This is a genomic window from Streptomyces radicis, assembly GCF_003626575.1.
GTDB lineage: Bacteria > Actinomycetota > Actinomycetes > Streptomycetales > Streptomycetaceae > Streptomyces > Streptomyces radicis.
The window spans coordinates 226610-284280 of the sequence record NZ_RBDY01000004.1 but is presented as its reverse complement, the minus strand read 5'-3'; the positions used below and the strand labels follow the sequence as shown (position 1 = coordinate 284280).

Annotated in this window: 48 protein-coding genes and 3 tRNA genes (2 of these 51 running past the window's edge); 42 read left to right on the top strand and 9 right to left on the bottom strand. The window is 72.4% G+C overall.

Annotated features, from left to right (window positions below; translation table 11 throughout):
• Together D7318_RS08875 and D7318_RS34760 are read left to right on the top strand one after the other, a co-directional pair.
• Positions 1–526: the 3' portion of a PP2C family protein-serine/threonine phosphatase gene (locus tag D7318_RS08875; protein WP_120696316.1), read on the top strand. It extends 629 nt beyond the left edge of the window; 526 of the gene's 1155 nt are visible here — the last part of the coding sequence; the start codon falls outside the window, past its left edge; the stop codon is at positions 524–526.
• A gap of 288 nt (positions 527–814) precedes the next feature.
• Positions 815–1489: a M23 family metallopeptidase gene (locus D7318_RS34760; RefSeq protein WP_329604563.1), complete on the top strand. Its 675-nt coding sequence runs from the start codon at positions 815–817 to the stop codon at positions 1487–1489.
• On the opposite strand, the gene D7318_RS08865 is transcribed toward D7318_RS34760, so the two are convergent.
• Positions 1479–2657, bottom strand: coding sequence for an acyltransferase family protein (locus D7318_RS08865; protein ID WP_120696434.1), 1179 nt, complete (start codon positions 2655–2657; stop codon positions 1479–1481). The genes D7318_RS34760 and D7318_RS08865 overlap by 11 nt on opposite strands.
• Positions 2658–3141: 484 nt before the next feature.
• On the opposite strand from D7318_RS08865, the gene D7318_RS08860 reads away from it, so the two are divergent.
• On the top strand, positions 3142–3360 hold the full coding sequence (locus tag D7318_RS08860) for a hypothetical protein (RefSeq protein ID WP_077061373.1): 219 nt from the start codon (positions 3142–3144) through the stop codon (positions 3358–3360).
• A 53-nt stretch (positions 3361–3413) separates the two neighbouring features.
• Here D7318_RS08860 and D7318_RS08855 read toward each other — a convergent pair.
• Positions 3414–3484 (bottom strand) — tRNA-Gly (locus D7318_RS08855).
• A gap of 112 nt (positions 3485–3596) precedes the next feature.
• Here D7318_RS08855 and D7318_RS08850 point away from each other — a divergent pair.
• The 5 genes from D7318_RS08850 to clpX all read left to right on the top strand — a co-directional run bounded on the left by D7318_RS08850 (position 3597) and on the right by clpX (position 8182).
• Positions 3597–3673: transfer RNA gene (locus D7318_RS08850), tRNA-Pro, on the top strand.
• 102 nt (positions 3674–3775) lie between these two features.
• A complete protein-coding gene (gene tig, locus D7318_RS08845; RefSeq protein WP_120696315.1) occupies positions 3776–5200 on the top strand; it encodes a trigger factor in 1425 nt (474 codons plus the stop codon).
• Positions 5201–5338: 138 nt separating this feature from the next.
• Positions 5339–5953, top strand: coding sequence for an ATP-dependent Clp protease proteolytic subunit (locus tag D7318_RS08840; protein WP_329604561.1), 615 nt, complete (start codon positions 5339–5341; stop codon positions 5951–5953).
• 65 nt (positions 5954–6018) lie between these two features.
• Entirely contained in the window at positions 6019–6669 is a 651-nt protein-coding gene (locus tag D7318_RS08835; RefSeq protein ID WP_120696314.1) for an ATP-dependent Clp protease proteolytic subunit, read from the top strand.
• Between the two features lie 205 nt (positions 6670–6874).
• On the top strand, positions 6875–8182 hold the full coding sequence (gene clpX, locus D7318_RS08830; RefSeq protein ID WP_120696313.1) for an ATP-dependent Clp protease ATP-binding subunit ClpX: 1308 nt from the start codon (positions 6875–6877) through the stop codon (positions 8180–8182).
• A 115-nt stretch (positions 8183–8297) separates the two neighbouring features.
• Here the strand turns inward: clpX and D7318_RS08825 are convergent, their stop codons facing one another.
• Both D7318_RS08825 and D7318_RS08820 read right to left on the bottom strand, forming a co-directional pair.
• Positions 8298–9332: a hypothetical protein gene (locus tag D7318_RS08825; RefSeq protein WP_120696312.1), complete on the bottom strand. Its 1035-nt coding sequence runs from the start codon at positions 9330–9332 to the stop codon at positions 8298–8300.
• A gap of 172 nt (positions 9333–9504) precedes the next feature.
• Positions 9505–10503, bottom strand: a complete 999-nt coding sequence (locus D7318_RS08820; RefSeq protein ID WP_183091335.1) for a hypothetical protein — start codon at positions 10501–10503, stop codon at positions 9505–9507.
• 129 nt (positions 10504–10632) lie between these two features.
• On the opposite strand from D7318_RS08820, the gene D7318_RS08815 reads away from it, so the two are divergent.
• From D7318_RS08815 to D7318_RS08720, 20 genes are all read left to right on the top strand, one after another.
• A complete protein-coding gene (locus tag D7318_RS08815; protein ID WP_120696310.1) occupies positions 10633–13263 on the top strand; it encodes a valine--tRNA ligase in 2631 nt (876 codons plus the stop codon).
• Positions 13264–13294: 31 nt separating this feature from the next.
• On the top strand, positions 13295–14815 hold the full coding sequence (folC, locus tag D7318_RS08810; protein WP_120696309.1) for a bifunctional tetrahydrofolate synthase/dihydrofolate synthase: 1521 nt from the start codon (positions 13295–13297) through the stop codon (positions 14813–14815).
• Positions 14815–15171, top strand: coding sequence for a DUF4233 domain-containing protein (locus D7318_RS08805; RefSeq protein WP_120696308.1), 357 nt, complete (start codon positions 14815–14817; stop codon positions 15169–15171). The genes folC and D7318_RS08805 overlap by 1 nt, the downstream gene beginning before the upstream one ends.
• A gap of 88 nt (positions 15172–15259) precedes the next feature.
• Positions 15260–15673 carry a nucleoside-diphosphate kinase gene (gene ndk / locus D7318_RS08800; RefSeq protein ID WP_120696307.1) on the top strand — a complete coding sequence of 138 codons (414 nt, stop codon included), beginning with the start codon at positions 15260–15262 and terminating at the stop codon, positions 15671–15673.
• A gap of 331 nt (positions 15674–16004) precedes the next feature.
• Positions 16005–17024 (top strand): rod shape-determining protein, encoded by a 1020-nt coding sequence (locus tag D7318_RS08795; RefSeq protein ID WP_120696306.1) that lies wholly within the window; start codon positions 16005–16007, stop codon positions 17022–17024.
• Between the two features lie 82 nt (positions 17025–17106).
• Positions 17107–18138, top strand: coding sequence for a rod shape-determining protein MreC (gene mreC, locus D7318_RS08790; protein WP_120696305.1), 1032 nt, complete (start codon positions 17107–17109; stop codon positions 18136–18138).
• Between the two features lie 3 nt (positions 18139–18141).
• Entirely contained in the window at positions 18142–18852 is a 711-nt protein-coding gene (gene mreD / locus D7318_RS08785; RefSeq protein ID WP_120696304.1) for a rod shape-determining protein MreD, read from the top strand.
• Positions 18849–21260, top strand: coding sequence for a penicillin-binding protein 2 (gene mrdA / locus D7318_RS08780; protein ID WP_120696303.1), 2412 nt, complete (start codon positions 18849–18851; stop codon positions 21258–21260). Before mreD ends, mrdA begins: the two co-directional genes overlap by 4 nt.
• A 40-nt stretch (positions 21261–21300) precedes the next feature.
• A complete protein-coding gene (locus tag D7318_RS08775) occupies positions 21301–22491 on the top strand; it encodes an FtsW/RodA/SpoVE family cell cycle protein (protein ID WP_120696302.1) in 1191 nt (396 codons plus the stop codon).
• A gap of 83 nt (positions 22492–22574) precedes the next feature.
• Positions 22575–24059: a CYTH and CHAD domain-containing protein gene (locus D7318_RS08770; protein ID WP_120696301.1), complete on the top strand. Its 1485-nt coding sequence runs from the start codon at positions 22575–22577 to the stop codon at positions 24057–24059.
• Positions 24060–24130: 71 nt separating this feature from the next.
• Complete coding sequence (locus D7318_RS08765; RefSeq protein WP_120696300.1) at positions 24131–26083, top strand: TIGR03960 family B12-binding radical SAM protein; 1953 nt, start codon at positions 24131–24133, stop codon at positions 26081–26083.
• Between the two features lie 126 nt (positions 26084–26209).
• The gene (locus tag D7318_RS08760) at positions 26210–26755 is read left to right on the top strand and encodes a GNAT family N-acetyltransferase (protein WP_120696299.1); all 546 of its coding nucleotides are present in this window, start codon (positions 26210–26212) and stop codon (positions 26753–26755) included.
• 107 nt (positions 26756–26862) lie between these two features.
• Positions 26863–27657, top strand: a complete 795-nt coding sequence (locus D7318_RS08755; RefSeq protein WP_120696298.1) for a TIGR03936 family radical SAM-associated protein — start codon at positions 26863–26865, stop codon at positions 27655–27657.
• A gap of 197 nt (positions 27658–27854) precedes the next feature.
• Entirely contained in the window at positions 27855–31715 is a 3861-nt protein-coding gene (locus D7318_RS08750) for an Rne/Rng family ribonuclease (protein ID WP_230423539.1), read from the top strand.
• 228 nt (positions 31716–31943) lie between these two features.
• Positions 31944–32267 (top strand): 50S ribosomal protein L21, encoded by a 324-nt coding sequence (rplU, locus tag D7318_RS08745; RefSeq protein ID WP_113685176.1) that lies wholly within the window; start codon positions 31944–31946, stop codon positions 32265–32267.
• Positions 32268–32292: 25 nt separating this feature from the next.
• Positions 32293–32553 (top strand): 50S ribosomal protein L27, encoded by a 261-nt coding sequence (gene rpmA, locus D7318_RS08740; RefSeq protein ID WP_120696297.1) that lies wholly within the window; start codon positions 32293–32295, stop codon positions 32551–32553.
• Between the two features lie 112 nt (positions 32554–32665).
• Positions 32666–34108 (top strand): GTPase ObgE, encoded by a 1443-nt coding sequence (obgE, locus tag D7318_RS08735; protein ID WP_120696296.1) that lies wholly within the window; start codon positions 32666–32668, stop codon positions 34106–34108.
• A 182-nt stretch (positions 34109–34290) separates the two neighbouring features.
• Positions 34291–35802, top strand: a complete 1512-nt coding sequence (locus D7318_RS08730) for an SDR family NAD(P)-dependent oxidoreductase (RefSeq protein WP_408055464.1) — start codon at positions 34291–34293, stop codon at positions 35800–35802.
• Complete coding sequence (locus D7318_RS08725; protein ID WP_230423537.1) at positions 35799–37904, top strand: hypothetical protein; 2106 nt, start codon at positions 35799–35801, stop codon at positions 37902–37904. Before D7318_RS08730 ends, D7318_RS08725 begins: the two co-directional genes overlap by 4 nt.
• 4 nt (positions 37905–37908) lie before the next feature.
• The gene (locus D7318_RS08720) at positions 37909–40704 is read left to right on the top strand and encodes a CDP-glycerol glycerophosphotransferase family protein (protein WP_329604560.1); all 2796 of its coding nucleotides are present in this window, start codon (positions 37909–37911) and stop codon (positions 40702–40704) included.
• Between the two features lie 28 nt (positions 40705–40732).
• Here the strand turns inward: D7318_RS08720 and D7318_RS08715 are convergent, their stop codons facing one another.
• Positions 40733–41815, bottom strand: a complete 1083-nt coding sequence (locus D7318_RS08715; protein ID WP_120696294.1) for an acyltransferase family protein — start codon at positions 41813–41815, stop codon at positions 40733–40735.
• A gap of 24 nt (positions 41816–41839) precedes the next feature.
• Between D7318_RS08715 and D7318_RS34560 the strand changes: the two genes are divergently transcribed.
• Positions 41840–41962 carry a hypothetical protein gene (locus D7318_RS34560; RefSeq protein ID WP_268987334.1) on the top strand — a complete coding sequence of 41 codons (123 nt, stop codon included), beginning with the start codon at positions 41840–41842 and terminating at the stop codon, positions 41960–41962.
• Here D7318_RS34560 and D7318_RS08710 read toward each other — a convergent pair.
• Entirely contained in the window at positions 41952–44051 is a 2100-nt protein-coding gene (locus D7318_RS08710) for a hypothetical protein (RefSeq protein ID WP_120696293.1), read from the bottom strand. The genes D7318_RS34560 and D7318_RS08710 overlap by 11 nt on opposite strands.
• A gap of 206 nt (positions 44052–44257) precedes the next feature.
• Here D7318_RS08710 and proB point away from each other — a divergent pair, with 206 nt between their 5' ends.
• The 5 genes from proB to D7318_RS08685 all read left to right on the top strand — a co-directional run bounded on the left by proB (position 44258) and on the right by D7318_RS08685 (position 49293).
• A complete protein-coding gene (gene proB, locus D7318_RS08705) occupies positions 44258–45400 on the top strand; it encodes a glutamate 5-kinase (protein ID WP_120696292.1) in 1143 nt (380 codons plus the stop codon).
• Positions 45401–45523: 123 nt separating this feature from the next.
• Positions 45524–45982 (top strand): hypothetical protein, encoded by a 459-nt coding sequence (locus D7318_RS08700; RefSeq protein WP_408055458.1) that lies wholly within the window; start codon positions 45524–45526, stop codon positions 45980–45982.
• A 52-nt stretch (positions 45983–46034) separates the two neighbouring features.
• On the top strand, positions 46035–47327 hold the full coding sequence (locus D7318_RS08695) for a glutamate-5-semialdehyde dehydrogenase (protein ID WP_120696430.1): 1293 nt from the start codon (positions 46035–46037) through the stop codon (positions 47325–47327).
• A 49-nt stretch (positions 47328–47376) separates the two neighbouring features.
• The gene (locus D7318_RS08690) at positions 47377–48129 is read left to right on the top strand and encodes an SCO2584 family spore wall biosynthesis protein (RefSeq protein WP_120696290.1); all 753 of its coding nucleotides are present in this window, start codon (positions 47377–47379) and stop codon (positions 48127–48129) included.
• A 90-nt stretch (positions 48130–48219) separates the two neighbouring features.
• Positions 48220–49293, top strand: a complete 1074-nt coding sequence (locus D7318_RS08685) for an SCO2583 family membrane protein (RefSeq protein WP_120696289.1) — start codon at positions 48220–48222, stop codon at positions 49291–49293.
• Between the two features lie 12 nt (positions 49294–49305).
• Here the strand turns inward: D7318_RS08685 and D7318_RS08680 are convergent, their stop codons facing one another.
• Complete coding sequence (locus D7318_RS08680) at positions 49306–50373, bottom strand: M48 family metallopeptidase (protein WP_120696288.1); 1068 nt, start codon at positions 50371–50373, stop codon at positions 49306–49308.
• Positions 50374–50582: 209 nt separating this feature from the next.
• Between D7318_RS08680 and D7318_RS32740 the strand changes: the two genes are divergently transcribed.
• The 5 genes from D7318_RS32740 (at position 50583) to D7318_RS08660 (ending at position 54352) form a co-directional block, all read left to right on the top strand.
• Positions 50583–50744, top strand: a complete 162-nt coding sequence (locus D7318_RS32740; RefSeq protein WP_181727566.1) for a hypothetical protein — start codon at positions 50583–50585, stop codon at positions 50742–50744.
• 10 nt (positions 50745–50754) lie between these two features.
• Positions 50755–51378 carry a nicotinate-nucleotide adenylyltransferase gene (nadD, locus tag D7318_RS08675; RefSeq protein WP_120696287.1) on the top strand — a complete coding sequence of 208 codons (624 nt, stop codon included), beginning with the start codon at positions 50755–50757 and terminating at the stop codon, positions 51376–51378.
• 21 nt (positions 51379–51399) lie between these two features.
• Positions 51400–53187 (top strand): LCP family protein, encoded by a 1788-nt coding sequence (locus D7318_RS08670; protein WP_120696429.1) that lies wholly within the window; start codon positions 51400–51402, stop codon positions 53185–53187.
• Positions 53188–53288: 101 nt separating this feature from the next.
• Complete coding sequence (rsfS, locus tag D7318_RS08665) at positions 53289–53717, top strand: ribosome silencing factor (RefSeq protein ID WP_120696286.1); 429 nt, start codon at positions 53289–53291, stop codon at positions 53715–53717.
• A gap of 17 nt (positions 53718–53734) precedes the next feature.
• Positions 53735–54352 (top strand): histidine phosphatase family protein, encoded by a 618-nt coding sequence (locus D7318_RS08660; protein WP_120696285.1) that lies wholly within the window; start codon positions 53735–53737, stop codon positions 54350–54352.
• Positions 54353–54374: 22 nt separating this feature from the next.
• On the opposite strand, the gene D7318_RS08655 is transcribed toward D7318_RS08660, so the two are convergent.
• Positions 54375–55265, bottom strand: coding sequence for a helix-turn-helix transcriptional regulator (locus tag D7318_RS08655; protein WP_120696284.1), 891 nt, complete (start codon positions 55263–55265; stop codon positions 54375–54377).
• Positions 55266–55386: 121 nt separating this feature from the next.
• Between D7318_RS08655 and D7318_RS08650 the strand changes: the two genes are divergently transcribed.
• From D7318_RS08650 to D7318_RS08640, 3 genes are all read left to right on the top strand, one after another.
• Positions 55387–56877, top strand: coding sequence for an MFS transporter (locus D7318_RS08650; protein ID WP_183091329.1), 1491 nt, complete (start codon positions 55387–55389; stop codon positions 56875–56877).
• A 156-nt stretch (positions 56878–57033) separates the two neighbouring features.
• The gene (locus tag D7318_RS08645; RefSeq protein WP_049575784.1) at positions 57034–57267 is read left to right on the top strand and encodes a hypothetical protein; all 234 of its coding nucleotides are present in this window, start codon (positions 57034–57036) and stop codon (positions 57265–57267) included.
• A gap of 79 nt (positions 57268–57346) precedes the next feature.
• Positions 57347–57419, top strand: a tRNA-Ala gene (locus D7318_RS08640).
• A 4-nt stretch (positions 57420–57423) separates the two neighbouring features.
• Here D7318_RS08640 and D7318_RS34755 read toward each other — a convergent pair.
• On the bottom strand, positions 57424–57671 hold the 3' portion of the coding sequence (locus D7318_RS34755) for a hypothetical protein (protein WP_220729580.1). 94 nt of this gene lie beyond the right edge of the window; the window shows 248 of its 342 coding nt (coding positions 95–342); its start codon lies beyond the right edge, outside the window; the stop codon is at positions 57424–57426.

Sequence of the window (57671 nt, the reverse complement as noted above, 5' to 3'; positions counted from 1 at the left end):
CTCGGGCAAGGGCATGGACGCGGCCTCGCGCTCGCTCCTGCTCTCGGGCGCGTTCGGCGGGCTGCTCGGCTCGCTGCCGCCGCACCAGTTCCTGCCCGCGGCCAACGGCTACCTGCTGCGCCAGAGCTGGGACGAGGGCTTCGCGACCTCCATCCACCTGGTGCTCGACCTCGACACCGGCGACTACGAGCTGATATCCGCGGGACACCTGCCGGGCGTCCAGCTCAACGCCGGGACGGGCCGCTGGCACGAGATCGCCGCCGAGGGCCCGCTCCTCGGGGTCTACGACGGCGCGGAGTTCCACCCGGCGAAGGGCACGCTGCGCCGCGGCGACGTGCTCATGCTGTTCACCGACGGGCTCGTCGAGCGCTCCGACCGCGACCTGTCCGAGGGCATCGACCGCCTCACCGGCGAGGCCGACCGCTATGTGACCACCGGCTTCCGCGGCGCCGCGTGGCACCTGATCGAGGCCGTCGCCAAGGACGTCAACGACGACCGCGCCCTCCTGCTGATCAGCCGCGAGTGATCGGCCGTTGAGTGATCACCCGGCGGGGCGGATTGCCCCGCGCGCCACCTGACGGCACGGCAGGCCGTCATGAGCTGGGCCGATCACACACGGTGCGGGCGCCCCCGTGTCCGCCGATCGGCGGCGGCCCACCCGCCCGCCCTGATGCGCCGCGCGGCGCGCTGCCGTTGGCTCGGAGCCATGACCGATGCCCCCGCCACACCCCGCGCCACACCCCCTGCCGCACCTCCCGTCACACCGCACGCGCGCCCCGCGCGCCACCGCGCCCTGAGCGGGCTTCAACGCGCCATGAGCCGCCGTCAGCGCCCGACCGGCAGACGCCTGAGCCGCCGCGCCGTCGGCTGCACCCTGCTCGGCGCCCTGGTGATAACGGGCCCCTGGACCGTACAGGCCGTCAGCCAGGGGGCGGAGGCGCCAGGCCCTTTCGGCCCCGAGCCGTTCGGCAGCGGCCTCTACGACCTGCCGCTCGCGTCGCTCGAATCCCTCGGCCCCCTGGGGCCCGTAGGCCCGATCGGGCCCGTCGTCCCGCGCGACCCGTTCTGGGGCCTGTTCGCCGCGGACGAGTGGACGGCCCCGGTCAGCGGCTACCCCGTCTCGGCCGCGTACGGCATCCCCGGCGGCTGGGCGGCCGGGTACCACACGGGCGTCGACTGGGCCGCGCCCACGGGCACCACCGTCAGATCCGTCGGCCCGGGCACCGTCGTGCTCGCCGGGGACGCGGGCGACTACGGGAACGCCGTCATCATCAAGATGACCGACGGCTACTACACCCTCTACGCGCACCTCTCCGTGGTCACCGTCCGCGTGGGCCAGCAGGTCTCGGGCGGGACCCAGGTGGGGGAGAGCGGCAACACGGGCCGCAGCACGGGGCCGCACCTGCACTTCGAGGTCAGGGCGGGCGAGAACTACGGCAGTGACGTCGACCCGGTCGCCTATCTCGCCCGGCACGGCGTCAAGGTCTGACGGGCCGCTGCCCCGAGGCGCTCCGCTCCCGCGCCTCGCGCCCCTCCGGCGCCTCGCGCGTCTCGTGCGTCTCCCGCTCCTCGCGCCTGAACGCCCAGCCCATCGAAGGCTCCACCAGGAAGCGGAACGCCAGGCGCACCGGCGGCGTGCACAGCACGGTGATCACCACGGCGCCGATCACGGTCACCGCCACGACCCCGCCGGGGGTGGCGACCCACGGGGCCTCGTACCAGTCCCACCAGCGCGAGCCCTTGGCCACGAAGCCGTGCAGCAGATACCCGTACACCGTCCCGGCGCCCAGCACGGTGAACCAGGTGCGCCCCTTCGGCACCCACGCCAGGAAGCACACCGTCAGCACCAGGCCGCAGCCGAAGAGCGCCAGGCTCATCACCACGCCGACCGACCACGGCTGCCCCAACTCCTGGGCGCTGTGCGTGCGATAGAACCAGCCGTGCTCCATGCGCGGCGCCGCCCAGTACGCCATGGCGAGCGCGGCCGCCACCACCGGCACGGACGCCAGCCGCACCTCGCGCCGCCGCGCCCACGCGAAGTGCTCGCGCCGCGCGAGCAGTCCGAGCACGAAGAACGGCAGGAACTGGAGCACGCGCTGGATGTTGAGGTCGTTCCCCAGGTGCGGGGACACGGCGGCGAGCGCGGCGATCACCAGCGCCACCGGCAGCGGCCACCTGATGAGCTTCCACACCGGCGCGGTCAGCCGCCAGATGAACAGCGCGATCAGGAACCATGTGACGTAGTACGGGTCGAGCAGGCTGATGGGGTAGTCGGGGTCGTTGTCGCCCCAGCGCTTGAAGAGGACATACAGCGTGTCGAACACCAGGAACGGCACCAGGATCCCGGCGATCAGCCGCCGCAGCTGGTCGGGCCGCCCGGTGAACGACCGGGAGAAATACCCCGCGAGCAGGATGAACGCGGGCATATGAAACGTGTAGACGAAGACGTAGAGCGCCGACGCGGCCCTGGAGTCGTCGCGCAGCGGTGTCCAGGCGTGCCCCATGGCGACGAGCAGGATCGCCAGGTACTTCGCGTTGTCGAAGAAGGGGTCGCGCGGCTTCACCCGCGGCGGATCGTCCGTGACTGACGGTGGGGGGTCAGCCGCCGTCGCCCGGACCGCGGGCAGGGAGGCTCGTTGATTACGGACGTGCAACATCGTCCACACGCTAGCGCTTTTCCCCGTGACCGGTAAATCCTCGTGACACCCCTCACGGAAATCGCGTGGCCGAAATCGCGCGCCACCTCGCGCGACGGCGGGTCATGGCGGCATGGATCGCCCGAGCGCCCGAAATGCCGTGAAGTGACCGGCTTATATGGGTCGTATCGCCCAACTCCACCCGCCCATCGCTCACATGAGCCCCGCCGGGTAATCGGCGCGCCGGGATTTCCCGCACCGGAAGTGTGCCGCTCGTGTGTGGGCCCCTCGAATTCCCCGTGACCGGGCACCTCATGCATCACGGGACGGTAACGTTCAACATCGGTACCTAGGTCGGGACCCGGCCCGAGGCCGAAGGTGAACGGTGCGTCACCGCCCTCCACGCGCCGTCGTGTTGATGGCACGATGGTGCCTGCGGGGGTGCGGCGGCCGTGGTCAAGCCCCCGGACGAGCAGAGGCGAAGCTTCCGAAGGTGTGATCAGTTGTGGTTATCTCGTTCTCTCTGGCCCTGCTGTTCGGCGTGATCATGTTCTTCATGATCCGCGGCGGGGTCATCAAGTGGGGACCGGCCATCGTGGCGATCCTCTTCGGCTTCTCCCTCGCCTCCACCGGAGCGGCCGACCCCATAGAGGACTTCCTCAACGGTGTCACCGACGCCGTGGACAACGTCGACGACTCGATCAACGACTCGGGCGGCGAGTAGACGAAGGCCCGGCTCCCCGCGGTGAGACGACGAGGGCGCCGGGCCAAGAACCGAGCGGGCGACGGGAATCGAACCCGCGTAGCTGGTTTGGAAGACCAGGGCTCTACCATTGAGCTACGCCCGCGACGGTGAGCATCGTAGCAGCGGCGGGCGCCCCATCGCCCGCCTCCGCCGGTCCCCGGCGAACCCGACCGCGTGCGGGCCTGTACGCTACGTGTCGCGTCGTGAGCCGTCAGCGGGGTGTGGCGCAGCTTGGCAGCGCGTCCGCTTTGGGAGCGGAAGGCCGTCGGTTCGAATCCGGCCACCCCGACCACGTACTATGAATAACTCGCGCGCCTGAGGCGTGCCCGCGCGACGAGTCGGGCCGCCAGGACCCGTGCCCGACCTCTTGATGTCAGCCCCAAGGAGACCGACCGTGAAGAGCGCCGTGGAGACCCTGAACCCCACCCGGGTTCGGCTCACTGTCGAGGTGCCCTTCGAGGAGCTCAAGCCCAGCCTCGACGCGGCGTACCGGAAGATCAACCAGCAGGTGCAGGTGCCCGGCTTCCGCAGGGGCAAGATCCCGGCCCGCATCATCGACCAGCGCTTCGGCCGCGGGGCGGTCCTCGAGGAGGCGGTCAACGACGCGCTTCCCAAGTTCTACAGCGAGGCGGTCTCCGAGGGCGAGATCAACCCCCTCGGCCAGCCCGACGTGGACATCAAGGAGCTGAAGGACAACGAGCTGCTGACGTTCACCGCCGAGGTCGACATCCGCCCCGAGATCGAGATCCCCGACTACACGGGCATCGAGGTCACCGTCGACGCGGCCGAGGTCGCCGACGAGGACGTGGACTCCGCCGTCGAGCGGCTGCGCGAGCGCTTCGCCACCACCACGGCCGTCGAGCGCGCCGCCGCCGAGGGCGATGTCGTCAAGATCGACCTCGAGGCCCGCGTCGACGGCGAGATCCTCGACGACGGCGTCGCCTCGGGGGTCAGCTACACGATCGGCTCGGGCCAGATGCTCGAAGGCCTCGACGAGGCCGTCACCGGGCTCGAGGCGGGCGGCACCGCGACGTTCACCAGCGAGCTCAAGGGCGGCTCGGCCGCCGGGCGCGAGGCCGAGGTCACGGTCACCGTCGAGTCGGTCTCCTCGCGCGAGCTGCCCGAGCTCGACGACGACTTCGCCCAGCTGGCCAGCCAGTTCGACACGCTCGACGAGCTGCGCGACGACAGCCGCCGCAGGCTGGTCGACGAGCGCAAGTACCAGCAGGCCACCGAGGCCCAGGAGAAGGTGCTCGACGCCCTTCTCGAGCTGGTCGAGGTCCCGATCCCGCAGAAGCTGCTCGCCGACGAGATCGAGACCCGCACGCACAACCTCGAGCACCACCAGCTCGCCCAGCTCGGCATGGACCTCGACGCCTACCTCTCCCTCCAGGAGAAGACGCGCGAGGAGTTCGAGGCCGAGCTGCGCGAGCAGGCCGAGAAGGGGATCCGCACCCAGTTCGTGCTGGACGAGATCGCCAAGGTCGAGAAGCTCAATGTCAGCCAGGAGGAGCTCACCGAGCACCTCATGCGCAGGGCGCAGTCCTCGGGCATGAGCCCCGACCAGTTCGCCAAGGCGGTCGTCGAGGGCGGCCAGGTGCCGATGCTGGTCGGCGAGGTCAGCCGCGGCAAGGCCCTCGCGGTCGTGGTCGAGCACGTCACGGTGACCGACTCCAACGGCGAGACGGTCCACCTCGACGACGACGAGGACGTGACGGAGGACGCGGCGGAGGCCGTGGCGGAGACCGGGACGGTCGAGGCCGCCGAGAGCGCCTCGACCGGGGACGCCGAAGCGGGCGACGCGGACACCCGCGCCTGACACCCTGCGCTGACAGCGAACAGTTCCCAGGTCGGGATGGGTCGATCGGCACCGCGCGTTAGGGTCCGTAGATACAACGCAGATGCCAAGTGACGGCCGGGCGACTGCCTGGCCGTCCGGAAATGAGCAGGTGGATACGTGACGCTCTTGATGCCCTCCGCCATGGCGGAGCCGACGAACGGCAGCCTCGGCGATCAGGTCTACAACCGGCTGCTCAACGAGCGGATCATCTTCCTCGGGCAGCCGGTGGACGACGACATCGCCAACCGGATCACCGCCCAGCTGCTGCTCCTCGCGGCCGACCCTGACAAGGACATCTGGCTGTACATCAACAGCCCCGGCGGCTCCATCACCGCGGGCATGGCCATTTACGACACCATGCAGTACATCAAGAACGACGTGGTGACGATCGCCATGGGCCTGGCCGCCTCGATGGGCCAGTTCCTGCTGACCGCGGGCGCCGCGGGCAAGCGCTACGCCCTGCCGAACGCCGAGGTGCTGATCCACCAGCCCTCCGCGGGCCTCGCGGGCTCCGCCTCGGACATCAAGATCCACGCGGAGCAGCTGCTGCGCACCAAGGCGAAGATGGCCAAGCTCTCGGCCCAGCACTCGGGCGTCAGCATCGAGCAGTGGGAGCGGGACGCCGACAGGGACCGCTGGTTCTCCGCCGAGGAGGCCAGGGACTACGGCCTGCTCGACCAGGTCATCAACAGCGCCGCGGATGTCGCGGGCGGTGGCGGCACGGGCGCCTGAGCCGCGCGCCAGGCCCCAAGCCCTCGTTCGGACGCCCTCCCTACCCAAGGCGGTACAGAAACCCCATGAACTCCTTTCCAGGCTCCGCCCTCTACGACCGTCTCCCCGCCGAGTCCCGCTATGTCATCCCACGCTTCGTCGAGCGGACGTCACAGGGCGTGCGCGAGTACGACCCGTACGCCAAGCTCTTCGAGGAGCGCGTGATCTTCCTCGGCGTGCAGATCGACGACGCGTCGGCCAACGACGTGATGGCGCAGCTGCTCTGCCTCGAGTCGATGGACCCGGACCGCGACATCCAGATCTACATCAACAGCCCGGGCGGCTCGTTCACCGCGCTCACCGCGATCTACGACACGATGGAGTTCGTCAAGCCGGACATCCAGACGGTCTGCATGGGCCAGGCGGCCTCCGCCGCGGCCGTGCTGCTCGCGGCGGGCACCCGGGGCAAGCGCATGGCGCTGCCGAACGCCAGGGTGCTGATCCACCAGCCGTACACCGAGACGGGCCGCGGCCAGGTCTCGGACCTGGAGATCGCCGCCCGCGAGGTGCAGCGCATGCGCACCCAGCTCGAGGAGATGCTGGCGAAGCACTCCACGCGCCCGATCGAGCAGATCAGCGACGACATCGAGCGTGACAAGATTCTCACCGCCGAGGACGCGGTGGCATACGGTCTGATCGACCAGATCGTGACCACGCGCACCTCGACGGCCGACTGAATCGGCCTGAACAGGCCCGCGCACAGCATCACGGCACACGACAACGCAAGAGGACGACCGGCCCACCCCCTTTTGGCGGGAAGGCCCCGTGGAGGGGGATTCCCGTCAAGGGGGGCCACTGCGCCCCGGCGACAAGGTACCGTCGTCTTCAGAAGGCATCAGTGCACCGTCTCCCGGCGGTGCGCAGGCGAAGGGGAAGCACCTCGTGGCACCACGCATCGGTGATGGCGGCGATCTGCTCAAGTGCTCGTTCTGCGGAAAGAGCCAGAAGCAGGTGAAGAAGCTCATCGCAGGCCCGGGGGTCTATATCTGCGACGAGTGCATCGATCTCTGCAACGAGATCATCGAGGAGGAGCTGGCCGAGTCGCCCGACTCGGATCTCAGCGAGCTCCCGAAGCCGCGCGAGATCTACGACTTCCTCGAGAGCTATGTGGTCGGCCAGGAGGACGCCAAGAAGGCGCTCTCCGTCGCCGTGTACAACCACTACAAGCGCGTGCGCGCCAGCGAGGTGGACACCGGCCAGTCCCGTGACGAGGAGATCGAGGTCGGCAAGTCCAACATCCTGCTCCTCGGCCCCACGGGCTCGGGGAAGACGCTGCTGGCCCAGACGCTCGCCCGCATGCTGAACGTCCCGTTCGCGATCACCGATGCGACCGCCCTCACCGAGGCGGGATACGTGGGCGAGGACGTCGAGAACATTCTGCTCAAGCTCATCCAGGCCGCCGATTACGACATCAAGAAGGCCGAGCAGGGGATCATCTACATCGACGAGATCGACAAGGTCGCCCGCAAGAGCGAGAACCCCTCGATCACGCGCGATGTCTCGGGCGAGGGCGTTCAGCAGGCGCTGCTGAAGATCCTGGAGGGCACCACGGCCGCGGTGCCGCCGCAGGGCGGGCGCAAGCACCCGCACCAGGAGTTCCTCCAGATCGACACCTCGAACGTTCTCTTCATCGTGGGCGGCGCCTTCGCTGGGCTCGACGACATCATCAGGGCCCGCTCGGGCGCCCGCGGCATCGGCTTCGGCGCGGACCTGCGGTCCAAGCGCGACCGCGACTCCGCCCAGCTGCTGACCGACGCCCTCCCCGAGGACCTGGTCAAGTACGGCATGATCCCCGAGTTCATCGGCCGCCTGCCGATCATCACGTCCGTGCACAACCTCGACCAGGAGGCGCTGCTCCGCATCCTGATCGAGCCGAGGAACGCCCTGGTCAAGCAGTACCAGCGGCTCTTCGAGCTGGACGGCGTCGAGCTCGAGTTCAACCTCCCCGCCCTCGAGGCCATCGCCGACCAGGCGATCCTGCGCGGCACGGGCGCCCGCGGCCTCCGCGCGATCATGGAGGAGGTCCTGATGTCGGTGATGTACGAGGTGCCATCGCGCCAGGACGTCGGCCAGGTGCTGATCACGGAGGACGTCGTGCGCTCCAACGTGAACCCCACGCTGGTCCCCCGCTCCCGGCTGACCAAGCAGCAGCGCGGCACCACCGCGCCGCCGCACGAGAAGACCGCCTGAGCCCGCGCCGGCCCCCATGGATTGACCCACGGACAAGGGCCCTGACCACCTCGACGAGGCGGTCAGGGCCCTTGTCCACGCCCGAGCGGCGGCGGGGTCAGCCGACCTCCACCACTCAGCCGACCTCCACCACGGAGTCCGCGCGGAACTGCCGGGTGATCTCGGCGGCGTCCGCCAGGCTCGGCGGCTCGGGGGAGTCCATCTCGGGCATCTCGGTCGCCGTGGTCGGGTCGAAGTCCGCGGGAAACTCCGGGGTGCTCTGGAACAGCACGATGCCCATCGTGCTGTAGTCGGCCCACGCGCAGATCGTGGCCTGCACGGGGTAGCCAAGCGACGGGTCATCCTCGGCGCCGCGCCCGATCTGGCACTTCAGGTACGCGTCGTCGTTCGAGAAGTCGGACGGCTCGCCCTCGAGCCGGATCTCGCTGTCCTCGGCGTTGGCCTCCTCGGTGGCCAGGCCGAAGAGGGCGTCGACGCCCGCCTCGGGGTCGGGGACGTCGCCCCACATGCCGCCGACCATGGCGATGATGCCGCCGGGCTCGGGGATGTCGTCGCTCAGGGCGACGTTCGCGAAGGCCGCGCTGTCGCCCTCCATCTCGGACAGGCCGAGCTCCGCCTGCTCCTCGTCGGAGGGCAGGTCCATGCCACCGAGATCCCCGTCGCGCGTGAACTCGCCGCTGGAGTCCGGCAGGGCGAGCGTGTACGCCGTGCCGTCGTCGCTCGGGGCGCCGGTGGCGCCGCCGTCGTCACCGCTCAGCAGGAAGAACGCCCCACCGCCGACCACGGCGAGTGCGGCGACGACCGCGACGACGATGAGCGGCGTCCTGTTCTTGGCGGGGCCTGGCGGGGGCGGGCCGCCTGGGTAGCCGCCCTGGCCCGGCGGCGGGTACTGCCCCTGCGGCGGGTACTGGCCAGGCGGCGGCTGCTGGCCGTAGGGGCCGGGCGCCTGCGGCTGACCGTAGGGCGCGCCCTGCGGCGGCGCGGGCGGGCCCGGCTGCTGCTGCGGGAAGCCATAGCCCGGGGAGCCCGGTGCCCCGCCCTGGCCGTACGGGCTTCCGCCGCCGGGTGGCGGACCCTGCGGCGGCTGCGCCCCGTACGGGCCGGGCTGGCCAGGTTGCTGGCCGTAGGGGCCCGGCTGGTTGTAACTCATGATGCTCCCCCTCGAGGAACCTGGATATACGCACTACTGCGCACATCCTGTCCGACGAGATGCCTCGCTGTACATTCACGCGGCACGCCCGTTCTGCTCCTCGGGGCCCGTCACGCGGAGCATCTCCCGGGGCCCGTACGGGGTTTGCGGCCGGTTCGCGGCCGGTTCGCGGTCAGCCGAAGACCTCGCCCGACGCGCCGCCCTGGTCGAGGCTCGGCCCGGGGATCTCGATGTCGGGGAGCTCCTCCTCGTAGCTGCCCGAGCCACCCGAGTCGTTCTCGCCCCACGGGAGTTCGACGACGCCGTCGTCCGAGCTCCCGCCGGAGTCCCCCGAGTCGCCCTCCCCACCGGGGAGTTGGCGCTCGCCGCCCGAGTCGCCGCCCGGCACCTCCTGGAGCACCGCCTCGCGCACCTGGGCGGCGAAGTCGGCGCCCGCGTCGATGGACAGGCCCTCCTCGACCTGGTCGCTCTCGCCGCCGGTGTTCCGGTCGACCAGCACGAACGCGAACGTGTCGAAGTCCGCCCACGCGCACAGCGGAGCCGTCGACGTGTAGCCGGGCACGGGCTCGACGACCTCGAGCAGCTGGCACTTCATGACGGCGTTGTCGAGCCCTTCGGGCGACACCGACTCGACGCTCCCGGTCAGTTGTGTCGTGCCGCCCTCGGTGAACGTGCCCGCCCCCGAGGAGAAGAAGAGGTCCACCGCCTCCTCGGGGGCATCGACCGTGCCGTACATCCCCGCGTACTGGATGCCCCCGACGACGCCTGGCTCGGTCGGGCCCGCGGAGCGGTACATCCCGCCCGCCTCGCCCTCGCGCTCGACGCCCAGGTCCGAGGCGTCCGACTCCGAGAACGCCTCCGGGATCTCGACCATGAAGGACAGGTCGGCGATGGTCTCGGGCGCGGTCAGGACGTACTTCTTGCCGTCGTCCGAGACGCCGCCGTCGTCGTCCCCGCCGAGGGTGAGGAAGAGGCCGCCGCCGACCACGGCCACCGCGACCAGCACGCCGATGACGAGCGGGCCGTTCTTCTTCCGCGCGGGCGGGTGGCCGCCGGGCGGGCCGTAGGGCGGCTGCCCCGGGTATGCCCCGGGCGGCGGCGGTCCCGGCGGCGGTCCCGGCGGCGGTCCTGGCGGCGGGGGGCCGTAGGGGCCGGGCTGCTGATGACTCATGGAAGGTTCCCCCTGGGAATGCTGAGGCCATGTGGCCCGCCGATCCTCGTGGCGCCGGGGGAACGCGTCAAAGCCGACCGTGCGGAATCCGATTCGAAGTTGAGACATCCCGCCTCGTAGACTTGCGCCGTGACCCAGAACACCCAGCCGCCCGGCACGACCGGGCCCGCAAGCGCCCCCGCCGATCTGCCGACGCAGTACACGCCGGCCGATGTAGAGGGGAAGCTGTACGAGCGCTGGGTGGAGCGCGGGTATTTCGCGGCGCACGCGAAAAGCGACAAAGAGCCGTACACGATCGTCATCCCCCCGCCGAACGTCACGGGCAGCCTGCACCTCGGCCACGCCTTCGAGCACACGCTGATCGACGCCCTCACGCGCCGCAAGCGCATGCAGGGGTACGAGACGCTGTGGCAGCCCGGCATGGACCACGCGGGCATCGCCACGCAGAACGTCGTGGAGCGCGAGCTCGCCAAGGAGGGCAAGTCCCGGCACGACCTGGGCCGCGAGGCGTTCGTCGAGCGGGTCTGGCGCTGGAAGGCCGACTCGGGCGGCCAGATCTCGGGGCAGATGCGGCGCCTCGGCGACGGCGTCGACTGGTCGCGTGAGCGCTTCACGATGGACGAGGGCCTCTCGCGCGCCGTCCGCACGATCTTCAAACGGCTGCACGACGACGGCCTGATCTACCGCGCCGAGCGCATCATCAACTGGTGTCCGCGCTGCCTGACCGCCATCTCCGACATCGAGGTCGAGTACCAGGAGGACGACGGCGAGCTGGTCTCCATCCGGTACGGCGACGGCGAGGACTCGCTCGTCGTCGCGACGACCCGGGCCGAGACGATGCTGGGCGACACCGCCGTCGCGGTCCACCCCGACGACCCCCGTTACGCGCACCTGGTCGGCCGCGAGATCAAGCTGCCGCTGACCGACCGCACGATCCCGGTCGTCGCCGACCCGCACGTCGACCCGGAGTTCGGCACGGGCGCGGTCAAGGTCACCCCGGCCCACGACCCCAACGACTTCGAGATCGGCCGCCGTCACGGGCTGCCGCAGCTCACGATCATGGACGAGCACGCGGCGATCACGGTCCATGGGCCGTTCCTGGGACTTGACCGCCTGGAGGCGCGCTCCGCCATCGTGGGCGCGCTGCGCGCCGAGGGGCGCGTCGTCGACGAGAAGCGCCCCTACCGGCACTCCGTGGGCCACTGCTCGCGCTGCAAGACCACCGTCGAGCCCCGGCTCTCCATGCAGTGGTGGGTCAAGGTCGACCCGCTGGCCAGGGCGGCGGGCGACGCGGTCCGCGAGGGCCGCGTCACCATCCACCCCAAGGACATGGCGTCGCGGTACTTCGAGTGGGTCGACCACATGCACGACTGGTGCATCTCGCGCCAGCTGTGGTGGGGCCACCGCATCCCCGTCTGGCACGGGCCCGATGGCGAGACCGTGTGCGTCGGCCCCGACGAGGAGCCGCCCTCGGGTGAGGGCTGGCACCAGGAGACCGACGTCCTCGACACGTGGTTCTCCTCGGCGCTGTGGCCGTTCTCCACGCTGGGCTGGCCGGAGAAGACCGAGAGCCTCGCGACGTTCTACCCCAACTCCACGCTGGTCACCGGGTACGACATCCTCTTCTTCTGGGTCGTCAGGATGATGATGTTCGGCACCTACGCGATGGACGGCGTCCCCCCGTTCCGCACGGTCGCGCTGCACGGCATGGTCCGCGACCAGTTCGGCAAGAAGATGTCCAAGTCCTTCGGGAACGCGGTCGATCCGCTCGACTGGATGGACACCTACGGCTCCGACGCGGTCCGTTTCACGCTGGCCCGTGGCGCCAACCCCGGCGTCGACGTCCCGATCGGCGAGGACTGGGTCCAGGCCTCCCGGAACTTCGCGAACAAGATCTGGAACGCCACCCGCTTCGCCCTGCTCAACGGCGCGACCGTCGAAGGCCCTCTGCCGTCCGCCGACGAGCTGTCCCCGGCCGACCGTTGGATCCTCTCCCGGCTCGGCGCGGTGGTCGCCGAGGTCGACGCCTACTACGAGGACTACCAGTTCGCCAAGCTGAGCGACGCGCTCTTCCACTTCGCGTGGGACGAGGTCTTCGACTGGTACGTCGAGCTGAGCAAGACGACGTTCGCCGCGGGCGGGCCGCCCGCCGACGCGGCCCGCAGGGTCCTCGGCGAGGTCCTCGACACGACGCTGCGCCTGCTGCACCCGGTCGTCCCTTTTGTCACCGATGAGCTGTGGACGACGCTCACGGGCGGCGAGTCCGTCGTCGTCGCCGCGTGGCCCACCGACCCGGGCTTCCGCGACGCCGACGCCGAGCGGGAGATCGAGGCCGTCAAGCAGCTGGTCACCGAGGTCCGCAGGTTCCGCGCCGACCAGGGCCTCCAGCCGGGCCAGCGGGTCCCCGCCTCGCTCGACCTGTCGGGCAGCGGCCTGGCGGCGCACGAGGAGGCCGTTCGCGCCCTGCTGCGCCTCACCGCGCCGGGCGAGGGCTTCTCCGCAACGGCCACGCTGCCCGTCGGCGGCGCGACGGTCGCGCTCGACCTCTCGGGCGCCATCGACTACGAGGCGGAGCGCAAGCGGCTGACCAAGGACCTGGCAGCCGCCGAGAAGGAGCTGGCCCAGACCGGCGCCAAGCTCGGGAACGACAGCTTCGTCGCCAAGGCGCCCGACCACGTCGTGGCGAAGATCAGGACCCGCCAGGAGACCGCGCGGGCCGACATCGAGCGGATCACGGCGCAGCTGGCCAGGCTCCCGTAGCGGTGTCAGGGGGCGTCCGTAGACTGGCCGTGTGAGTGAGCAGACGGCACCCGGCGCCCCCGACCCCGGCGATCCCTTCGAGGAGATCGTCGCCGCGGAGAGCGACCGCGACCCCGATCTCGCCGTGATCGAGGCGGGCAGCCGCACCCTGCGTACCCAGGCGGGGCCCGCGCGGTCGTCGGACCTGCCGGCCAGGCCCGACGACCCCGAGACCGACCGCGCGCTGCGCGAGGTGGAGGCCGAGCTGGCCAAGCGCTGGCCCGAGACCAAGCTCGACCCCTCGGTGGTCCGCATCGAGGCCCTGATGGACGTGCTGGGCCAGCCGCAGCGTTCCTACCCCGCGATCCACATCACAGGGACGAACGGCAAGACCAGCACGGCCCGCATGATCGAGGCGCTGCTCGAGGGATTCGACCTGCGCACGGGGCGGTTCGCCAGCCCGCACGTCCAGTCGATCACCGAGCGCATCAGCGTGGACGGCGCGCCGATCCCCGCCGACCGCTTCGTCGCCGCGTACGAGGACATCAGGCCCTATCTCGACCTGGTGGACGAGCAGCAGGGGTACCGCCTGTCGTTCTTCGAGGTGCTCACGGGCATGGCGTACGCGGTGTTCGCCGACGCCCCCGTGGACGTCGCCGTGGTCGAGGTCGGCATGGGCGGCACATGGGACGCGACGAACGTCGTGGACGCCCAGGTCGCGGTCCTCACCCCCATCGCCCTCGACCACACCGACCGGCTCGGCGACACGCCCGAGGCGATCGCCGTCGAGAAGGCCGGGATCATCAAGGCCGACTCCCGCGTGGTGCTCGCCCAGCAGACCGTCGAGGCCGCCGCCGTGGTGCTGCGCCGCGCGGTCGAGGTGGACGCGACGGTCGCGCGCGAGGGCCTCGAGTTCGGCGTGCTCTCCCGCGAGGTGGCGGTCGGCGGCCAGATGCTGACGCTGCGCGGGCTCGGCGGCGAGTACTCCGAGGTGTTCCTGCCGCTGTACGGCGAGCACATGGCGCACAACGCCGCGGTGGCGCTCGCCGCGGTCGAGGCGTTCTTCGGGGTGGGCGAGAGCAGACCCGCGGCCCCGCTCGACGTCGACGTGGTGCGGGCGGCGTTCGCCTCCGTCACCTCGCCCGCGCGCCTCGAAGTGGTGCGCACCAGCCCGACGGTGCTGCTCGACGCCGCGCACAACCCCGCGGGCGCCAGGGCCACCGCGGCGGCCGTCACCGAGGCGTTCGGCTTCAGCAGGCTCATCGGCGTGGTGGGCGCGAGCGAGGGCAAGGACGTGCGGGGCCTGCTCGAGGCGTTCGAGCCGGTCATCGGCGAGGTCGTCATCACGCGGAACGCCAGCCATCGCGCCATGGACGCCGACGCGCTGGCCGCCGTGGCCGTCGAGGTGTTCGGCGAGGACCGGGTCGTCGTCGAGCCGCGCCTCGACGACGCCATCGACGCGGCGATCGCCCTGGCCGAGGAGGAGCACGAGTACGGCGGGGCCGGGGTGCTGGTCACCGGCTCGGTCATCACGGCGGGCGAGGCCCGGCTGCTGCTGAGGAGGGGCGCCTGATGCGCACGCTGTGCTCCGCCACGCTGGTCGGCGAGTTCATCGTGATCGGCCTGGCCGGGCTGGTCGCGATGCGGACGTCGGACGTGCCGAGCGGCACGCTGTGGGCCGTCAGCGGGACGGCGATGGTCCTGTCGCTGCTGCTGTGCGGCATGGTCGGCAGACCCGGCGGCGTGCAGCTCGGCTGGGTGCTCCAGGCGGGCCTGGTCGCCAGCGGCTTCGTCATCCCCGCGATGTTCCTGCTCGGCACCGCGTTCGCCGCGCTGTGGTGGGCCTCGGTGCACTACGGGCGCGTCGTCGACCAGCTCAAGGCGGCCCGCGCCGCGGCGGGAAGCGGCGCCGGGGCACCCGTGCGCTGACCGCCGTCGCCGCACCGGTAATCTCTCCCTGGCGTCCCACGCCCCCTTATTCCCTTGGTTTTCGAGGTTCTTCGAGGAGCCGCCTGATATGAGCCAGCGCACCCTTGTCCTTCTGAAGCCGGACGCGGTCGCCAGGGGGTTGATCGGTGAGATCGTCGGCCGGATCGAGCGGAAGGCGGGCTGGGCCATCACCGCGCTCGAGCTGCGCACCCTGGACCGGGCCACGCTGGAGACGCATTACGCCGAGCACGTCGGGCGGCCGTTCTACGAGCCGCTGATCGAGTTCATGTCCGGGGCGCCGAGCGTGGTGATGGTGGTCGAGGGCGAGCGGGTCGTCGAAGGGGTGCGCGCGCTGGCGGGGCCGACCGATCCGATCGCGGCCGCGCCCGGGTCCATCCGCGGCGACTTCGGCACCGTGGTCAGGGAGAATCTGATCCATGCCTCCGACTCCGACGAGTCGGCCGAGCGCGAGCTGAAGATCTTCTTTCCCGGCGGCGCCTGACCCGCGGCCGTGCCGCGTGAGGTGCCCCCGCGGGGGGCGCGGAGAGTTCGCCTGAATGCAGTCTTCTGTTCGCACCCGTACAGTCGAACGGCGGAACGCGTTCCCCGAACACGCCGTCACCATGATGGAGGGTGGGCCACGTTCCGCCGACAATGGCGAAAGCGGCGCTCCGGCGCTCCGTGTTCGACCGGCCGTGGATACGATGGCATCGACGCCACCTCATTCCCGCTCCCGCGGGGACCCGTAAGGCGCGTCGTTCATCGCACCCCTGCCGACCTCCCGCACAAATCGCTCCAGCTGGAAGGCCAGATGTATCCCTATGGCGAACAATATGTCGTTCATCGGCCGTGACATGGCAGTCGACCTCGGGACGGCCAACACGCTGGTGTACGTCAGAGGTCGAGGGATTGTCCTCAACGAACCGTCGGTCGTCGCGATCAACACCAATACGGGCAACATCCTCGCGGTCGGCGCCGACGCGAAGAAGATGATCGGCCGCACCCCGGGCAACATCGTGGCGGTGCGCCCGCTGAAGGACGGCGTCATCGCCGACTTCGAGATCACCGAGCGGATGCTCCGCTACTTCATCCTGAAGATCCACAAGCGGCGTTACCTCGCCCGCCCCCGGGTCGTGGTGTGTGTTCCCTCCGGTATCACGGGCGTTGAGCGCCGTGCCGTGATCGAGGCGTCCACGCAGGCGGGCGCGCGTCAGGTGCACATCATCGAGGAGCCGATGGCCGCGGCGATCGGCTCGGGTCTCCCGGTGCACGAGGCGACCGGGAACATGGTGGTCGACATCGGCGGTGGCACGACGGAGGTCGCGGTCATCTCGCTCGGCGGCATCGTGACCGCGCAGTCGATCCGCGTCGCGGGCGACGAGCTCGACAACGCGATCATCCAGCACATCAAGAAGGAGTACAGCCTCCTGCTGGGCGAGCGCACCGCGGAGAGCATCAAGATCACGATCGGCTCGGCCCACGAGATGGACCAGGACGAGCACACCGAGATCCGCGGCCGCGACCTGGTCAGCGGCCTGCCCAAGACGGTGGTCATCTCGTCGGCCGAGGTGCGCAAGGCCATGGAGGAGCCGGTCAACGCCATCGTGGACGCCGTCAAGACCACGTTGGACAAGTGCCCGCCCGAGCTGTCGGGTGACATCATGGACCGCGGCATCGTGCTCACCGGCGGCGGCGCCCTGTTGCGCGGCCTCGACGAGCGGCTCCGCAAGGAGACGGGCATGCCGATCCACATCGCCGAGGACCCGTTGGACTCGGTCGCCCTGGGCTCGGGCAAGTGCGTCGAGGAGTTCGAGGCGCTCCAGCAGGTCCTGGACGCCCAGCCCCGGCGGTAGCTCCCGCGGCCCGCCCAGGGACCGATCCGCCCGCGGATCGTCAGCCCAGTGATCCACGACCAGAAAGGCACGGCCGCCGCACGTGAGGGACACCCGAGAGAGCCGGCTGCTTCTCGTACTGCTGGTCTCCATCGCCTTCGCCCTGATCACGATGGACATCCGCAGCGGCGAGAACTCCCCGCTCGACGGCGCGCGCGAGGCAGCCGCCTCGGTCTTCGGCCCGGTCGAGGAGGGCGTCGCCGGCGCGGTCGACCCCGTCGCCAACGCCATCTCGGCCGTCCGCGAGTCCGGCGACCGGCACGACCGCGTCAGCGAGTTGGAGCGGGAGAACGCGGAGTTGCGCCAGCAGTTGGGCAGCGACGCGCACCGCGATTCGCGGATAGAGCAGCTGGACGACCTGCTGCGCACGTCGGGCGCGGGGCGCTACGGCATCGTGGGGGCGCAGGTCATCGCGATCGGGTCCAAGCAGGGCTTCTCCTGGACCGTCACGATCGACGCGGGCACGGACGACGGCATCACGCGCGACATGACCGTGCTCAACGGCGAGGGCCTGGTGGGCCGCGTCACCACGGTCGGCCCCGGCACCGCGACCGTTCTGCTCGCCAACGACCCCGACTTCACGGTCGGCACGCGCCTCGAGGACAGCGAGGAGCTGGGCTTCGCCACGGGCCGCGGGGACAACACCCTGGATGTGCAGCTGCTCAACCAGAAGGCGGAGGTGGAGGAGGGCGACCGCCTCGTCACCTTCGGCTCCGAGGAGAACCGCCCGTTCGTGCCCGGCGTTCCCGTGGGCGAGGTGGTGAGCGTGGACCGTTCCAACGGGGACCTCACCAGGACCGTCCAGGTGCGCCCCTATGTGGCGTTCACCCAGCTCGACCTCGTCGGCGTGGTGGTGGAGCCGCCGCGCGACAACCCCCGCGACAGCGTGCTGCCGCCGCGGCCCGAGGACGAGGCGCGGGACGAGCGTGAGGAGCGCGAGGGGCGGAACGAACAGTCGGAGAACGCCGTCGAAGAGAACGACGGGGAAGAGAACGCCGGTACGGACGTGGACGGAGGCACCGAGGAAGGCGCCGACGCAGCGGACGCCGACGACGACCCGGCCACCAGGAGCTGACCGATGCGCGTCTCCCGTACCCTGCTCGCCACCCTGCTCGTGGCCGTGGCGCTCGTCGTCCAGGTCAGCGTGCTGGCCAGACTCCAACTGCCGGGCGCCACGCCCGATCTGCTGCTGCTGACGGTGCTGGGCCTCGCCCTGGTCTACGGCCATGTCGGCGGCTGCCTCGTGGGGTTCATCGCGGGGCTGCTCGCCGACCTCGCGCCCCCTGCCGACCACGCGGTGGGCCGTTACGCCCTGGTGCTGTGCGTCGTCGGCTACGCCGCCGGGCTGACCAAGCCCGAGAGCGGGCAGCACCGTTCGGCCACCGTGCCCATGCTGGTCGTGGCCGCGGGCGCGGCCAGCTCGACGCTGCTGTACGCGGGCGTGGGGGCGCTCGTCGGGGACACCGCGGCGCGCGACGTCGGCCTGACCAACCTGCTGGTGACCGCGACGATCTACGACCTGCTGCTCGCGCCGTTCACCGTGCCGCTCGTGATGGCCATGGCGCGCCGCCTCGAGAGCGACCCGCTCACCGGGGACGGCCCCGGCGGCTCGGCGGGCCTCGACGCCCCCGTGAGCTGGCTCGGCCGCGGGGGCACGGGCCTGCGCACACGCGCCCCCCGGCGCACGCGGTACGGCAGGGCGTCGAGCGTCGGTGGCCCGCGTTCCACGCTGCTCAGCCGCTCGGCGCGCAACCGGGTGGGAAGGATCAAGGGAGTGAAGCGGCTGTGACCAACATCCCGGAGACCGGACGGACTTCGCGGATCACCATCCGGCTCGTCGTCATCCAGATACTGGTCTTCTCGCTGCTGCTCACGCTGGGCGGGCGGCTGTGGTTCCTCCAGATCAGACAGGGCGACGAGTTCGCCGCCGAGGCCGCGGGCAACCATGTGCAGCAGGCCGTGCAGCCCGCCGTGCGCGGCTCGATCCTGGACGCGCGCGGCGTGCCGATCGCCGACAACGAGACGCGGCTCGTCGTCTCGGCCGACCGCACCGAGCTGAGCCGCCTGCCCGACGACGGCGAGCGCGTGCTCGCCGACCTGGCCGAGCTGCTCGACATCCCCGTCGAGGACGTCACCCACCAGGTGCGGCTGTGCGACGCGGAGACGCCGCAGCCGTGCTGGAACGGTTCGCCTTATCAGCCGATCCCCATCACCGACGAGGCGACGACGCAGCAGGCGCTCCAGATCCGCGAGCGCGCCGAGGACTTCCCCGGGATCAGCGCGGAGCTGACGGCGGTGCGGCGTTACCCCTCGCCGGACGGCGCCAACACCGCGCAGGTGCTCGGCTATCTCTCGCCGGTCACCGACGAGGAGGTCGAGCAGACGGAGGAGACGGACGCCCCGCTGCTGCGCTCCGACCAGATCGGCCGCTCCGGGCTCGAACGCAGCTACGACAGCTATCTGCGCGGCGACGCGGGCGTCACCCGTTACGAGGTGGACAAGTTCGGTCGCGTGCTGGGCGAGTCCGAAAGCGAAGAGGCGGAGGCCGGCTCGAACCTGGTCACCTCGATCGACACCCGCGTCCAGGCCGTGGTGGAGAGCGAGCTGATCGGCGCCATGGAGGCCGCCCGCGCCACCCACGACCCCATCTCGGGCCGGAACTTCGAGGCCGACGCGGGCTCCGCCGTCGTGCTGGAGAACGACACGGGCCGCGTGGTCGCGATGGCCTCGGCCCCCGACTACGACCCCAACGTGTGGGTCGGCGGCATCGCGACCGACGACTACGCCGCGCTGACCGACGAGGACGCCAACGACCCTCTGCTCAATCGCGCGATCCAGGGCCAGGGCCCGCCGGGATCGACGTTCAAGGTGGTCACGAGCACCGCGGCCGTCAACGCGGGCTTCGACTTCGACGGCGGCTACAACTGCCCCTCGTCCTACGAGGTCGGCGGCCAGGTCTTCCGCAACTTCGAGTCCCAGGCGTATGGCTCGATCACCCTGGGCGACGCCCTCAGGGTCTCCTGCAACACGGTGTTCTACGGCATCGCCCACCGCGAGTGGCGCGCCGACGGCGGCATCGACCCCAAGGAGAACCCCGACGACTGGCTGTTCCGCACCGCGCACGACTTCGGCCTCGGCGAGCAGACCGGGATCGACCTGCCCAACGAGGCGCCGGGCCGCATCCCCGACCGCCAGTGGAAGCAGGAGTACTGGGAGCTCAACCGCGACAACTGGTGCGAGATCGCCGAGACCGACCGCGACGACTACGAGGCCAGGATCGCGCGCGAGAACTGCACCGAGGGCATGCAGATGCGCGCGGGTGACATGCTCAACTTCTCCATCGGCCAGGGCGACGTGCTGGTCACCCCCCTCCAACTGGCCAGCGTCTACGCGGCGTTGGGCAATGGCGGCACCATCTACACGCCGCAGGTCGGCCGGGCCGTGATCAGCGCGGACGGCCGCGAGGTCGAGGAGTTCGCGCCGGCGGAGGCGGGCCGCCTGCCCGCCGACGACGGCACGGTCGAGAACCTGCGCAACGCCACCGCGAGCGTCATCACGTCCGGCAGCGCCGACTGGAAGTTCGGCGGCTGGCCGCAGAACGAGATCACCCTGCGCGGCAAGACCGGTACCGCCGAGGCGTCGGGCGACCAGCAGACCACGTCGTGGCTCGCGACCTACACCGACGACTACACCGTCGTCATGACGATCAACCAGGCCGGTACCGGCTCAGGCGCCTCGGGTGACGCGGTCCGCCGCATCTGGGAGGCCATGTACGGCGTCTCGGGCGGCTCGGTCAACGAGGACGCCGCGCTGCTGTCCGAGCCCCACCGCGACCTGCCGGTGATCGACGAGACCGGCGCCATCGTTCCCCAGCTGGGGGACGAGGAGGACGAGGACCGCGGCGAGGGCGAGGAAGGCCGCGAGGAGGGCGAGGACGAGGGCACCCAGCCCGAGACCCAGCTCGAGGAGGAGGTGGCGCCGCCGTTCGACGAGGAGGAACGCGACGAGCAGCGGCGCGAGCGCGAGCAGCGCGACCGCGAGGCCCGCCCGACCATGCCCCCGCCCCCGCCACCCACCCCCGAGCGCTCCGACGAGCAGGAGGAACGGGCGGAACGCGAGGAGGAGGGCGGCGGGAACGACCCGCCCGACCCCGGCGGGACCGAGCAGGAGGGGCGGCGCGAGCCGCTCGACGAGTGAGTGACCACGGCGGCGACGGCGGGACGGACGGAACACCCCGGTGAGTGTGCACACCCTGAGCCTTGACCGGCACGCGCCGCGCAAGGGCACGTTGCGCAGGATCGTGGCCAGGGACTCCGTGGCCCGGCGGGTGGACTGGATCCTCCTGCTCGCCGCCCTGGCGCTCTCGGTCCTCGGCTCGGTGCTCGCGTGGTCCGCCACCAGGAACCGCACCGAGATCAACGGCGGCGACGAGCAGTTCTTCCTGACCCGCCAGCTGATCAACCTCGCGGTGGGCATCGCTCTCGCGGTCGGCGTGATGTGGCTCGGCCACCAGCGGCTGCGGGCCGCGGTGCCGCTGTTCTTCGCGTTCTCGATGGCGGCGATGCTGCTGGTGTTCACGCCGCTGGGCACCACGATCAACGGCCAGCGCGCGTGGCTGTCCGTCGGCGGGTACACGCTCCAGCCGGGCGAGTTCGCCAAGGTGGCCGTCATCCTCGGGATGGCGCTCATACTCGCGGCCCAGGTGGACGCGGGCGACCGCGGCTACCCCGGCAGCAGGGCCGTTCTCCAGGCGCTCGCCCTGGCCGGCGCGCCGCTCGCGGTGGTCGTCATCGACGACCTGGGGATGGCGATGGTCATCTCCATGATCGTCCTCGGCATCCTCCTGGCCTCGGGCGCGGCGATCGGCTGGTCGATCGGCCTGATCCTGGCGGGCGTCGGCGCGGCCGTGCTGGTCTGGGCGCTCGGGCTGCTCGACGACTACCAGATCGACCGCTTCGCCGCGTTCGCCGACCCGTCGAGGGACCCGGCGGGCGTCGGCTACAACACCAACCAGGCCCGGATCGCGATAGGTTCGGGCGGGCTCGACGGCAAGGGCCTCTTCCAGGGCACCCAGACGACGGGGCAGTTCGTCCCCGAGCAGCACACCGACTTCATCTTCACCGTGGCGGGCGAGGAGCTCGGCTTCATCGGCGCCGGGGGCATCATCGCGCTGATCGGCGTGGTCCTGTGGCGCGCTCTGCGGATCGCGCGCGGCGCGCCCGACCTGTACAGCACGATCATCGCGGCGGGAATCGTCTCGTGGTTCGCGTTCCAGTGCTTCGAGAACATCGGGATGGCGCTGGGGATCATGCCGGTCGCGGGCGTTCCGCTGCCGTTCCTCTCCTACGGGGGCACCGCGATGTTCGCGGTCTGGATCGCCATAGGGCTCCTCCAGTCGGTCAGGATGAAACGTCCGCTTTCCGCCTGAGTGCCGCCCGCCCGCCGGAATGTCCGCCCCGATCCCGGGCACGCGTCCCCTTGAGCACGGACACCCAGGGTGGGCGATGACGGATGGACACGATCACCGAGACCGAGCGGACGTACGAGGCCGTGGCGCCGCTGCCCGAGCTGTCGGGAGCCGGGCCCGTCACATCGGTGCGCGAGCGCGCGCCGCTCTCGCTGCGCGCGGTCTACTACGACACCGATGACGGCCGCCTCGTCGGCGACGGCATCACGCTGCGCCGCAGGACCGGCGGCGCGGACGACGGCTGGCACCTCAAGGTGCCGGTGGGGCGCGACGCCCGCGAGGAGATCAGGGCGCCCCTGGACGACGCGCCGCCCGACGCCCCGCCCGAGCCGCCAGGCGAGCTGCTCGCGCTGGTGCGCTCCCGCGTGCGCCGGCGCCCGCTGCTGCCCGTGGTCACGCTGGAGACCGAACGCGCCCCGCGCGACCTGCTGGACGCCGGGGGCGCCGTGCTGGCCGAGCTGGTCGTCGACCGGGTCACCGCGCGGTCGCTCGGGCGTGCGGCGCGCTGGTCCGAGGTCGAGGTGGAGCTGGCGGCGGCGGGCGGCACGGAGGTCCTCGACGCGGTCGAGGCCCGGCTCACCGAGGCCGGGCTGCGCGTCTCGGACGCGCCGTCCAAGCTGGCCAGGGCGCTGGCCGAGACGGGCGTCGCCCACCCGCGCCCCGCGCGCGCCGACGGGCCCGAGGACGACAGCGCGGGGGCGCATGTACTGGCGTACGCCAGGCGCCAGTTGCGCGCGATCGTCGAGCTCGACCCCGCCGTGCGCCGTTCGCGCCCCGACGCGGTGCACCGGATGCGGGTGGCGATCCGGCGGCTGCGCAGCTGCCTGCGGACCCAGCGCGAGGTGCTCGACCGCGCGGTGACCCGGCCGCTCGACGACGAGCTCGGATGGCTCGCCGCGGGCCTCGGCGTCGAGCGCGACCGCGAGGTGATGGCCGAACGGCTGGCCGCGCGCCTGGGCGAGCTGCCGCGTGACCTGCGCGTCGGCCCGGTCGCGCGGCGCCTCGACGCGCACTTCAGCCCGGGGCGGGCGCGCGGCGCGGTCGCGGCGCTGCTCGACGAGGAGCGCTGTCTCGCCCTGCTCGACGCCCTCGACGGGCTGCTCGCCGCGCCGCCGCTGCGCAAGGGCGCGGCCAAGCCCGCGCGCAAGGCGCTGGCGCGCTCGGTGGCCAGGGAGCGCGAACGCCTTGACGCGCGCGTCGCGGACGCAGCTGCGGCGCCCGAGGGAAGCGAGCGCGACGTCGCGCTGCACCGGGCGCGGAAGGCGGCGAAGCGGGCGCGTTACGCCGCGGAGACGGCCAGGAGCGCGTGCGGCGGGGCGGCCGATCGGGAGCGGGTGGCGTTCCGGCGCGTGCAGCGCGTGCTCGGCGACCACCAGGACAGCGTGCTGGCCCGTGAGGCGCTCATGGCGATCGCGGGGGAGGCGCACGCGGCGGGGGAGCCGTCGTTCAGCTACGGGGTGATGCACGCGCGGGAGACGGAGCTGGCCCACGCCTGCGTCCGGCGTCTGAGGGAAGTGCGGGTAGGCTGAATGGTCCCGTCCGGGCCCGCCAGGGCCGGGCCGAGCAGCTTCCCGCAGCCCAGCAGGAAAGACGTAAGCCCATGCCTGTCGAGTCGGTCTTCCCGCGCCTGGAGGCCCTCCTCCCGCACGTCCAGAAGCCGATCCAGTACGTCGGCGGCGAGCTCAACTCCACGGTGAAGGACTGGGATTCGTGTGACGTCCGCTGGGCGCTGATGTACCCGGACGCGTACGAGGTGGGCCTGCCGAACCAGGGCGTCATGATCCTGTACGAGGTGCTCAACGAGCGCGAGGGCGTCCTCGCCGAGCGCACCTACAGCGTCTGGCCCGACCTGGAGAAGCTGATGCGCGAGCACGGCGTGCCCCAGTTCACGGTGGACGCGCACCGGCCCGTGGCGGCGTTCGACCTGTTCGGCGTCTCGTTCTCCACGGAGCTCGGCTACACCAACCTGCTGACCGCGCTCGACCTCGCGGGCATCCCGCTCGACGCGGCGGCGCGCACGGTGGACCACCCGGTGGTGGTGGCGGGCGGGCACGCGGCGTTCAACCCCGAGCCGATCGCCGAGTTCATCGACTGCGCGGTCGTGGGCGACGGCGAGCAGGCGGTGCTCGAGATCACGCGCATCACGCGCGAGTGGAAGGACGAGGGGCGGCCAGGGGGCCGTGAGGAGCTGCTGCTGCGGCTCGCGCGTACGGGCGGGGTGTACGTTCCGGCGTTCTACGACGTGGAGTACCTGCCGGACGGGCGGATCGCGCGCGTCGCGCCGAACCGCCCCAGGGTGCCGTGGCGCGTCGCCAAGCACACGGTGATGGACCTCGACGCGTGGCCGTACCCGAAGCAGCCGCTCGTGCCGCTGGCCGAGACGGTGCACGAGCGGATGTCGGTGGAGATCTTCCGCGGCTGCACGCGCGGCTGCCGGTTCTGCCAGGCGGGCATGATCACGCGCCCGGTGCGCGAGCGGTCGATCACGGGCATCGGCGAGATGGTCGACAAGGGCCTGGCCGCCACGGGCTTCGAGGAGGTCGGCCTGCTCTCGCTGTCCTCGGCCGATCACAGCGAGATCGGGGACATCACCAAGGGCCTCGCGGATCGCTACGAAGAGGACAAGATCGGTCTGTCGTTGCCCTCGACCCGGGTGGACGCGTTCAACATCGATCTGGCCAACGAGCTGACGCGCAACGGGCGGCGCTCGGGCCTGACGTTCGCGCCCGAGGGCGGCAGCGAGCGGATCCGCAAGGTGATCAACAAGATGGTCTCCGAGGAGGACCTGATCCGCACGGTCGCCACCGCGTACGGCAACGGCTGGCGGCAGGTGAAGCTGTACTTCATGTGCGGCCTGCCCACGGAGACCGACGACGACGTGCTCCAGATCGCCGAGCTGGCCACCAGGGTGATCGCCAAGGGCCGCGAGGTCTCCGGGTCCAACGACATCCGCTGCACCGTCTCCATCGGCGGCTTCGTGCCCAAGCCGCACACGCCGTTCCAGTGGGCGCCGCAGCTCTCGGCCGAGGAGACCGACGCGCGCCTGGCGAAGCTGCGCGACGCGATCCGCGCGGACAAGCGCTACGGGCGTTCGATCGGCTTCAGGTACCACGACGGCAAGCCCGGCATCGTCGAGGGTCTGCTGTCGCGCGGCGACCGGCGCGTGGGCGCGGTGATCCGCGCGGTGTACGAGGCGGGCGGGCGCTTCGACGGCTGGCGGGAGTTCTTCTCGTACGAGCAGTGGATGCGGTGCGCTGCGGCGGCGCTCGAGCCGCTGGGCGTGGACGTCGACTGGTACACGACGCGCGAGCGCGGCCACGAGGAGGTCCTGCCGTGGGACCACCTGGACTCGGGCCTCGACAAGGACTGGCTCTGGGACGACTGGCAGGACGCCCTGGACGAGACCGAGGTCGAGGACTGCCGCTGGACCCCGTGCTTCGACTGTGGGGTGTGTCCGCAGATGGGGACCTCCATCGAGATCGGGCCCACGGGGAAGAAGCTGCTGCCGCTGAGCGTGGTCAAAGCCGGTTCGCCCGGTGGGAACGGCGGCTGAGGCGGGCGAGGCCGCGCCGCCGCGGGGCCGGTGGCGGGGCAGGCGGGGAAGCGGCTGCAACCGCTCACCGCGGAGTAGGCCCAGGCCCGGGTTGCCCGGGTCACCGGGGCGGTGGAGGATGAGGCGGTGCCCCAGCTCGTCCTTCCCACCACCGAGGTCCACACCTCGTTCCTCGAGGCCGTCCACGAGTGGCGGGCCGAGGGCCGGGGCGGCGCGGCGGACAACACGACGCTCGCCCGCGACATGGAGGTCTACGGGCGCCGCTGGAACGACCCGGCGGCGTTCGCCGCCTACGTCAGGCGCACGATCGCCGACGGGCACGAGGCGTCACCGCGCCCGATGGGCTTCGTGCCCTCCACCGTGCTCTGGTATGTGACGGATCACACATTCATCGGCCGCCTCTCCATCCGCCACCGCCTGACCAGGCGCTTGCTCGACTGGGGCGGCATCATCGGCTACGACGTGCGCCCGTCCGCGCGCCGACGCGGACACGCGACGGCGATGCTGCGCGCGTCGCTGCCCTACGCCCACGAGCTGGGCCATGACCCGGTGCTCGTCACGTGCGACCACGACAACGTCGCCTCACGCAAGGTCATCGAGGCGTGCGGCGGGGTCTTCGAGGACCAGCGGGCGGAGAAGCTCCGTTACTGGATAGCCACGTCGGGCACGTAACCTGGAGTCAAGCAACGGCCCGCAGCAGGGCCACGGGGACAGCACGATCGAGGGACTGAGGACCACTGGGCAAGCGACAGCCGGTCGGCCCGCCGCCCGCTCCGGCGGTGCAGCGCATCAGGATGCGGTACACGAAGCGGGGGCGACTGCGTTTCACCAGCCACCGGGACTTCCAGCGCGCCTTCGAGCGCGCGCTGCGCCGCGCCGGGGTGCCGATGGCGTACTCCGCCGGCTTCACCCCGCACCCCAAGGTCTCCTACGCCAACGCGGCGCCCACCGGTACCGCCAGTGAAGCCGAGTACCTGGAGATCGCCCTGGCCGCGCGGCGTGACCCCGGCGAGCTGAGGGCCGCGCTCGACGCGTCGCTGCCCACCGGGCTCGACATCGTCGACGTGGTCGAGGCCCGCACCGCCGACTTCGCCGAGCGGCTGAACGCCTCGGTGTGGGAGCTGCGGCTCGACGGCGTCGAGCCCGAGGCGGCCGCGAAGGCGGTCGGGATGTTCCTCGCGGCCGACAGCGTCGAGGTGCGGCGCCAGACCAAGCGGGGGATGCGCGCGTTCGACGCCCGCTCCGCCGTGGTCGCGCTCGAGGCGGTCGCCGCACCCGCCGACCGGGGCGGGAGCGGGCCCGATGGGCCCGTGTCCCACCCTTGTGCGATACTGCGCCTGGTAGTACGGCACCTCACCCCTGCCGTACGACCCGACGACGTCCTGTCCGGTCTCCGCGCTACGGCCGACCTGGCGCCGCCGGTCCCCGCAGCGGTGACCAGGCTGGCGCAGGGGCCGCTCGATGAGTCCGGCACGGTGCCCGACCCGTTCGCGCCCGACCGCGACGCTGCCGAAGCCGCCCTGACCGGGGCCGCCGGGCAGCAGGCCGCGGCGGCGCCGGGGATCACCGGATAGCGATGCCGTTGCTGCGCCGCCGAACCGCCAGGTGCCAGGGAGCCACTCGGGTCCGGCAGTTCCGGGCGACGCGCCGACCAGAAGACTTTCGCCGTAGCCGGCCCACGCTGGACCGGAACCGGCGAGTGATACGACAGCTCCCGAGCGGCGCCCGCTCCGTGTGAGGCGCCCGGGAGCGTGACGGGAGAACCGCCCGCATGCAAGAGACCGACAAGTCCGTGGGAGCGGACGGTGCGGAACGCACCGACATCGCTGTCCCCCACGGGTCATCCGACCCCACAAGCCCCAACGACACCACGAGCCCGAGCGACACCACGAGCCCGAGCGACACGCTGCCCCCGCGCCGCCGCCGCGCGGCCTCCCGCCCGGCAGGGCCCCCGGCCCAGGCGGGCGAGGGCGTGAGCGCCGACGAGGCGCCCGCGGCGCCGAAGCGGCGCCGCGCCACCCGCGCGGCCGCCGCCACGACGGCGGAGGCCGAGGGCGTTCCCGAGCAGGCGACCGATGAGCCCGCGCCCAAGCGCAGGCGGCGTGTGACGCGTGTCGCGGCGGCGCCCGAGGCCGATGAGCTCGCCGCGACCGCCGACGCCGCCGCGGAGGAGGCGCAGCCGGAGCCCGAGCCGGTGCCGGTCAAGCGCCGCCGCCGCGCGACCCGTGCCGCCGCCGCGCCCGAGGCGGCCGAAGCGGCCGAGGAGGCGGCGGCCGAGGTCCCGGTGGCCGTGGCCCCCGTGGTCGACGAGCCCGCCGAGCCCGAGCCCGCGCCCAAGCGCAGGAGGCGCGCGACGCGCGCCGCGGCCGCCCCCGAGGCGGCGCCCGAGCCCGCTCCCGAGAAGATCGAGGAGATCGCCCCCGAGGAGATCCCCGAGGAGATCGAGGAGCCCGCGCCCAAGCGCAGGCGGCGCGCGACGCGCGCCGCGGCGGCCGCCGACGAGCAGCGGGAGACCGCGGAGGCCCCCGAGGCCCCCGAGACCCCCGTGAGCGCGCCCGAGGCCGATGAGCCCGCGCCCCCGAAGCGCCGCCGCCGCGCGACCCGCGCCGCCGCCGCGCCCGAGGCGGCCGAGGAGACCCCCGAGGCAGATGAGGCCGCGCCGCGGCGCCGTCGGCGTTCGACCGCCAAGGCGGCTCAGGCCGCCCAGGCCGCGCCCGAGCCCGAGGCCGCGCCCGTGCCCGCGGACACCGACGAGGCCGATGTGCCGCTGCCGCCCGCCGTTCCGGTGGCCACCACGGCCGCCGTTTTCCAGGCCCCGGTCTTCCAGGCGCCGATGTTCCAGACCCCGCAGCGGGCCGCCGAGGAGGCGGTGCGCGGGGCCGCCGAGCAGCAGGCCGACGAGGACGAGGAGGAGGAGCTCACCGACCTCGCCGACGTGGCCGAGGGCCCCGACGACGACGAGCTTCCCGAGGTCCCCGAGGCCGACGAGGACGAGGCGCAGGCCGACCGCCCCGCGCGGCGCCGCCGCCGCGGCGGCCGCAGGCGCAGGCGCGGCGAGACCGCGGAGCGCGCCGCCGAGGCCGCGGAGAAGGCCGCGGGCGATGAGGCCGAGGCCGAGGCCGACGAGGCCGCGGCGGACGAGGACCACGCCGAGGCCGAGCAGGCCGAACAGGCCGTGGTCGAGGCCGACGAGCAGGCCGAGGGCGCGGGCGGCTCCCGCCGCCGTCGGCGCCGCAGGAGGCGCAGCGGCGAGTCGGGCGAGGCGCCGTCGGGTGGCGACGACCCCGAGCGCACGGTCGTCAAGGTCCGCGAGCCGCGCCGCAGGCGTGAGGAGGCCACCGAGAGCGCGGACGGCGTTCAGTCGATCAAGGGCTCCACGCGCCTCGAGGCCAAGAAGCAGCGCCGCCGCGAGGGCCGTGAGCAGGGCAGGCGCCGGGCGCCGATCATCACCGAGGCGGAGTTCCTGGCGCGCCGCGAGGCGGTCGAGCGGGTCATGGTCGTCCGGCAGAGCGGCGAGCGCACGCAGATCGCCGTCCTCGAGGACGACGTCCTGGTCGAGCACTTCGTCAACAAGGAGCAGTCCTCCAGCTACGTCGGCAACGTCTATCTCGGCAAGGTGCAGAACGTCCTGCCGTCGATGGAGGCCGCGTTCGTCGACATCGGCAAGGGCCGCAACGCCGTCCTGTACGCCGGTGAGGTCAACTTCGAGGCGCTCGGCCTCGGGAACGGCCCCCGCCGCATCGAGTCGGCGCTCAAGTCGGGCCAGCCGGTGCTCGTGCAGGTCACCAAGGACCCCATCGGCCACAAGGGCGCCCGGCTGACCAGCCAGATCTCGCTCCCTGGGCGTTATCTCGTCTATGTCCCCGAGGGCTCGATGACCGGCATCAGCCGCAAGCTGCCCGACACCGAGCGGGCGCGGCTCAAGCAGGTGCTCAAGCGGATCGTCCCCGAGGACGCGGGCGTCATCGTGCGCACCGCGGCCGAGGGCGCGAGCGAGGAGGAGCTGACGCGCGACGTCGAGCGGCTCCAGGCGCAGTGGGAGGAGATCAGGAAGAAGGCCAAGAAGGGCAACGCCCCCTCGCTGCTGTACGGCGAGCCCGACATGACGGTCCGGGTGGTGCGGGACATCTTCAACGAGGACTTCACCAAGGTCATCGTCAGCGGCGACGAGGCGTGGGAGACCATCCACGGCTATGTCTCGCACGTGGCGCCCGACCTGGGGGGCCGCCTGTCGCGGTGGACGTCGGACGTGGACGTGTTCGCGACGTACCGCATCGACGAGCAGCTGATGAAGGCGCTCGACCGGAAGGTGTGGCTGCCGAGCGGTGGCTCGCTGGTCATCGACCGGACCGAGGCCATGGTCGTGATCGACGTCAACACCGGGCGTTTCACGGGCCAGGGCGGCAACCTGGAGGAGACCGTCACCAGGAACAACCTGGAGGCGGCCGAGGAGATCGTGCGCCAGCTGCGGCTGCGTGACCTCGGCGGGATCATCGTGATCGACTTCATCGACATGGTCCTGGAGTCCAACCGCGACCTGGTGCTGCGCAGGCTGCTCGAGTGCCTGGGCCGGGACCGCACCAAGCACCAGGTGGCCGAGGTCACGTCGCTCGGCCTGGTGCAGATGACCAGGAAGCGCGTGGGGCAGGGCCTGCTGGAGTCGTTCTCCGAGCCGTGCGTCCACTGCAACGGCCGCGGCGTGATCGTGCACATGGACCATGTGCACGTGCCCGCGGGTGGCGGGGGCGGCGGCCGGAAGGGCAGGAAGCGCGGCAAGGCGGCGGCCGAGGAGCCGAGGCAGCCGGTGGCGGTCGACATCGGTGAGACGGCGGAGGCCGAGGCCGTGGAGGCGGCGGCCGCCGAGGAGGAGGCGCTCGAGCCGGCCGAGGCCGTGGCGCCCGTCGAGGTGGTCGAGCCCGTGGAGGTCGTGGAGCCCGAGCCGGTGGCCGAGCTGGTCGCCGACGAGGCCGCGCCCGAACGCCCCCGGCGCAGGCGGCGCGTCACCCGCAAGGTGTCGGCTCCGGCCGGGCCGCCGCCCGCGGCCGCCGAGGAGGAGGCCGCGGTGACCGTGGTCCCGGCGCCCGAGCCCGCGGCCGAGCCCGTTCCCGAGGTTCCGGTGGAGCCCGCGGGCGAGGAGCCGCGCCCCGAGCCCGAGCCGCAACGGCCCAGGCGTGGCGCGCGCCGCAAGGTGTCCGCGCCCGCGGGCTCGCCCCGGAGCACGGCCGAGGAGCCCGCGGTGCTCGTCGTCGCCGCCGAGCCGGTGGAGGCCGCCGAGCCGGTGGCCGAGCCGGTCTCCGAGGCCCCGCCGCCCCGGCGCCGCGCGGTGCGCAGGGCGTCGGCCCCCGCCGGTTCGCCCGAGGGGGCGAGCGAGGCGGTCGTGACGGTCGTCACGGCCCCGCCCGCGAAGAAGGCGGCGAAGGCGGCGAAGAAGGCCGCGGCCAAGAAGGCGGCGAAGGCCCCGGCGAAGAAGGCGGCGGCCAAGAAGACCGCGGCGAAGAAGGCGGCCAAGACGGCCAAGACGGCGAAGGCCGCCAAGACCGTCAAGAAGGCCGCAGCCAAGAAGTCGGCCAAGACCACGGCGGCGGCCGAGCAGCCGCAGCCCCCGTCGGTCTCGGCGTCGACGGACGACTGAGCGGACGACTGAGCGGACGACTGAGCGGCACCGGAGGACAGGCGTCGGCAGGGCGGGAATTTGACCGCCTTGTCGGCGCCTCCGTATTGTTGACGATCGGCGTGTCACCTGACACGCCACGCCCCTGAGCAATCTTCCTCCCGTACCGCGCGGTTCCGCGCGGGGGAGAGGCCGGGCCTGCCCGTTGCTGGCATCAGGGGCCCGTCAGCGAGTGAGGGAGAGTTCCGCGTGTACGCGATCGTGCGCACCGGCGGCCGTCAGCAGAAGGTGTCTGTCGGCGACGTCATCGAGGTCGACCGGTTGTCCAGTGAGGTCGGCGACACCGTCGAGCTCTCGGCCCTGCTCGTCGTGGACGGCGAGACCGTCACCAGCGACCCGTGGGTGCTGGCCGGGGTGAAGGTCCAGGCCGAGGTTCTCGACCACCACAAGGGCGACAAGATCCGCATCCAGAAGTTCAAGAACAAGACGGGCTACCGCCGGCGGATGGGCCACCGCCAGCTGCACACCCAGCTGAAGATCACCGACATTCCCGCCCCGGCCGCGTCGAAGTAGCCTCGAAGTAAGGGACTGAGCACAGATGGCACACAAGAAGGGCGCGTCCTCCACCCGGAACGGCCGCGACTCCAACCCCCAGTACCTCGGCGTCAAGCGCTTCGGCGGCCAGCTGGTGAACGCCGGCGAGATCCTGGTCCGCCAGCGCGGCACCCACTTCCACCCCGGCAAGGGCGTCGGCCGTGGCGGCGACGACACGCTGTTCGCCCTGCGCCCCGGGCACGTGCAGTTCGGCACGTACCGGGACCGCAAGGTCGTGAACATCGTTCCGGCCGCCGCGGAGTAAGCGCGCGGCACTGCCGAGGGCGGACCGTCTTCCCGCGCCGGGAAGCCGGTCCGCCCTTCGCTTGTTCACCCCCAGACCCCTCTCGAAGAACCCCAGTACAGGAGTGACCGTCATGACCACCTTCGTGGACCGCGTCGAGCTGCATGTCGGTGCGGGGAACGGCGGCCACGGCTGTGCCTCCGTGCACCGGGAGAAGTTCAAGCCGCTCGGCGGCCCCGACGGCGGCGACGGCGGGCGCGGCGGCGACGTCGTGCTGGTGGTGGACCCGGATGTGACGACGCTCATCGACTACCACCACAGGCCGCACCGCAAGGCGACCAACGGCAAGCCGGGCGGGGGCGGCCACCGCACCGGGGCGCACGGCCAGGACCTGGTGCTCCCGGTGCCCGACGGCACGGTCGTGCTCGACGGGAACGGCGAGGTGCTGGCCGACCTGGTGGGCACGGGCACGACGTTCGTCGCAGGCCGGGGCGGCAGGGGCGGGCTCGGGAACGCCGCGCTCGCCTCGCCGCGCCGCAAGGCCCCCGGCTTCGCGCTGCTCGGCGAGCCGGGCGACGAGCGCGACATCGTCCTGGAGCTCAAGACGGTCGCGGACGTCGCGCTCGTCGGCTTCCCCAGCGCGGGCAAGTCGTCGTTGATCTCGGTGCTCTCCGCGGCCAAGCCCAAGATCGCGGACTACCCCTTCACGACGCTGGTGCCCAACCTCGGGGTGGTGACGGCCGGTTCGACGGTGTACACGGTGGCGGACGTGCCGGGGCTGATCCCCGGGGCGAGCGAGGGGCGGGGGCTCGGGCTCGAGTTCCTGCGGCATGTGGAGCGCTGCTCGGTGCTGGTGCACGTGCTTGACTGCGCGACGTTGGAGCCGGGCCGGGATCCGCTGACCGACCTGGAGGTCATCGAGGCCGAGCTGGCGCGGTACGGCGGCCTTGACGACCGGCCGCGGCTCGTCGTGCTCAACAAGACGGATATTCCCGAGGGGCAGGATCTCGCGGATATCGTGCGGCCCGATCTGGAGGCCGGGGGCCTGGCGGTATTCGACGTCTCCGCGGTCTCGCGGAAGGGGCTGCGTGATCTTTCCTACGCGCTCGCCGCGCAGGTCGCGAAGGCGCGGGAGGCGAAGCCCGCCGAGGAGGCGACGCGCATTGTCATCAGGCCCAGGGCGATTGACGACTCGGGCTTCACGGTGACCGAGGAGGGCGAGGGATTCTTCCGGGTGCGCGGCGAGAAGCCGGAACGCTGGGTGCGGCAGACCGACTTCACCAATGACGAGGCCGTGGGCTATCTCGCGGACCGCCTCGCGCGGCTGGGCGTCGAGGACGAGCTGCGCCGCGCGGGGGCGCGCGAGGGCGACGGGGTGGGGATCGGCGGCGACGACGACGCCGTGGTCTTCGACTTCGAGCCCTCGGTGAGCGGCGGCGCGGAGATGCTGGGCAGGCGTGGTGAGGATCACCGCCTGAACGCCGTGCGGCCCGCGGAGGAACGCCGCAGGGAACGCGAGGCGCGACGCGGTGACCACGCGCAGCGGGAATTCGAGGAATTCAGCCCTTTTGACTGAGATGCGGAGGAAACAAGGCCGCATCTGCCGACCTTGGAGGGCGCCGCAGGGTAACGCCGCGCTGTCGCAAAGCGATAACGGAGGACAACCGTTCATCCCGTTTGGGGGTCAAGCTTCCACTGGGGTTAACCTTCTCCTCGCGTAGGCGACACTTCTGATACCCGGCAGGAGCTTCCTTGACCATCCATCCCCCAGGCCCGTCCCCACACACCACCGCGGTCGTGCTGGCCGGTGGAACGGGTCAGCGCGTAGGGCTCTCCATTCCGAAGCAGCTGATCAAGGTGGCGGGCAAGGCGGTCATCGAGCACACCCTCGCGATCTTCGAGGAGGCCGAGGAGATCGACGACGTCCTCGTGATGATGGCCCCGGGGTACACGGCCGAGGTGGAGAAGATCGTCGCCAAGGGCGGCCTCGGCAAGGTCACCCGGGTCGTGGAGGGCGGCTCGACGCGGAACGAGACGACGCGGCGCGCCATCGAGGTGCTGGGCGAGGGGCTCGCCGACGGCCAGGACCGCAACGTGCTGTTCCACGACGCGGTCCGCCCGCTGCTGTCGCGCCGCGTCATAGCGGACTGCGTGGCGGCGCTCGACCGTTACCGCGCCGTGGACGTCGCCATACCGTCGGCCGACACCATCATCGTCACGCGCACGCACGGCGAGGACGGCGAGTTCATCACCGATGTGCCGGACCGCTCGCGACTGCGCCGGGGCCAGACCCCGCAGGCGTTCCGGCTCTCCACGATCCGCAGGGCCTACGAGATCGCCGCCGATGACCCCAACTTCCAGGCCACTGACGACTGTTCCGTGGTGCTGAGGTATCTGCCCGATGTGCCGATCCATGTGGTGCCCGGCGACGAGTTCAACATGAAGGTGACCCAGCCCGTCGACGTCTTCATCGCCGACAAGCTGTTCCAGCTCGCCTCCACGGCCGCGCCCGCGCAGTCCGACGAAGACGCCTACCGCGAGCGGCTGAACGGCGCGACGGTCGTCGTCTTCGGCGGCTCGTACGGCATCGGCAAGGACGTCGCGGACCTGGCCGAGCGCCATGGCGCGACGGTGTACGCGCTGGGCCGTTCCACCACGGGCACCCATGTGGAGAACCCCCGCGACGTCGCCGACGCCCTCGCCCGCGCGTACGCGGAGACCGGGCGCGTGGACTATGTCGTGAACACCGCGGGCGTGCTGCGCATCGGGAAGCTGGCGGAGACGGAGGACGCCGCGATCGAGGAGGCGCTCACCGTCAACTACCTGGCACCCGTGCGGATCGCGCGCGCCGCCCACCGGTACCTCGCGGAGTCCGGCGGCCAGCTGCTGCTCTACACGTCGAGCAGCTACACGCGGGGCCGCGCCGAGTACAGCCTCTACTCGTCGACCAAGGCCGCGATGGTCAACCTCACACAGGCGCTCGCCGACGAGTGGGCCGCCGACGGCATCCGCGTCAACTGTGTCAACCCCGAGCGGACCGCGACCCCGATGCGCACGCGGGCGTTCGGCGACGAGCCCGCGGGCACGCTGCTGTCGTCCGAGGCCGTGGCGCGCACGTCGCTCGACGTCCTGCTGTCGCCCATGACCGGGCACGTGATCGACGTCCGCCAGCAGGACCCGACGGCCGACGCGAGCCAGGCCGCGTCGTTCGAACGGGCGCTCGCCGCCGCGATCGCCGCGGACGCCGACTCCGCCGGGGAGGTGGCATGACGGGGGGGCCGCTGCACCGGCTCGCGGGGGTCGCCACCGGTGCCGAGCTCGCGGCGGCGCTGCTCATGGGGGTCAGCTATCCGCTGATGCTGCTGGGCGCGCTGCTGCCGTTGACGTGGCTGTTCATCGCCGCCACCGCGCTGAGCTACGCGGGCGACCACTTCCTGCACCGCAGGGGCAGCTATCTGCTGGTGCGGATGGGCAAGGCGCGGCTCGGGCTCACGGTCCGCTTCCTGGTCAGGCAGCTGCTGCTGGTCCTGCTCCTCGCGCGCGAGGACTGGGCCGGGGAGCGGATGTTCTACGCGGCCGTCGTGGGCTTCCTGGCGTTCTACGCGCTCCAGGCGCCGCACACCGCGCTGGTGATGGTGCTGCGCAGGCTGCGGCGGCTGCCGATCGGGACGCGCAACATCGACCTGTCCACGATGCCGGTGCCCGACGGGCCGCCGCGCTGGCTCACGCACCGGGCCGTCGAGAAGGTGCTGCACACCGAGGTCCCCGCGCAGGCCGGTCTGCTGGCCGCGGTGGCGACGGGCACGGCGGCGTTCGGCTACGCGGGCATCGCCGTCACGCTCGCGCTGGTGCTCGGCTATGTCGCGGTGCTGCTGCCGTTCCTGCGGGCCAGGCGGCTGCCGCCGTCGAGGGACGCGGCGTTCGCGTGGTTCGACGGCTGGCTGCGGGAGTACCGCCCGGTGGTCGCGCTCTACTTCTCGGGCTCCAAGGACTCCGCCTACCAGGTCAACATGTGGCTGGACACCATGGCCAGGCTGGATGTGCGGACCGTGGTCATCCTGCGGGAGCGCGCGATCCTCAGCAGGCTCGCCACCACGACCGTGCCGGTGATGTGCGTGCCGAGCGCGGTGGACCTGATGAACCTGGACCTGTCGATGCTGCGCGTCGGGCTCTACCCCGCGAACGTCGGCAAGAACCTGCACCTGCTGCGCGTCCCGACGATGAAGCACGTCTTCATCGGGCACGGCGACAGCGACAAGGTCGCCAGCATCAACCCGTACGCCAAGGCGTACGACGAGGTGTGGACCGCGGGGCGGGCGGGTCGCGACCGTTTCATGCTGGCCGACGTGGGCGTGCGGGACGAGGACATCGTCGAGGTGGGCCGCCCGCAGCTGGCGTCCATCGAGACCGGCGCGGGCCCGCGCGAGGGACGCGTGCCCACCGTGCTCTACGCCCCCACGTGGGAGGGCTGGACCGACGAGCCGGGGAACACGTCGTTGCTGCTCGCGGGCGAGAACATCATCCGCGGCCTGCTGGCGTCGGAGCGCCCTGTGCGCGTGCTGTACAAGCCGCACCCGTTCACCGGCTCGCGCGACCCCGAGGCCGCCGCCGCGCACCGGCGCATCGTGGAGATGATGGAGCGCGCGGCCGCCGAACGCGCCGCCGATCCACGCTGGCGCGAGGCCGCCGCCGTGGGCGGGGCCGAGCGGGAGCGCGCCGCGGCGACGCTGCGCGCGATGGCGGAGAGCGGCGCGTACGGCCAGGCCGCGGTGGCCGTGTGGGACGACGCGTCGGTCTCGCGCGACGCGCAGACCCCGGCGGCCCGGGCGGCCGAGGAGGAGCGTCGGCTCGTCGAGTGGAACGACGCCTACTGGCGCTCGCGCGGCTGGTGGGAGCACCGCGTCATCACGGGCCCGCAGCCGCTGCTCTTCGACTGCTTCAACGAGTCGGACGCCCTGATCTCCGACATCTCGAGCGTCGTCTCCGACTTCATCGCCAGCGGCAAGCCCTACGCCGTCACCGACTCCGCGGGCCTGGGCGCCGAGGAGTTCAGGCGCCAGAACACCGCGGTGCGCGCCGCCGTCATCCTCTCCAACGACGCCGACCGGCTCGACGAGGTCATCGCCGCCGCGCACGCTCCCGGCGACCCGGAGCACGACCCGCTCGCGGGCGCGCGCCGCGAGCTGAAGCAGTACCTCATCGGCCCCGACGAGCCGCCGTCCCAGGCGCGCTTCGCCGCGGCCGTCGCCGCCCTGGCCGCCAAGGCCGAGGCGCGCAACACCGCGCAGGACGCCGACGACGCGCCCCCCGCGCACACCGCTCCCGCGCCGGGCGACCCGGCGCGCCGACCCGTCCCCGCACAGGAAGGCTGACCCGGTGGCCCCCAAGAAACCGGCCAAGAAGCCGGAGGACTTCCTCCCCGCGGAGCTGCGGCGTTCGATGCACTGGCTCCCCGAGTCCTCGGCCGAGGAGCGCGAGGCGTTCTTCGACGAGGCGGGCGCGTTCCTCGCGACCGCCGACCCGCGCAAGCTCGCCAAGCTGCCGCCGCTCATGCGCGTCAAGTGGCAGCTCGCCCGCGAGCGGCGGCTCGCCGACCTGCTGACCGTGCTCGCGCACGAACGGGAGTACCGCGCCTCGTCGTTCTCCGTCACGGGCAGGCTCCGCCCGCGCCTGGCGATCCCCGGGCTCGACAGCGGCTCGCTGCCCGCCGACGTGGTCAGGCTGCGCCAGGCCGAGCTGCCCGTGAAGGGCAAGGCCACCGAGGCGCGTTGGCAGGACGGCAAGCTCGTCGTCACCGGCTACGCCTATGTGCAGAACGTCCCCGCCGATGGCAGGGCGCGCCTGCCGCGCCTCGGCTGGCTGCGGCAGCAGGGCGCACGCCGGCGCGTGCCCGTGCGGGTGCGCCCGCGCACCGATCTGCGCGCCACCCGTGACTCGGGGCAGGCGCTGCACGCCTACGACGAGGCCGGGTTCGAGCTGACCGTCGACCCGGCGAAGCTGCGCACCGGAGGGCGCTGGCAGGCGGGCGTGTGGCAGCTGACGCTCGCGCTGCCCTCGCCCGGCGTGGTGCGCCTGGGCTCGCTCGACCGCACCGACATCGGCAGCGCGGGCCACTCCCAGGCCCGCCAACTGGCCGACGGCGTACGGCTGGTCGCGGGCTTCTCGGACGAACGCCTCCAGCTGACCGTCGACACGCCCGCGGCCGAGATCGCCGGGCACGAGCGCGTGGGCGACGCGTTGCGGCTGCGGCTGCACGTGCCCGCGACGCCGCGGGGCCGTGCCCCCGAGCGGCTCCTGCTCGCGCACAAGGGGGGCGCGTTCACGGGCGCCTACGCCGTCGTCGCGAACGGGGACGCGGACGGGGACGCGGAGGGCGGCGGACACGTGGCCGACGTCCCGCTCGCCGATCTGACGGTGGCGGAGGCGGCCGACGCGCCGACCCAGGACCTCATCGCCACGCTGGAGTTCGCGGACGGCGAGACCCGCAGGGCCACCGTGCGCGAGGGGTTCGCGCCCGGCCAGTACCCCGTGGCCGAAGGGCGCGAGATCGCCGTCACGACCGACGGCCCTGGGCTGCTCAAGCTGCACGACCGGGTGCGGCAGGCCGTGGTGGACGAGCTGCGCTGGACCGAGGCGGGCGAGCTCGAGCTGCGCGGCGCGTACACGGGCGATCCCCAAGGGCTCGAGCTCGTCCTGCGGCACGGCAAGTACATGGAGGAGAAGACCCTCCCGTTCACCTGCGACGACGGCCGCTTCACCCTGGTGATCGCGCCCGACCGCATGGACTCCTACGACGGCCCGCAGGAGCTGCGCGAGGGCCGCTGGTACCTGTCGTTCCGGCCCGAGGGCGAGGCCGACAAGGGCGGCGACGTGCCTGTCAAGATCCGCGGCGACCTCGTCGACACGCTGCCGCTGACGCACCGGGGCGCGCACCGCGCGTACACCGTCGAACGCCGCTTCTTCGACCGGATCTTCCTCGCCGCGGGCTCACCGCTGCGCGAGGAGGACCGCGGCAAGTACCGGCAGCGCAGGCTGCGCGAGCTGTATGTGCGCGACCGCGAGAAGCCGCTGCGCGACGTCGTGTTCTACAACTGCTACCACGGCCGCCAGTTCTCCGACTCGCCCCGCGCGATCTACGAGGAGCTGGTGCGCCGCGGCGCCGACGTCGAGCACGTGTGGGGGACGAGCGACCGGCAGGCGGTGGTGCCCGAGGGCATGCGGACGGTCGAGTGGAAGAGCGCCGAGTGGCACGAGGCGCTGGCCACCAGCCGTTTCCTGGTCACCAACGTGATGATCTCGTCCTGGATCAAGCGGCGCGACGACCAGCTGTTCGTCCAGACGTGGCACGGCACGCCGCTCAAGAAGATGGGCGCCGACCTGCTCGGCACGTCGAAGGCGAACCCCGCGTACATCGCGACGCTGCCCGGCCGCTTCGAGCAGTTCGCGTACCTGGTCTCGCCCAACGCGTTCACCACCCCGATCATGCGCAGCGCGTTCGGCTTCCCCAACGAGATCCTGGAGACCGGCTATCCGCGCAACGACGTCTTCTACCGCGAGGACCGCGAGGAGATCGCGGCGCGCGTGCGGAAGACGCTGCGGCTGCCCGAGGGCAAGAAGGTGCTGCTCTACACGCCGACGTGGCGCGACGACCAGCGCTTCGGCGCGGGCAAGAAGTTCAAGCTCGACCTTCAGCTCGACCTGGCGGCGTTCGAGCGGGAGCTGGGCGACGAGTATGTGCTGCTGTTCCGCAAGCACCCCAAGATGCTCAACAACATCACGGGCGCGCGCGACGGCTTCGTGCGCGACGTGGCGGCGTACGCGGAGATCTCCGACCTGTACCTGGTCTCGGACGTGCTGATCACGGACTACTCGTCGTCGATGTTCGACTTCGCGCACACCGGGCGGCCGATGGTCTTCTTCACCTACGACCTGGAGCACTACCGGGACACGCTGCGCGGCTTCTACTTCGACTTCACCGGCACCTCGCCTGGGCCGCTGGTGAAGACGACGGAGGAGCTGATCGACTCGCTGCGGAACCTGGAGACGGTCGAGAAGGAGTACGCCGACCGCTACGCGGCGTTCGTGGAGAAGTTCTGCGAACCGGCGGACGGGCGGGCGACGGCCCAGGTGGTGGACAAGATGCTTCAGTGGGCGGCGGCCCGCCGCCGTTAGGCCGTGGCGGGAGCGAGGGTGGCGGGGGTTACGGGTGGCGCCGGAAGAACCACGCCATCCGTGGCTCCATCACCGGGCGGAACGCCCGCCGCACCGGGGGCGTGCACAGCAGCGTCACGCCCGCGGCGGCGACCGCCGTGGTGATCGCGAGCGACCAGGGCAGCTGCCGCACCACCTCGGGGTCGTACCAACCCCACGCGCGGGCGCCCGAGATCAGGAAGCCGTGCAGCAGGTAGCCGGAGATGGTGCCCGCGCCCAGCGCGGTGAACCACATGCGCCGCCCCGGCACGAGCGAGAAGAAGCACACGGTCAGCAGCACCGCGCAGCCGAAGAGCGCCAGCGTCATCCCGACCCCGGCCCACCACGCCTCGCCCAGCTCCTGGGCTGACTCGCGGTGATAGAGCCACTGGTACTCCATGCGCGGCGCGACCAGGTACGCCACCGCCGCGGCCCCCGCGAAGACCGGGAGCGCGACCAGCCGCACCGCGCGGTGCCTGGCCATCCTGAAGTGCTCGGGCCGCAGCACCAGGCCGAGCACGAAGAACGGCAGGAACTGGAGCACGCGCTGGATCTGGAGGTCGTTGCTCAGCGTGGGCGAGGCCGAGGCGGCGGCCGCGATCGCGAGCGAGAGCGGCAGCGGCCAGCGCACGGCCTGCCACAGCGGCACGGTCAGCCGCCAGAGGAGCAGCGCCAGCAGGAACCACATGAGCCACTTGGGCTCGAACAGCGGCACATAGGTGGTGCGGTCGTCCTCGAGCCGGCGCATCCAGAAGACATAGGCCACCTGGAAGACGACATAGGGCACCGCGACCCCGGTCACCAGCCGCGCCACACGACGGGGGCTTCCGTCGAAGCTCCGGGAGAAATACCCCGCGATCACGATGAACGCGGGCATATGGAACGTGTACACCGTCATGTACAGCGCCATGACGATGCGCGAGTCCGGGTGCAGCGGCTCCCACGCGTGGGCGACGGCCACCAGCACGATCGCCAGATACTTGGCGTTGTCGAAGAACGCGTCCCGCTCCGGCGCGCGCCCCCCTGCCCCGGGGCCCTCCTGGGCCTGACGGGGAACGGAGGTGCTCTCCTTCGTCTGCTGCGGGCCGCTCATCACACCAATGCACCTTAACGGCAGGTGACGCACAGGTGTCCCCCGGGGGCCTGGGAGGCGGCCCAGGACCGCGAAACGGCGCTGGCGGCCGCTGCCGCCAGCGCCGTCGGCTGGTTGGAGGACGCCCTGGAGCGGGTCAGCCCGTGATCCGGTGGCCGGACGGTCGCGGTATCGGCAGCTCCACGTCGGAGTCGCCCGAGGCCAGCCGCGTCTGGCGCGACCTGCGGGCGTCCGCCTCCGCGGACAGCGCCCTCGTCGCCTCCGCGAACCGCGTCAGCGACGGCGGGTCCGCGGGGCCGAGCAGATACGTCTGGAGCGCCACCCGCTCGTCGGCGAGCGTGTCCTGGTCCGGGTCGGCCACGGCCGCGAGGAGCGCGGGGATCTCCGGCGCCTCGGGCGTGATGATCGTGGCCGCCCTGACCGTGGGGTTGGCCGCGCGGAAGTCCGCCTCGGACAGCCCGCTCGTGTTGACCACCGCGTAGGGCTTGGTGCTCGCCAGGAAGTCGGCGGCCACGGACGAGACGTCCGAGATCAGCAGGTCCGCCTGGTTGAAGCAGCTGTAGATGTCGGGGCGCGAGCCGGTCAGCACCAGGTGTGCGTCGCGCGGCTGCGCCGCCCAGAACGCCGCGCGCCACGCCTCCATGGCCGCCTCGACCGCCTCGGCCCGCCCCGGCTCGGGCGCCGACTGCCGCATCATCCGCTCCACCTCGTCCGCGCCGGGGCGGAAGACGCGGGCCGTGAGCCGGTTCAACTCCTCGGTGCGCCGCGCCAGTTCGGCGCGGTCCTCGGCGGATGTCGCGCCCTCGCCCCTGCCCCGCGCGGGCTCGGCCGCGACGGTGTCGGTGGCGGTGGGGGGCGTGGCGAGCGAGCCGCGTTCGGAACGCACGCCCCGGCCCGCACGGTCGGAACGCGCCGCCCTCTCGGCGTTGGTCTCGGCGATCAGCGCGCGGATCCGCGCGTCGGCCTCGCCCGCCCTGCGGTTGACCGAGCCGGTCATCGGGTGCGGCTTGTACAGCAGCCGCACGCGCGGGTCGGCCAGCAGGGCGCGGGCGATGTTCTCGCCCGCGAGCAGCACGGACGTGTTCCCCGGATCGTTCGTCCAGCCCTCCCACGTGGGGGCGTAGAGCACGGTCAGCGGGCGGTCGGGGTCAGGGCGCCCGGCCCATGGCCTGATCGGGGCGAGCTGCGGGCGGCCCACCTCGACGACGTCCCGGTCGTCCACGCCGACGTCGGCCACCGCGTACCGCTTGCGCGCGGCGGGCCCCGCGACCCACACCTGGTCGTAGACCTTGGCGTACGGGTTGCAGCTCGAGAGCTTGTCGCTCTCGCCGTGGTTGGTGAACGCGTGCTTGATCGTCGGGATGCGCAGCACCTGCGACGTCTTGGGCGCGTTGGCCGGGTGCAGCAGCATCTTGAGCGTGGAGCGTTCGAGCAGCATCAGGTGCGCCACCCTCGGCACGCAGATGATCGGCACGTCCGTGGCCGCGATCTGCTGCACCATGCCGCGCTCGCGCAGCACCACGAGCGGGCGCTCGGCCACGGCGGACAGCGTGGAGAGCCACATGTTCGCCTGGTACGCGGTGCCCGAGCCGCCGGAGAAGTAGATGCCGACATCGGGGCGGTAGGAGTCGAGCCAGCCCTGGAAGAACGCCAGCGTGCGCTCCTCGCCCGGCGCCCGCTTGCCAGGCAGCAGCCAGGTGGCCAGGTGGGCCGCGCAGCCGCTGAGCAGCACGAGCGACGTCCCGACGCCGAGCAGCCCCCAGATCGCCCGGTCGGCCACCGCGGTGAGCAGCATCCCCAGCGTCGCGGGCACCTGGAGCAGCGGCATGCGGTGCGCGGGCCGCAGCAGCAGGCGCGGTGGGGCGGGGGAGAGGCCGAGGTCGGCGGTGTCGATGTTCCTGGTGACCACGGGCAGCGTGCGCGAACGCCGCACCAGCACCGCGAGGGCCCGGCACGCGAAGTGCGCGGCATAGCACGCCAGGAGGCCGCCCACCATGAGCAGCCGCGCGACCGTGTCGATGCCCGACAGGTGCGCGATGCCCAGCACGACGAGCAGGTCGCGCAGCAGCTGTCTGACGGCCTCGTCGAAGTGCAGCCTGCCGAGGGCGCCGATGATGCCGGGCTGCCAGCGGCGCAGCGTCAGGTCGAGCGCGACGCCGAGGCCGGTGGCGATGAACAGTATGGGGGCGCTCGGGAGTTGAGCGCCGACGAACTGGAGGGTGAAGAGGCAGCCCATCGCGACGAGCGCGCTCCACTGGGCGCCGCGGCGGGACCACGGTCCTGCTGACACGGTCAGGCTCCGGTTGGGGGGTGGAAGGTGTGTGGGGCGGGGGCGGCTTTCATGGCGGTGATATGAGCGAGCGACTCCCTCGCGCGGTGGCATAGATTACGGAGGTAAGCCCGGCCCGGCCGGTGAGCGACGAAGGCGGAGGTGGTGCCACCGTGAGCGACGCGGACGCGGCCGCCCGGGTACCGGGGAGACCGGGAGTCTCCGACGCGCGCAGGGTCGTCGTCAAAGTCGGCTCATCCTCACTGACCACGGCGGCGGGCGGACTTGACGCCGACCGCGTGGACGCGCTCGTCGATGTGCTGGTGAAACAGGACGGGAGGCAGATCGTACTGGTTTCCTCGGGCGCGATCGCCGCAGGTCTCGCCCCGCTGGGTCTCCCGCGCCGTCCCGCCGACCTGGCGCGCCAGCAGGCCGCCGCCTCCGTCGGGCAGGGGCTGCTCCTCGCGCGGTACACCGCCTCGTTCGCCCGGTACGGCCGCCGCGTCGGCCAGGTGCTGCTGACCTCGGACGACACCAGCCGCCGCGCGCACTACCGCAACGCCTACCGCACCCTGGACCAGCTCTTCGCCATGGGCGTCACCCCCGTGGTGAACGAGAACGACACCGTCGCCACCGACGAGATCCGCTTCGGCGACAACGACCGGCTCGCCGCGCTCGTCGCCCATCTCGTCCGCGCCGACCTGCTGGTGCTGCTCTCCGACGTCGACGCGCTCTACGACGGCGACCCCGCGAGGCCGGGCGCGCGCCGGATCTCCGAGGTCATGGGCCCCGACGACCTGGCGGGCGTCGAGCTCGGCCGCGCCGGGCGGGCCGGGGTCGGCACGGGCGGCATGGCCACCAAGGTCGAGGCCGCGGCCATCGCGACCGGCGCGGGCATCCCCGTCGTCCTCTCCGCCGCGAGCGCCGCGGCGGACGCGCTCTCCGGCGCGCCCGTCGGCACCTACTTCGCGCCCACGGGGCGCCGGGCCGCAGGCCGCCTGCTGTGGCTCGCCCACGCCTCCACCCCGCGCGGCGCGGTGACCCTCGACGACGGCGCGGTGGCCGCCGTCACCGAGCGCGGCAGCTCGCTGCTGCCCGCCGGGATCACGGGCGTGGAGGGGGAGTTCACCGCGGGCGAGCCCATCGAGCTGCGCGACGGCGAAGGGCGGGTGATCGCCAGGGGGCTCGTCAACTTCGACGCGAGGGAGATCCCCCGGTTGATCGGGCGTTCCACGCACGAGCTGGCGCGCGATCTCGGCCCTGCATACGAAAGAGAAGTCGTACATCGCGATGACCTGGTTCTGTTGCGGGCATAGTCCCTTCGGCGAGTCCGTGTACCCGTGAGGGGGCCCGGGTCGGTGCCGGATCTGTGAAAGACCAGTCTTTCCACGGAAGGTTCGGGGAAACGGCCCCCTCCGTCGGCACGGGCTGATCCACTCGTGCGGGGTGCCCACCCCCACCACACTGCACCACTTCAGCACCATGTCAGGAGGCTGCCGGTGAGACGACTGGCCAGCGTCGGGGAAGACCAGCGCCGGGAGGGGGTGCGGCGCGACGCTTCGCGCCTGTGGCACATCACGCTCAGCGTGGCCGGGGAGGCGGCCCCGCTGACCGATGTCCGGCGTGGCCTCGAACGCCTCGCCCACGACCACCCCTTCCTGCTGACCAGCCGCTACGCACGCGACCACGCCGAGGTTCGCTACTGGGAAGAGGCCCGCGACCTGCACGACGCGGCGGCCGTCGCGCTGCGCCTGTGGGGCGAGCACCGGCACACGGCGCGGCTGCCGCCCTGGGAGATCGTCGGCCTCGAGGTCATCGGGCGGGAGACGTACCACCAGCGGATCGCGGAGGGCTACGGCCCGCCCCCGGCCGTCCCCGTGGGGGTCCACCCCTTCTGAGCGTCCGATATCCGGCGGTCCGGTGTCCGAGGGCCCGACTATGCTGCACCGCATGAGCCGCGCCCCCGAGCAGACCGCCCCCGAGGCGGCCGACGTCATCGCCGCCGCCCGCCGCGCCAAGGCCGCCGCCGCGCTGCTGGCCCCGCTGCCGCGCACCGCGCGCGACGCGGCGCTGACCGCCGTGGCCGACGCGCTCCTGGCCCGTTCCGCCGAGGTCGTCGAGGCCAACGCCGCGGACATCGAGCGGGCCCGCGCCGCCGGCACCCCCGCGGCCATCGTGGACCGGCTCACCCTGACCCCCGAGCGGATCGCGGCCATCGCGGCCGACGTGCGCGACGTGGTGGCGCTGCCCGACCCGGTCGGCGAGGTGGTCCGCGGCTCGACCCTGCCCAACGGCCTCGAGCTGCGGCAGGTCCGCGTCCCGCTCGGCGTGGTCGGCATCGTCTACGAGGCCAGGCCCAATGTCACCGTGGACGCCGCCGCCCTGTGCCTGAAGTCGGGCAACGCCGTGCTGCTGCGCGGCTCCTCCTCCGCGTACGCCTCCAACACCGCGCTGGTCGCCGTGCTGCGCGACGCCGTCGCCGGGGCCGGGCTGCCCGCCGACGCGGTGCAGCTGGTGCCGGGCGAGGGGCGCGCGTCCGTGCACGCCCTGATGCGTGCCCGCGGCCTGGTCGACGTGCTGATCCCGCGCGGCGGCGCCTCCCTGATCCGCACGGTGGTGACCGAGTCCACCGTCCCGGTCATCGAGACCGGCGTCGGGAACTGCCACGTGTACGTCGACGAGTTGGCCGACCTCGACATGGCCGTGGACATCCTGGTCAACTCCAAGGCCCAGCGCCCCAGCGTGTGCAACGCCGCCGAGACCGTCCTCGTGCACGCCGGGATCGCGGACCGCTTCCTGCCGCGCGCGCTGGCCGCGTTGACCGACGCGGGGGTCACGGTGCACGGCGACGACGCGTGGCAGAAGGCGGGCCAGGACGCGGGCACGCCCGTCGTCCCCGCGACCGAGGCCGACTGGGAGACCGAGTATCTGAGCTACGACATCGCGGCGGCCGTCGTGCCCTCGCTCGACGCGGCCGTCGAGCACATCCGCCGCTGGACCTCGGGCCACACCGAGGCGATCGTGACGCGGGACACGGCGGCGGCGCGGCGGTTCGTCGCGCGCATGGACTCCACGGCCGTCATGGTGAACGCCAGCACCCGCTTCACGGACGGCGGGCAGTTCGGCTTCGGCGCCGAGATCGGCATCTCCACGCAGAAGCTGCACGCCAGGGGCCCGATGGGCCTCCCCGAGCTCACCTCGACCACGTATGTGGTGACGGGGGACGGTCACACCCGGGAGTGAATTTCGGACGACCCTCCCCTCACGGGCGCATTCGTCCTAGGCTGGATGCGTGCCGGACGATCTGGGGGGCCTGCCGTTCCGAGACGGCGAAGGCCCCAGCAGCGAGGAACGGAGGGCCGCCGACGAGGCGTTCGCCTCCCTGGTCCTCGACGACGACTTTGTCGAAGCCGCGGAGATCCACGAGCCGACCGCCGCCGAGCGGATCCTGTTCGCCGCGATGGAGCGCGCGGAGTCCGAGGCGGCGGCCGAGCTCGGCCTGTACTACCGCGATCCGGACATCGACCCGGGCGGCGCCGATGGGCTCGCCGGCTTCGAAGGACCCGATTCCCTGGACTCCCTCGACCCCTCGACCGACCTCTCCGACCCCTCGACCGACCCCGAGCGGGCCGACGCCTTCGACGGCTTCGACGGTGAAGACCCCGACGACGAGGGCAGGTTCGACCGCTCGGACTACACGCGTTACGCCACCGAGGACCCCGAAGAGCAGGACGGCGTCGCGGTGCCCCCGGCGTTCGCCCCCGCTCCTCCTCCGCCCGCGCACGCCTACGCCCGCTTCGGCGGCGACGGCGGCGCGCACGCCAGGGCGCACCCGCCGCACTGGGGGACGCGCGGTCCCGGCTGGCGGCCCGCCCGCTGGCAGCGGCCCGTCGCCTGTGTGCTCGCCATGGTGATGGGGATCAGCGTGATCGCGTTCGCGCTGATCGCCGTGCAACGCTCAGGCTCCGCCCCGTCCCGCGACCCCGGTCCGGGCGAGGACGAGCGGACGGTGGTCGAGCCGGACGGCGCCGGGGGCGGCTCCTGACGCGGATCCGGCCCACAACGACGGGTCACGGCCTGAATTGCCCCGCCGTGGGGGCTGTTGACACCTCGCCCGGCGACCTACGCTTGAAGGGTGGCCGGGCGAGCTGACCCTCCCGGGGGAAGTTCCGGGGGAGCCCCGGGAGCCGGGGACGAGGAGTATCGATCGACCGTCTTCGACGAGTCGTTCATCAGGGCTGCCCGCCTCCAGGAGTTCTCCGCGCGCCAGCGCCTCGAGGACCACACCACCGCCGTGCGCACCCGCCCGCCCGAGCCGGGCGGCCAGGGCGGCAGGACGGTGCCCAAGCAGGGCATAGCCCTGGCGCTCATCATCCTGATGGCCTTCGCCGCCGCCATCTACCTGGGCGCCAACAACCCCTACGACGTGGGCCGTTCACTGGTCGCCGACCCCCCGGCCGCGATGACCCTCGCGCTGGCCCCCGAGGGCGCGGTCCCCGGCGGCGACGACCTCGCGAGCCTCTACGCCCAGAGCCCCGCCGCCGGATATGGCGCGGGACCCGGCGGCGTCGACCTGCCCGACCCCGTGGCCACCGCGCACTTCTCCACCGAGCAGGTCCTCACCGCGCTGACCCTGGCCAAGGAGTATGTGGTCGCCGGCGCGTTGACGCCCGAGGTGCTCGCGGGGACGACGACCGTGCCCGTGCGCGAGCTCCTGGGCGCCGAGCAGCGCCAGCACTTCGACGAGGCGGTGGGCGGCCATGGCACGCTCTCCGTCGCGACCGACTGGCTGGTGCGCTTCGACCCCGACGAGGCCGCGCTCGCCGACCCGCAGGTGCGGGTGGAGGGCGGCTTCAGCATCACCGAGGTCGCCGACGACATCCTCCAGGTCCACGGCAGGCACGTCTTCGTGTACGCGCTGCGGCCCGCCGGGGTGCGGGCCGCGCCCGCCGCGCTGTTCACGGTGCAGCGGCAGGTGCGGCTCCAGTTCGGCGAGGAGGAGCTGCGCGACCGGTATGTCGTGGTGCGGCAGGTGGAGACCACGGCGGGGCCCATGGACTGCGCCGTGGACCGCTCGGCGGTGCTCCACCCGCTGCTCGCGGGCGAACGGGCCGACCACCCGGCGTCCGAGGGCGCCGACCCCTACGTCCTCGACGCCGAACGCGCCGCCCTGTGCGCCACGTTCACCGCCGACGACCCGCCCGTCTAGGACGGACAGGGCCTAGGAACGTTCGTCATCCCCCCTGGGCGGCCTGCGGCTCGCGCCCGTCGCGAAGTCCCGCAGCCTGCCGCCGAGCTCGCCCGCGCCGCCCGCCACGTCGCTCACCAGCTTCACCAGCGGGTCCCCGCTGGTCCGCACGCGCTCGGCGTAGTGCCCCGCCGACTCCCGCACCGCCCCGGCGACCGAGGCGTCCTTGTCGTCCGAACGCCTCGGGTAGTGCCCGTCCATGAGCCGCTGGTAGTCGCGGCTCGCGGCCCACCGCCGCAGCTCGGCGGCGCGCACGACGGCGAACGGGTGGGAGCGCGGCAGGACGTTGAGGATCTTCAGCACCGAGTCGCGCAGGTCGCCGCCCGCCTCGTACTCGTCGGCCTGCTCGAGGAACGCGTCGACGTTCATCTCGTGCAGGTGGTTGCCCCCGGCGAGCTTCATCAGCCCGCGCATCGACGCCTCAGGGTCCTGGCCGACGAGCAACCCCGCGCGGTCCGCGGAGAGTTCGGACGTGCGGAACCACTCGCGCAGCGCCGTCACGATCGCCGAGACCGCCACGTTCCCCAGCGGGATCCACGCCACGCGCACCGCCATCCTGGTCAGGAAGAGCAGCAGCGTGCGGTAGACGGCGTGGCCCGACAGCGCGTGCCCGACCTCGTGGCCGATGACGGCCCGCGTCTCGTCCTCGTCGAGCAGCTCCACCAGGCCCGTGGTGAGCACGATGACGGGCTGGTGCAGGCCGACGCACATCGCGTTGGGCTGTGGGTCCTGCGAGACGTAGAGCGCGGGCACCGTCTCCAGGTCGAGCGTCCGGCACGCGTCGAGCAGCAGCGCGTGCAGCGCGGGGAACTGCCGCTCGCCCACCCGCACCGAGTCCGACAGGAACAGCAGCCGCAGGCTCCGCTCGGGCAGCATGCCGCTGAGCGCCTTGAACACCGTGTCGAATCCGGTCAGCTTGCGCAGGGCGACGAGCGCCGAGCGGTCCGCCGGATGCTCGTACGCGCGGGGCGACATGCCGGGGAAACGCCGTCGTTCCCGCGTCCCCGCCCCGTCGTTCCCTCCGGTCGTGTGGTCGCTCATCGGACGGCCCCCTCCTGGTGTCTCCCCGCGGCCCGCGCCGTGGCCGTTCACCGCACGGTAGCGAGCGATGGGGGCAAGAGGCCATGGCATAGTCCTCCGCATACGATGACACTGGGACACCGGACACCGGCTCTCGACACCGGGCCTCCTCGGTGTCCACGGTGTCCACGCAGTGTCCACAGCACTCCCGTTCCCGGATTGGTCCGCGTATGACTCAGCTCACCGCCTCGAACGCCGTGTCCCTCGTGCACACCCTCGCCGAGGAGAGCCACGGGCACTCGAGCCTGAACCCCTACGCCATCGGCGGCGGCGCCCTGGCCGCGCTGTTGCTGCTGCTCTGGATCACCACCCGGCTGAACCGCGATCGCTGAGGCCCGGTCCATGGCGGGACAGATAGGCGTCGGAAAGCGGCGGCTCGGCGTGATGGGCGGCACGTTCGACCCCGTCCACCACGGGCACCTGGTCGCCGCGAGCGAGGTGGCGGCCAGGTTCGACCTGGACGAGGTCGTGTTCGTGCCGACCGGGACGCCCTGGCAGAAGGGGCACCGCGAGGTGTCACCGGCCGAGGACCGCTATCTGATGACGGTGATCGCGACGGCGTCCAACCCCCAGTTCTCGGTGAGCAGGATCGACATCGACCGGGGTGGCAAGACGTACACGATCGACACGTTGCGTGACCTGCGGGCCGAACACGGCGACGCCGACCTCTTCTTCATCACCGGCGCCGACGCGCTCGCGCAGATCCTCGGCTGGCGCGACGCCGAGGAGCTGTTCTCGCTGGCCCACTTCATCGGGGTGACCCGTCCGGGGCACACGCTGGCCGACCCGGGGCTGCCCGGCGGTGGCGTGTCCCTCGTGGAGGTGCCCGCGCTGGCCATCTCCTCCACCGATTGCCGCGAGCGGGTCGCCCGCGGCGATCCCGTCTGGTATCTGGTGCCGGACGGGGTCGTGCGCTACATCAACAAGCGGGCGCTCTACCGGAACCCTGGCGAACCGGCGCGCTGAACGGACTGAAGGGCGGCAGTGGTGAACGACCGACAGGATCCGTACGGGCAGGTCTACGGCTACGACGAGTACGGCCGCCCGCTGTACGGCTCCGTCCCCCCGCAGGCGCACGAGGTCCCCCCGCAGGGACAGGAGCAGGGCCACCACCAGCAGCCGTATCCCCAGGGCCAGGACTGGCAGCAGGGCGCGGGCGATCCGTACGGGTACGACTACGGCACGGGCCAGCAGCCGCCGGTCACCGAGGGGTACGCGCAGGGGTACCAGCAGTACCCGGGGTACGCGGACCCGCAGGACTACGCCGCGCAGGGCTACCCGGCGCAGGACTACGCGCCGCAGGGCTATCCCGCGCCGGGCTACCCCGTGCAGGACGACACCGGGCAGCAGCGGCCCGTCACGGCCGACTGGGGAACGGGCCAGCAGCAGCCCGTCGCGCCCGAGGCGCCGCCGGTGGCCGACGTTCCGCCGCAGCGCCGTGGCTCGGGGGAGCGCGGGGACGGCGCCCCAGGGGCGCCAGGGGCCGATGGCGGCGACGGCGGCGACGGCTCGGGCGGAGGGGACGACGACCACGGGACCGACGAGTTCGCCTTCGTCGAGGAGCGGGACGAGGAGTCCGAGGACGTCATCGACTGGCTCAAGTTCTCCGAGAGCCGCACCGAGCGCCGCGAGGAGGCCAGACGCCGCGGCCGCACCAAGGTCAAGCTGCTGGTCATCCTGCTGGTGCTCGCCCTCGTCGGCGGCGTGGCGTTCCTGTGGCTGACCGACCGGCTGCCGTTCCTCCCCGGCTCCGACACCGCCGCCGACGGCGGCCCCGGCGCCGAGGTCCGCGACGTGATCGTGCTGCACCTGCGCCCCGTCGACTCCGACGAGTCGTCCACGGCCCTGCTGATCGCCAACGAGACCGCGGGCACCGGCACCACGCTGCTGCTCCCCAACGAGCTCGCCGTCACCCCCGACGGCGGCACCACCACGCTGGGCGAGGCGGTCAACGAGGAGGCCGCGGGCTCGGTCCGCGACGCCATCGGCGGCCTGCTCGGCGCCGACATCAAGGGCACCTGGCGCCTCGACACCCCCTACCTCGAGAACCTGGTCGACCTGGTCGGCGGCATCACCCTGACCACCGACGCCGAGGTCGCGGGCGGCGAGGACGACGAGGGGCCGCTCGTTCCGCGGGGCGAGGACGTGCTGCTCAGCGGGCGCGCGGCCGTCGCCTACGCGACCCACCGGGCCGACGACGAGCCGAGCAGCGCCCAGCTGGCGCGCTTCGGCCAGGTCATGCAGGCGGTGATGGTCACGATGCCGAGCGGCGAGAGCGGCGCCACCCGGGTGGTCGAGGCGCTCGCCCAGATCACCGACCCTTCCCTCACCGAGGACGAGCTGGCCGTCAGCCTCGCCCAGCTGGCCGGATACGCGCAGGAGGACGCGTTCGACACCGTTCCGCTGCCCGTCGAGGCCGATGGCACGCTCAGCGACGAGACGGCCGAAGGGCTGGTCGTGGACATGCTCGGCGGCACGGTCAGCAACGCCGACCCCGGCGCCGCCCCCCGCATCGGCATCAGGGACGCCAGCGGCGCGGAAGCCGCGGAGGACGCCAGGATCGCGCTGGTCAACGGCGGCTTCACCGTCGTCGACGCCCGCGCCGCCGACGCGACGGAGACCGAGTCCCGGGTGACCTGGGCCGACCCCGCGCACCAGGAGGTCGCCGTCGAGGTCGCCAGGACGCTCGGCCTCCCCGACGAGGCCGCGGTCGAGGGCGAGGGCGCGGGGAACGCCGATGTGACGATCATCCTGGGCGAGGATTATGGGCAGTGAGTGTCGGAGGTCCGTGAGATCCTGAAACGGCAGCCGCGGGACCGCTGGACGGCACCGCCGGACGCCCACCGCCGGACGACACCGAGGAGACAGCCGCACCCGTGACCGCAACGGACCGCGCCACCGAGATGGTCGAGGTCGCCGCGCAGGCGGCCGCAGACAAGCTCGCGCACGACATCATCGCCTACGACGTCAGCGACGTCCTGGCCATCACCGACGCCTTCCTCCTCGCCTCCGCGCCCAGCGACCGGCAGGTCAAGTCGATCGTCGACGGCATCGAGGAGCGGCTGCTGAAGACGCTCGGCATCAAGCCGGTCCGCCGCGAGGGCGAGCGCGAGGGCCGCTGGGTCCTGCTCGACTACGTCGACATCGTGGTGCACGTCCAGCACGCCGAGGAGCGCGTCTTCTACGCCCTCGAGCGCCTGTGGAAGGACTGCCCGCCGCTCGACCTCCCCGAGGACGCCAAGGCGACCAGGGGCAAGGCCGCGGCCCACGAGCACGCGGCGACCGGGGGCGGTGAGCTCAGCTGAGCGGCGGACGCAGGGTCGTGCTGTGGCGGCACGGCCAGACCGCGTGGAACCTGGAGCGCCGCTTCCAGGGCACCACCGACGTGGACCTCACCGAGACCGGCAGGGCCCAGGCCAAGCGCGCCGCCCGGCTGCTCGCCACGCTCGGGCCGCACGCGATCATCTCGTCCGACCTGCGGCGCACCGTCGACACCGCGGCCGAGCTCGCCGCCGTCACGAGGCTGACCGTCACCCATGACGAGGGCCTGCGCGAGACCTACGCGGGCGCCTGGCAGGGGCTCACGCACGACGAGATCAAGGCCACCTACGGCGACGAGTACGCCGCGTGGAAGCGCGGCGAGCCCGTGCGCAGGGGCGGCGGCGAGCTGGAGACCGAGGTCGCCGACCGCGCCGCGCCGCTGGTCGAGCGCGCGGTGGAGAAGCTGCCGCCCGACGGCGTCCTCGTCGTCGTCAGCCACGGCGGCACGATCCGCACCACCATCGGGCGCCTCCTCGGCCTGCCCCCGCGCAGCTGGGAGGCGCTCGGCGGCCTGTCGAACTGCGCGTGGTCCGTCCTCGGCGAGAGCGTGCGCGGCTGGCGCCTGACCGAGCACAACGCCGGATCCCTCCCCGAGCCGGTCCTCGGCGACGACGTGTGACCGTTCAACGACGTCTGATCCTTCAACGACCGGTCGCCCCGGCGTTGATCTCCCGCAGCCGCTCGACGCGCAGCCGGGTCTCCTCGTCGCCGGGGATGTACACCACCATGCGGGCCTCCGGCACGCCGTGGATCGACATCGACGTCGACCGCAGCCGGATCTCGCCCACCTCCTCATGGCGGAACATCTTGATCCGAGGCCCCGGCGGCACCACGTCCCCGCTGGCCCACATCGCCGCGAACTCCGGGCTGTCCGCGACCAGTTCGCGGATGAAACGCTCCCACGCGGGCTCGCCCGCATGCGCCCCGTACGCCGAGCGCAGCGTGGCCACCATGGACTTCAGCTCCGAGTCCTTGAACACCAGCGGGCACCGCTCGGGCCGCGCCCCGAACAGCAGCCGGACGGCGTTCCGCGCCCCCGGCGTCATCCGCGCCAGATCGACGTCGATCCCCGAGAAGAGCGCCCAGTACGCGTCGTTGCCCGCCAGCACGTCGTACCGCGCGTCGTAGATCACCGCGGGCAGCGGCGCCAGCGCGTCGAGCACCGCCTGCACGTCATCGCCCACCGCGGGCCATGGCTCCCCGCCGCTCCGCAGGGCGGGCGCGAACGGCACCTCCGCCAGGTGGTACAGGTGCTCCCGCTCGGTCTCGTCGAGCCGCAGCGTGCGCGCCACCGCGTCGAGCACCTGCGCGCTGGCGTTGATCGGCCGCCCCTGCTCGAGCCACGTGTACCACGTCACGCCCACCCCGGCGGCCTGCGCGACCTCCTCGCGGCGCAGCCCGGGCGTGCGCCGCCTCGGCCCCGGCGGCAGCCCCAAATCCTGCGGCGCGATCCTGGCCCTGCGGCTGCGCAGGAACGCCGCGAGCTGCGGCCTGCGGCGGTCGCCCGCGGCGGGGCGTGCGGTGGTGGTCATCGTCGTCACTCCTCCAGCGTGCCTCCGCCGGCCCCGGCCGGGAACGGCGCCGACGGGTGCTGCCAATACCAGTATCAACGGGCTCTCACCACCGGTACCGGCCATGGCCCAGCCTGGCGCCATGACCACCCCTCCGACGCGCACGGCGCCCACGCCCGCCTCGTCCGCCCCGGCCTCTCCACCGGCGCCCGGGCGCCCCGGGCGGCTGCTGGCGATCGTGCTGATCGGGCAGTTCATGGCGCTGCTCGACGTCTTCATCGTCAACGTGGCCGCGCCCACCGTCCGCTCCGACCTGGGCGCGTCGGACGGCGCGCTGCAACTCGTCCTCGCGGGCTACACCATCACCTATGCCGTCCTGCTCATCACCGGCGCCAGGCTCGGCGGCCGCCACGGGCACGGGCGGCTGTTCCTCGGGGGCCTCGCCGTGTTCACCGCCGCCTCGCTGGCCTGCGGACTCGCGGCCACGAGCGGGCAGTTGATCGCGTTCCGGCTGGTCCAGGGCGCGGGCGCCGCGCTCATGCTGCCGCAGGTGCTCGCCCTCATCCAGCGCACGTTCCAGGGCGCCGAGCGCGCCCGTGCGCTGATGGCGTTCGCGCTGGTGGTGGCGACGGGCGCCGCGGCGGGGCAGGTCGTCGGCGGCGTGCTGATCAGCGCCGACCTCCTCGGCCTCGGCTGGCGCCCGGTCTTCCTCGTCAACGTGCCCATCGGGGTCGCCCTCCTCGTCGCCGGGCTCCGCGCCGTCCCCCTCGGCCGCCCGGGCGGCGCCGAACGCGCCCGCGGCCTCGACCTGCCGGGGCTCACCCTGCTGACGGCCGCGGTGCTGGCGTTCACCGTTCCGCTGGTCCTCGGCCAGGAGGAGGGCTGGCCCCTGTGGTGCTGGCTCTCGCTGGGCGCGAGCGCGCTCCTGGTCGCCGCCTTCGCGGCGTACGAGGCCCGCCTCGCGCGCGGCGGCGGCGCCCCGCTGCTCTCGCCCCGCGTCCTGCGCAGCCCGGGCATGCCGCTGGCCGCGACCCGGCTCTTCCTGTCGATGTCGGTCAACGCGGGCGTGCTGTTCACGCTGTCCCTGCACCTCCAGGGCCCCGAGGCGGCGGGCGGCCTCGGCCATGGCGCGCTGCGCACGGGGCTGCTGTTCATCCCGACCGCGGTGGCGTTCGGCGCGACGTCGCTGCTGTGGCGGCGGCTGCCCACCGGCTGGCACGGCCACCTGGCCCCGGCGGGCTTCCTCGTCTCGGCCGCCGCCCTGTCCTGGCTGGCCGTGACGCTCCACGCGGGCCACGGCGGCCCGGCGGCGCTGACCGGCCCGTTCCTCCTCAACGGCCTCGGCCTCGCGCTCGCCTACGGCCCCGTCCTGACCCGGGCCCTCGCCCTGGTCGCGCCCGAGGACGCGGGCGACGCGAGCGGCGTGACCGCGATGGTGTCCCAACTGGGCATGCTGGTCGGCATCGCGGCGTTCGGCACCCTGTTCATCAACCGCGCCGAGTCGACCCTCTCGACGGCCGACGCCATGCTGCCCACGATGCTGGCGATCGCCGCGACGGCCCTCGCGGGTGCCCTCTCGGGGACCCTCCCACGCGCCCTCTCCCGCGCCCTCCCACGCCTCCGGTCCAGGTGACCGCTGTGTATCGATCCCGTCTCCCTTCGTGTGGAGACGGGATCCGTGGGCTTATCGGGTCGCCGGTGACGTGGCAGAATCGGGGGCACGTCGGGAGCGGACGGAGGGGTATGCCTCGTGTGCACGGCCCGCAATCGAGGGTGGAGCTGATCGCGCATGGGTGCCCACAGCAGAAAGTGCGACTGGTGCGGCGCGGGAACCCCGATCGTCCGCGACCTCCAGCCCGTCAACGTCGCGTACCAGTACTGGTGCGTCGAGTGCGCCAGGGCGCTGATCATCAAGGGCGACCCGATCGAGGTCTACCGCGAGCTCGAGGGCGAGCCGATCTACGGCCGCCTCCTGGACGAGCACTGCGCCCTGAAGCGGTTCTACTCGTTCGCGTCCGTCTGACAATGGATTTGGCAAACGCCCCGACCCCCCGTGTAGAGTAGGCACCGCCGCCGAGGGGAAGCCCGAGGCGGACAGGCAAGGGGCTATAGCTCAGTTGGTAGAGCGCTTGCATGGCATGCAAGAGGTCAGGAGTTCAATTCTCCTTAGCTCCACAGATCAGAGGCCGTCTCCCGCGAGGGAGGCGGCCTCTGTGGTGTGGGTGTGCTGGTGTGGCGGCCGCCCTTCGCGGGGTGTCCAGTCGGCGGGGTCGATGCCGTCGACGCGGGCGAGGGCGCGTCGGGAGGCGCGTCGGACGTTGGCGGCGTCCATGGGGGTGAGGGCGGTCACCTGCGCGTTCCCGCCTCGCGCTCCGCTGGCCGACGGGTGCGTGCCGCAGGAGAGGTCGCAGCGGCTCAGCCGGATGA

What these genes read in the sequence shown, in the direction of transcription:
- D7318_RS34760 (WP_329604563.1), top strand. Translation starts at nt 815, where the DNA reads ATGAGCCGCCGTCAGCGCCCGACCGGCAGACGCCTGAGCCGCCGCGCC.
- D7318_RS08865 (WP_120696434.1), bottom strand. Translation starts at nt 2,657, where the DNA reads ATGTTGCACGTCCGTAATCAACGAGCCTCCCTGCCCGCGGTCCGGGCG.
- D7318_RS08835 (WP_120696314.1), top strand. Translation starts at nt 6,019, where the DNA reads ATGAACTCCTTTCCAGGCTCCGCCCTCTACGACCGTCTCCCCGCCGAG.
- D7318_RS08825 (WP_120696312.1), bottom strand. Translation starts at nt 9,332, where the DNA reads ATGAGTTACAACCAGCCGGGCCCCTACGGCCAGCAACCTGGCCAGCCC.
- D7318_RS08820 (WP_183091335.1), bottom strand. Translation starts at nt 10,503, where the DNA reads ATGAGTCATCAGCAGCCCGGCCCCTACGGCCCCCCGCCGCCAGGACCG.
- D7318_RS08805 (WP_120696308.1), top strand. Translation starts at nt 14,815, where the DNA reads ATGCGCACGCTGTGCTCCGCCACGCTGGTCGGCGAGTTCATCGTGATC.
- ndk (WP_120696307.1), top strand. Translation starts at nt 15,260, where the DNA reads ATGAGCCAGCGCACCCTTGTCCTTCTGAAGCCGGACGCGGTCGCCAGG.
- D7318_RS08795 (WP_120696306.1), top strand. Translation starts at nt 16,005, where the DNA reads ATGTCGTTCATCGGCCGTGACATGGCAGTCGACCTCGGGACGGCCAAC.
- mreD (WP_120696304.1), top strand. Translation starts at nt 18,142, where the DNA reads ATGCGCGTCTCCCGTACCCTGCTCGCCACCCTGCTCGTGGCCGTGGCG.
- D7318_RS08770 (WP_120696301.1), top strand. Translation starts at nt 22,575, where the DNA reads ATGGACACGATCACCGAGACCGAGCGGACGTACGAGGCCGTGGCGCCG.
- D7318_RS08765 (WP_120696300.1), top strand. Translation starts at nt 24,131, where the DNA reads ATGCCTGTCGAGTCGGTCTTCCCGCGCCTGGAGGCCCTCCTCCCGCAC.
- D7318_RS08750 (WP_230423539.1), top strand. Translation starts at nt 27,855, where the DNA reads ATGCAAGAGACCGACAAGTCCGTGGGAGCGGACGGTGCGGAACGCACC.
- rpmA (WP_120696297.1), top strand. Translation starts at nt 32,293, where the DNA reads ATGGCACACAAGAAGGGCGCGTCCTCCACCCGGAACGGCCGCGACTCC.
- obgE (WP_120696296.1), top strand. Translation starts at nt 32,666, where the DNA reads ATGACCACCTTCGTGGACCGCGTCGAGCTGCATGTCGGTGCGGGGAAC.
- D7318_RS08725 (WP_230423537.1), top strand. Translation starts at nt 35,799, where the DNA reads ATGACGGGGGGGCCGCTGCACCGGCTCGCGGGGGTCGCCACCGGTGCC.
- D7318_RS08715 (WP_120696294.1), bottom strand. Translation starts at nt 41,815, where the DNA reads ATGAGCGGCCCGCAGCAGACGAAGGAGAGCACCTCCGTTCCCCGTCAG.
- D7318_RS08710 (WP_120696293.1), bottom strand. Translation starts at nt 44,051, where the DNA reads ATGGGCTGCCTCTTCACCCTCCAGTTCGTCGGCGCTCAACTCCCGAGC.
- D7318_RS08695 (WP_120696430.1), top strand. Translation starts at nt 46,035, where the DNA reads ATGAGCCGCGCCCCCGAGCAGACCGCCCCCGAGGCGGCCGACGTCATC.
- D7318_RS08680 (WP_120696288.1), bottom strand. Translation starts at nt 50,373, where the DNA reads ATGAGCGACCACACGACCGGAGGGAACGACGGGGCGGGGACGCGGGAA.
- D7318_RS32740 (WP_181727566.1), top strand. Translation starts at nt 50,583, where the DNA reads ATGACTCAGCTCACCGCCTCGAACGCCGTGTCCCTCGTGCACACCCTC.
- nadD (WP_120696287.1), top strand. Translation starts at nt 50,755, where the DNA reads ATGGCGGGACAGATAGGCGTCGGAAAGCGGCGGCTCGGCGTGATGGGC.
- D7318_RS08655 (WP_120696284.1), bottom strand. Translation starts at nt 55,265, where the DNA reads ATGACCACCACCGCACGCCCCGCCGCGGGCGACCGCCGCAGGCCGCAG.
- D7318_RS08650 (WP_183091329.1), top strand. Translation starts at nt 55,387, where the DNA reads ATGACCACCCCTCCGACGCGCACGGCGCCCACGCCCGCCTCGTCCGCC.
- D7318_RS08645 (WP_049575784.1), top strand. Translation starts at nt 57,034, where the DNA reads ATGGGTGCCCACAGCAGAAAGTGCGACTGGTGCGGCGCGGGAACCCCG.